We start from the raw sequence: 57,039 nt of genomic DNA, 5'->3' as shown, positions 1-57,039 counted from the left end.
CTCTTCCAGTGGATCATTCCGTTCCGAATACCGGCTCCTCACGGCGGACTGGACTATCAGCGCAGCGCCGATGATCAGGAGGGCAGCCGCTGCAAGCATCAATACCAGAGGCAAGGATGAGTCGCCGGGCTCTGGTTCCGGTTCCGCTTGGCCGCCGCCGGATCCGGGTTCGGTCGCCCGCGGGGAAGGGATGCTTGGTGGCTCGCGGTCAATCTGGCCGATTTCGAACCGCGGCGAAGCCTCCGGCGCACCCATCGAGTTGGCTCCCAGCACAACCAGCAGCAGGCCCAGGGTCACCAGGACGATCAGCCGGGTAAACACTGGATTGGCAGAGGTGGGCCGACTGCGGTGGCGGGTGCCGGCGTCGACAACGTCCTTTGACAACATTCACCATTCCCCCTGCCGGCATCGTTGGGCGCCCGCGGCCAGTTTAGCCGCCAGCCGTGACCGCGCTCACAATTGCCACCGTTATCTGCTAACAAATCGGTTACGTCATGGACAATCTGCGTTCAGGGCGCAATCGCGCGCACATACTGGTTGCAGGAGCGCCGCTCCAGATACATTCCGTATTTGTTCCGCTCACTTGTTTAGACAATATGAGACAAATCACAGATGATTACATGCGGAAACACCATCCCTGAAAGGACTATCCCAGTGAAGCGTTCATCACTTACTAAGGTGGGTGCGGGCCTGTTCGCCTCCGCACTAATGCTGACCGGTTGTGGCGGCGGCGGGTCGAATTCCGGCAGCGAAGCCGGCGGCGGCAGCGAACCCGTACAAATCGGCATCAGCCAGATCGTGGAGCACCCCTCGCTTGACGCCGCACGCAAGGGCTTCAAGCAGGCTCTGACCGAGAACGGTTACGAGAACGCGGAGTTCGACGAGCAGAACGCCCAGGGCGATCAGGCGACGGCTACGACGATTGCCAGCCAGTTCGCGTCGGAGGGCAAGGACCTGGTCCTGGCCATCGCAACTCCGACCGCGCAGGCTGCAGCACAGACGATTACCGATATCCCCGTACTGATTACTGCCGTCACCGCTCCGGTCGAAGCCGGACTTGTCGACAGCCTCGAGAACCCGGGCGGTAATGTCACCGGCACCAGCGACCTGAACCCGGTTGAGAAGCAGTTGAGCCTGGTCAAGGAACTGGCACCGGATGCCGAGACTGTTGGCGTGGTTTACAGTTCCGGCGAGGTTAACTCCGAGGTCCAGGTCAAGCTGGCCCGCGAAGCAGCCAAGGAAATGGGCCTCAAGCTCGAGGAAGCGACAGTTACGAACTCCTCCGAGGTTCAGCAGGCTGCCAACTCCCTCGATGTGGATGCCATCTACGTGCCGACCGACAATGCAGTGGTTTCGGCGCTGAAGTCGGTCGTCCAGGTCGCGGAGAAGAAGCAGATCCCGTTGATCGTGGGCGAGGCCAACTCCGTTGAGGAAGGTGGCGTCGCCACTTATGGCATCGACTACGAGAAGCTGGGGCACCAGACCGGCATGATGGCCATCGAAATCCTCGAAGGCGCCGATCCGGCAACGATGCCGATCGAGACCCTTGAGGACATCCAGCTGGTCATTAACACCAAGGCCGCCGAGCGGATGGGCGTTGAGGTTCCACAGGAGCTGCTGGACCAGGCCGACCGGGTCATCAAAAAGTAAGCTGCAAGGAACTAAAGGTAAGTAGTCAATGTTTACAGCTGTTGAATTAGGGCTGATCTACGCGATTATGGCTCTAGGGGTCTACCTGACCTTTCGCATCCTCGATTTCCCCGATTTGACGGTTGACGGGAGTTTCACCACTGGGGCCTCTGTTGCGGCCATCATGATCGTCAATGGAGCGCCCCCGCTCCTGAGCACCATCGCGGCTTTCATCGCCGGAATGGTGGCGGGCGTGATCACCGGTCTTCTCCATACCAAGGGAAAGATTAACGGTCTGCTGGCCGGTATTCTCACGATGATTGCGTTGTACTCGATCAACCTGAGAATCATGGGCGGCAGTGCCAACATTCCACTCCTTCGGGAGGACACGCTGATCACGCCGTTGCGGGAAAATGGATGGTTGGGCACCTGGGTATCGATTGCGATCTTCGCCCTGGTGGCCATCGGGGTGAAGCTGTTCCTGGACTGGTTCCTGCACACCGATATGGGACTGGCGATGCAGGCGACCGGCGACAACCAGGAAATGATCCGCAGTTTCGGGGTCAGCACGGACCGGATGAAAATCCTAGGTCTGGCGCTCTCGAACGGGTTTGTCGCAGTCTGCGGCGCCTTGATTGCCCAGTACCAGGGCTTCTCCGACATCAGTATGGGTATCGGTTTGATTCTGGTGGGATTGGCGTCGGTGATCATCGGGCAGGCTGTTTTCGGCAGCCGGTTGATCTTCATCTCCACGCTGGCCGTGATCCTGGGTGCCATCGCGTACCGCGTCTTCATTACGCTGGCGCTGCGGATCGAATGGTTCGATCCTTCGGATGTGAAGCTCATTTCCTCGGTGCTGGTTATCCTGGCGTTGATCCTGCCGCAGTGGAAGTTTTTCAAGAAGATGCCGACATACCGGACTTTGAAGAAGACCAAAGACAGTGCGAAGGCAAGGGGCAGCTATGTTGGAAATTAGGGACGTCAGCAAGACCTTCTTCGCCGGAACGGTCAATGAGCGGGTCGCCCTCGACGATGTGACGCTGAAGCTCGAAAGCGGCGATTTCGTTACCGTCATCGGCAGCAATGGCGCGGGCAAGTCAACGATTCTGAACATCACCTCCGGCAAGCTGCTTCCCGATACAGGCTCGGTGACGATCGGTGAGCACGATGTGACCCGGCTTGCGGACCACCAGCGCGCGAAGTACATCGGCCGTGTTTTCCAGGATCCGATGGCGGGAAGCTCGCCGAACATGACGATCGAGGAAAACCTGTCGATCGCTTATGAGCGGGGAAACCGGCGTGGATTCTCGATCGGGGTGACCAACAAGAAGCGGGAAAATTTCCGTGAGGAACTCAAGTCGCTGGAGTTGGGACTCGAGGACAGGCTCAAGGCAAAGGTGGGGCTGCTTTCGGGCGGTCAGCGCCAGGCGTTGTCCCTGCTGATGGCCACGTTCAGTGAACCGAAGGTGCTGATGCTGGACGAGCACACGGCAGCGCTGGATCCACAGCGTGCCGAGCTGGTATCACGCCTGACGCAGGAGATTGTCGACCGGCATAAGCTGACCACCTTGATGGTCACGCACAATATGGAACAGGCGCTGAGGCTGGGCAACCGGCTGATCATGATGCATGAGGGAAAGATCCTCTTCAACCTCAATCAGGAGCGGAAGTCGAAGATGACCGTGAAGGGTCTGTTGCAGGAGTTCGAGAACATCAAGGGCGAGAAGCTCACGGATGACGAGACTCTCCTTCAGTAGGAATCAACTCAGGTAGCGATCCTGAAACCGTCACAACAACCGACGACGGCGGCCCTGCGGCATTGCGCTGCAGGGCCGCCGTCGGGGTTTGACGCCCAGCCGGCCACGTCAGGAGGCGGCGTCAATGGCTTCCTGAATCGGCATGTCGCCATTGTTGAACGGGATGAAGTTCCCGGTGGTTCGTGGCTTCTCCAGGACCAGAGCGGCGACCCGGGCAACATCCTCGCGGGTCACCTTATTCGAGGCAGGATCCTGGGCAATTTCGATCCGCCCGGTTCCCTGATCCCCGGTCAGCATGCCCGGTCCGAGGATCGTCCAGGAGAGATCGGTGTCCCGCAGGTAATCATCGGCGGCAGCCTTGGCCTCCGCGTAGTCGAACAGCCCATCGCTTTCCGGAATGCCGTGATCCTTCCTGGAGCCGATGAAGGAGACCATCACATAGCGGTCCACGCCAGCCAGTTTGGCCGCGTCCATTGAGCGGATTGCGGCATCGCGGTCCACAGCGTAGGTGGCATCTGCGCCGCTGCCGCCGGCACCAGCCGACCACACCACGGCGTCATGGCCCTCGATTTTGCCGGCAATCTCCGCGGTGGAGAGATGCTCGACGTCGGCAACAACCGGCGTCGCACCGGTGGCTTCAACGTCGCTGCTGTGATCCGGATTGCGGAACAGCGAACTGACCTGGTGGCCTCCGCCGGTGAGAATTTCCGCGAGGTGCATGGCAACTTTCCCATGACCTCCGATAATGGCTATGCGTGACATAGTTACTCCTTCCATGCTTCCCACCAACAGTAAGCAGGCGGAGCATCCCGGCTGTGCCACTTCAGCCAATGGCTTAGTGCGGACTGGCAGAATGGAGCCAGGCCCGGTCCGTTAAGGAGAGACATGAGAACGCACACCAGCATCGACTCGCCCATTGGCGTTCTGACCTTGGTCAATACGGATGGCGTCCTCAGCGCCGTATATATGGAGGAACATACGCACATGCCCGACGCCGGTACGTTCGGTGATGAGGGCAGCGCAGGCTTCGAAGACGCGACCGGCCAATTGGCGGAATACTTCGCCGGTGAGCGGCGCACATTTACGCTGCCGCTGGCACCGGCCGGGAGCGGCTTCCAACGCAAGGTCTGGAAGCTGTTGACCGAAATTCCCTATGGCGAGACGCGCTCCTACGGGCAGCTGGCAGATCAGCTGGGCAACAGGTCGGTCATCCGGGCGGTTGGAGCTGCCAATGGACGCAACCCACTCAGCATCATCGTTCCCTGTCATAGGGTGGTTGGCGCCGATGGGTCGCTGACAGGTTATGCAGGCGGGCTGGAGCGGAAGAAGTTCCTGCTGGGACTGGAAAATCCTGCCCGGGTCGACACACTCGCGTTGTTCTAGGCGGAGCTACGAACAATGAAATATTCAGCCAGCGATTCTCACGAACCCTGCGCCAAGGACGTCTACCGGGTGTGAGACTGAAACCATTCGAGCAGATCGTCACCGAGCACGGACCAACCGTGCTGCGGGTCTGCCGCGCCGTCCTCGGCCACCACGATGCCGAAGATGCCTGGTCGGAGACTTTTCTGGCCGCACTGCGGGCCTATCCGGAACTCGACCCGGCGGCCAATGTGGAGGCCTGGCTGGTCACGATTGCCAAACGCAAGGCGATCGACCAGCACCGCTCGGCCGCCCGCAGACCGCTGCCTGTGGAAGATCTGCCGGAGAGGCCCAGCCATGACGGCATTCCGGAGCCCGCCGATGGGGAACTGTGGGAGGCGCTGAAGCTGCTGCCGCTGAAGCAGCGCGAGGCGCTCGCTTACCGCCATCTGGCTGGATTGCCTTACGCCAGCATCGCCGGGCTGCTCGGCAATTCTGAAGCAGCCGCCCGCCGGGCGGCGGCCGACGGTCTCAAAACCCTTCGCAAGAGTTATCAGGGAGATTCCGCATGAATACTCAACCCACACCGGAACTGCCCGGCGGCGTCCTGGACGTGTTGAACAGGAACGACGACGACGCGAACCGGCGCCTCCACGCCCGCTTGGTGCAAGTGGCGGCAGCAGCGGACCTGCTGGATGTCGCCTACCGGATCATCGATACACCGGTTGGGCCGTTGTTGCTCGCCGCCACAGAGCTCGGGCTTGTGCGCGTGGCCTACGCCTGCGAAGACCACCAGGCGGTTCTGAATCGCCTGGCGGAAAAAATCAGCCCCCGTGTCCTGGAGGCTCCAGCCCGGCTCGATGATGCTGCCCGCCAGCTTGACGAATACTTCACGGGGGACCGGAGCCAGTTCGAGCTGGCACTGGATCTCCGCCTATCGTCCGGTTTCCGGCGCGACGTATTGTCCCACCTGCCGGACATCGGTTACGGCAGCACGGCCAGCTACGGCGATCTTGCCCGGCTGGCGGGCAATCCTAAAGCGGTACGTGCCGTCGGAACCGCCTGCGGCACCAACCCGCTTCCCGTCGTCGTTCCGTGTCACCGGGTGGTCCGTTCCGATGGCAGTCAGGGCGGCTATGTTGGGGGTCCCGAAGCCAAGCGCACACTGTTGACGCTGGAGGCGGCATGAAATCGCCAAATAAACTGGGGGAGTCGTGAACGGGATGCTGCTGCCGCGGGAACGCACCGAAATCGCGCCAGGAGCTGTGCACGTACCAGCGTGGCTCAGCATTGAGCGGCAGCGGGCGATTGTCGAAGAATGCCGGCGCTGGGCTGTCGGCCCGGTCCCGATGCGGTCTGCCCGGCTGCCCGGCGGACACCAAATGTCGGTCAGGACAGTGTGTCTTGGGTGGCACTGGCAACCCTACAAATACACCAGGACAGCCGACGACGCCGGTGGCGGCCGGGTTGCCGAAGTCCCGGACTGGATGATCGAGCTTGGGCGCCAAGCGCTGGTCGACGCCTATCTCGATCCGGCAGCCGGCGACGGATATGCGCCCGACACGGCCCTGATTAACTACTACGACGACGCGGCGAAAATGGGAATGCATCAGGACAAGGACGAGAAGGCGAGCGATCCAGTGGTGTCACTGAGCATCGGCGATACCTGCCTCTTCCGGTTCGGCAATACCGAAAACCGGAACAAGCCGTACACCGACGTCGAGCTGATGTCCGGGGATCTGTTCGTATTCGGCGGGCCATCGCGCTTCGCTTACCACGGTGTACCGAAGACCCTGCCGGGAACGGCTGATCCGCAGACGGGACTCAGCCAAGGAAGGATCAATATCACCATGCGTGTGACGGGGATGGAATGACGCTGTAGATGTAGGATCGCGGCATCCCAGCAATCACACACTAACCAGGAGCCACATCGAAATGGATACGCCCATGCATGTCGAACCGATCGGTTCCGTCTCTTCACCCCGCGAGGACACCAACAACACCACAGGGTGGGGAGACGTCGTAGCCCGCATCGACCTCAACGATGCCTTGGGCAGCGAGTCGCTTAGGGGCCTCGAGGGATTCTCCCACGTCGAGGTCCTGTTCTGGTTCGACCAAGTCACCCGCCGATCCTCCTACGCGCAGCCGGCCCGGGCGCGGGGTCGGGACGACATGCCGCTTATCGGCGTCTTCGCCGCCCGCGGACCGAATCGGCCCAACCCTATCGGCGTCAGCGCCTGCGAGATCGTCGAACTCGGCGACACTTGGCTCCGCGTGCGCGGTCTGGATGCCGTCGACGGAACACCAATACTGGACATTAAACCCGTCATGACCGTCCTTGTCCCGCACCCGACACAAGAGCCCGAGTGGAGCAGCCAGCTCATGGCCGACTACTACACCGGCTGAGACTGGGGTCAGCACTCAACTGACCGCATCACGCAACAGCGGTCACATCAAGCCACCGCCGCCGCGGCCACGGTGATGACTCTGTCCTTCATCGTTAGCGGTTTGGCGCCGCTGAGGCGCTGTGGTCCTTGAGAAGCGGTGCAGCAGGTCCGGGACCAGGCGTCGTCGGAACCAATGCTGTATTGACGGCGTTGTAGTACTGCCTCTTCATCGATTGGAGCCCCGTATGCCGGCTGTTGCGCAGACCGCGCTGCCACCACTTGATCAGCAGGCCGAGCGATTGATCGAGCTCGGTGTGCACGAGGTCGCGGGGCTGAGGGCCCGCGACCTTCACAACTTAGCCAACGTGGGTTCACCTGCCGGCGCGCTATTGGTCATCCATCCCGGCTGGGCACCCGCGTCGGGACTTGCACCGCTGTTGCGGCGTGGCGGAAAACGGGGGTTCGTCGTTGTCGATATGCCCGACGTAGACGACTTCGCGCCGATCGAGAAGGCCGCGCTGCCCGAGGGGCCTCTATACGCCGTGCACGGCATCGACCGGGGCGACCAAATGGTCAACTAGAGTCCCAACGAAGCACTGCCCGCCATCACCGCCGGCGGACGTACGCCCCTGACCGTCGGCGAGGGCATCCAGTGGCTGCTTCAACAACCAGAGGTCCTCAATCGGAAGACCATCGCCTCCCGGCTGCGCAAACCCAATGGCACATTGGACGCGAGAACGCCGGCGCTGTGGATCAGCAACGGAACCGGCCGGTACGGCGCTGCAAACCGCAACGCACCGAAGGTCGGATGGTGCTGGGCCGGTAACCGCCACACCTGGCTGGGCTTCGCCTCATCCAGTGGCAGGACGGGTCTCTAATGGCCGCTCATGAGCCATGGAATTGGACCGTCCAGCCAGATCTGTCGGTGTCATGGCTGGGCCTCGCACGATTGGTGCCCTCGATAGGATTCGAACCTACGACTTTCTGCTCCGGAGGCAGACGCTCTATCCCCTGAGCTACGAGGGCCTGATACTGGCTGTTCAGCATCAATTGGGAACTGAAAAAGCTTAGCAGGTGTGGGCGCTGGTCTGTAACCGGGAAATATTCCGTGTCCTCTATGACGGCGCTTCACGGATGCGGTCCCCGGCTGGCCGCTGTGGCAGGCCGGGGACCGCATCTGGATCTGGATGTGTCAGTACTGACCGCTTACCGCTTGGTGGTGAACGTCCAGCTGGTTATCTTGAGCGGGTTACCCGCCTTGTCTTTGATTGACGAGCTCAACCGGGCGGTGAAACGGGTGTTTCCTGCCAGAGTGGTGCTCGGATTGAGGGTCGCCGTCCGGGTTGCCGCGTTGTAGCTGACAGTGGCGGACACCTTTGCACCGGTGGCAGCCTTCTTCAGGGTGAAGGACGTGCCGGTGATGCCGCCGACTCGTTCACTGAACTCGGCGGTGGTGTTTGCCTTCCTGAGAACGCCTGTTGCATTCGACCCGGGCGCCCGGCTGATGACCTTCGGGACGAAGGTATCCGCGCGTCCGATCCGCCAGGCGTAGGTGGCAGGCAAGCTGGTGTTACCGGCCGCGTCGGTGGCACGTACCTTGAATGTGTAGTCCCCATTGATCTGCGCGTCATAGGTCTTCGGTGATGCGCAGGTGTTGTCCCAGGCCCTGTTGCTCGGCAGCAGTTGGCAAGCGAACGATGCCGCAGGATCGGTGCTGCTGAAGCTGAAGGTCGGGGTCCGGTCCAGGGATGGATGCGATGGACGGGACGTTCCAATCTTCACAGGAGGCGCCGCAGTGTCGACCGTGAAGGTCAGCGTCTGCGAAACCAGATACTTCGGTGTTGCCGGGTTGGTGGGAGCACCGGTCGCAGGGTCGATGGCGTAGGCCGGGTTGGCGATCCGGGCCTTCACCTTGTGGGTGCCTGCAGCGAGGGCTTTAGGCAAGGCCACAGAGTAGCGTCCGTTCACGGTGGCTGTCGTTGCTGCCGCTGTGGCGGCGCCGTCGACCATCAACTGGACGGTGGCAGGCGCTGCGCCGAGGCCCGGAACCGTTCCTCCCAATGTTGGGGTGGTGTCCTTGGTGATGTTATCCGTACTCGACCGGCCGGTATCACTGGCCGCTCTAAGATCGGGGGTGGACGGGGCGCCGTCGGCTCCGTTGAAGATCAAGCCTTGCACGGTGAACGTATTGACGGTCAGTGAATTGACTCCGGGTCCACCGGCATTGGGCCCGGTGACAATCACCGCATTGGTGCCCGATGGAGCTCCGGTGACCGGCCGGGCGGCAGTGATGCTGCCGAGCGTCCCCGGTGCCGCACCGACCTGCTTGAGGAACTTCGCCGTCGAGCCGGTGGTGTAGTCGCCGAGGAAACTTTCACCTACACCAGCCCAGTCGCAAGGCCTGGTGGCAGTTGGAGCGCAATCTCCGACGTCGAGCGTTTGCTTGATGAACCCGACGGCGGGATTCTTGTCATCCGGTTCCGCCACGAAGGTATTCACCCCATAGGGATGGGTGATCTTGTAGGACTTATTTGCCACCAGATCGTTGAGCCTGAACCGCAACCGTGCGAAGCCCATCTGTTCGCCCTTGCGGACGACGTCGTTGGCGTGGGCGGCTTCCAGCGCAGCTTCGTAGAGCCCCAGCTTCCCCGCGCTGGCTTCTGCTGCGAACCAGAACGCCTCCTCGGGAAAGTTATCCGGATATGAGGCGGGTACGGCCGGGTTCGGCGGCTCGGAGAGGCAGCCAGCTTCGGCCATGTAGCACAGCTGCAGTTTAACGCTTCCATCGGAATACCAGACCGGGTAACCGGTCTGCGGATCGACCGGCCCCATCCCGGCGGCTGCGGCGCCAGCGGGGCTGATTGCCAGTGGAGCGATCCCGGTGGCCAGCATGGCCCCGGCGCTAACGGCGGCCAGCCAGCGAGGCGGACCATGACGTTTGTCTTTGCTTCTTCGGTTTGATTGCCGTTGGGAGCCGGCGCCGATGCGGGACGAGGGTGAATGGGTTGAAGAAAACATGGCGTCTTACCTTTCAGAAGGCGCCCGGCCATACCCAGAGGCCGGGCCAACTCCGTGACGAGTCCACGGTGTTGATAGATGTTGTAGGCGCAAAACCATTGAAAAACCTTGGCAAATTCGTCTGCTGCGGCCACCGTTACCTAAGTGACTGCGCGCGCTTCCATGACAGGGTTGGGCCGAGGCTTTGGCGGTGCCGTGCGATTAATGGCACAGCTGCAACATTTCGGTTGCCCTGAGCTCCGACTGTAGGCTCAGACGGTGTCCCCATCGTCTGCTTCCAGCCTCCCGATAGGGGAACCCGGCCGCTTCCGCGGACGGCTCATAGTATTGGCCGGCATCCTGCTCTTCGGGATCACGCTGCGCATGGCGGTGACGGCTGTTTCGCCGCTGATCAGCCAGATCGGCGAGGATATTGCGCTCTCGGCCGCCATGATCGGACTCCTCGGCACGCTGCCGACGGCGACCTTCGCGGTTTTCGGTTTTATGACCCCGTACGTCGTGCGCTGGGCGAGCCTGGAGAAGCTGCTCGGAATCGCAATCGCATCGGCGGTGCTGGGCCAGATTGCACGGGCGCTCGTCTCCGACACGGTTCCGTTCATGATCCTGACGGTGGTCGCGTTGGCGGGCCTGGGCGCCGGAAACGTGTTGCTGCCGCCGCTGGTCAAGAAGTATTTTCCGGACAAGATCGGCCTGCTGACCGCCCTGTATTCGACTTCGTTGGCTTTGGGCACCGCACTTCCGCCGCAGTTCGCAGTCCCCGTTTCCGATGCCACCGACTGGAGATTCTCGATTGGACTGTGGGCAGTCTTCAGCCTGGTCGCGGCGGTCCCGTGGATCACCATGGGACTGGAACGACGACGCCGGCCGTCACCTCTTGATGCCGGGACAGAGGAGCCTGCGGCGGACCAACCCGCGGAGGGTGAAACGGTTCCGCCAAAGGCAGGCGCCGAACGGCTGCGGATCAACCTCTGGAAGTCGCCGCTGGCCCTCGGGTTGACCCTGATGTTCGGTTGCACGTCGCTGCAGACCTATGCCATGTTCGCGTGGCTGCCCCAAATGCTTACCGAAGCCGGATTGTCCGCCTCGCAGGCCGGAAGCATGCTCGCCCTGTTTGGGATCCTCGGCCTGCCGTTGAGCCTGATGGTGCCGATCTTCGCCGCGCGGATGCGCAACCCGTTCCCCGTCGTCGGCGTATTCCTGTCCTGCTTCGTGGCCGGCTATACCGGGCTATTGCTGGTGCCGGCGGAGATAACCTGGCTGTGGGTGGTGCTGGTGGGACTCGGGCCGGGTACGTTCCCGCTCGCGCTGGTCCTGATCAACCTCCGCACGCGGACCCACGTCGGCGCGGGCGCACTCTCCGGTTTCGGCCAGGGTGTCGGCTACGCAATCGCCTGCGCCGGTCCCTTGCTGTTCGGCATCCTGGAGGCCCAGACCGGCAGCTGGGTGGCCTCCTTCGCGTTCCTCGGCGCGACATTGGTGCTGCTCGGTGGCGGAGCCTTTGTCGCCTGCCGGCCCATCATGCTCGAAGACGGACCCGGCGTCGTCCGCGAACCCTGAGTCCGGCCATTTCCCTGAATCAGCCCCTTACCTGTTCGAATCATCGTCCCCAAGCCGCGAATCAGCGCCTTAGCCGTCAGGTAGGGGGTTGCAGCGGGCTGACTCGCGGCTTATGTGCTGATTCGATGGCGGTAACTGCAGTTTGGGGACTGACCGGAGGGTGGTGCGGCGGCCAACGTGCTGACCCGAGCACGGATACCCCGAGCACGGATACAGCGAGCTGTGCCTGACGAAAACTGCTGTCACACTGCAGGGTCGAATTCTTTACGTCCCTGTCGCGCAGGTAGGCTTGGACGGTGACCCCAGAAGAACTTTCAGCCGCAATTACCTCCTGCCTGCACGACGCGATCAACGCCGGTGAAATCACCGTGCCGGAGTCGGCCGTTCCCGGACAGGTGCGGGTGGAGCGACCGAAAAACCGGGAGCACGGAGACTGGGCCACCAACGTTGCCCTGCAGCTGGCCAAACCGGCGGGCGTCCCGCCGCGCCAGATCGCCGAAGCACTGAGCGCCAAGCTCGGCAATATCGACGGCGTCGCAGCGGTCGATATCGCCGGTCCGGGCTTCCTCAACATCACGGTTGACGCAGCCGCTGCCGGCGGACTGGCGCGGACCATTGTCGAACAAGGCGAGGCATTCGGAACCAACAACGCCCTTGCAGGCCGGAAAATCAACCTGGAGTTCGTCTCGGCCAACCCGACCGGACCGATCCACCTTGGCGGCACCCGGTGGGCCGCCGTCGGGGATTCACTGGCGCGCATCTTCTCGTCGCAGGGCGCCGACGTCACCCGCGAGTACTACTTCAATGACCACGGCGCGCAGATCGACCGCTTCGCCCGCTCTCTGCTGGCCCGCGCCAAGGGCGACCCCGCCCCGGACGACGGGTACGCAGGCGAGTACATCACGGATATCGCCAACCGGGTGATGGCCGCGGAGCCGGGAATCCTTGAGCTCGACGACGCCGATGCGCAGGAACGTTTCCGCGCACTTGGCGTGGACATGATGTTTTCGGACATCAAGGAATCGCTGCACGAATTTGGAGTGGACTTCGACGTCTACTTCCACGAGGATTCAGTGCACTCGGACGGCTCCGTATCCGGACTGCTGGAGAAGCTCAAGGAGTCGGGCAGCCTGTACTTCGAGGACGGCGCGTGGTGGCTGAAGTCGACGGACTTCGGCGATGACAAGGACCGCGTGGTCATCAAGTCGGACGGCACCGCCGCGTACATCGCGGGCGACATCGCGTACTACGCCAACAAGCGCAGCCGTGGTTTCGACCTGGCTGTCTACATGCTCGGTGCCGACCACCACGGTTACGTGGCACGTCTCAAGGCCGCGGCCTCCGCGCTCGGCGACGATCCGGACACCGTCGAGGTGCTGATCGGCCAGATGGTGAACCTGGTCAGGGACGGCAAGCCGGTGCGGATGTCCAAGCGCGCCGGAACGGTTGTCACTATGGAGGATCTGGTCGACGCCGTCGGCGTGGACGCCGCCCGGTACGCGCTGACCCGTTTTTCGGCCAATTCCAACATCGACATTGATCTGGATTTGCTGACCAAGCACACCAATGAAAACCCGGTGTTCTACGTCCAGTACGCCCATGCCAGGACCAAGGCCGTCGGACGCAATGCCGAATCGGCGGGCGTCGACCGTTCCGCTTTTGACGCCGGTGCGCTGGACCACCCGACCGAATCCGAGCTGCTCGCCCACCTGGGTGCTTACCCGTCGGTGCTCGCCCATGCCGCAAGCTTCCGGGAACCGCACCGGCTGGCTCGGCACCTGGAGGTCATCGCCGGCGCGTACCACCGCTGGTACGACTCCTGCCGCGTGGCGCCGGTCGGCGATGAACCGGTGACCGACCTGAACCGCACACGGCTGTGGCTCAATGACGCCACCAGCCAGGTCCTCGCCAACGGGTTGGGCCTGCTCGGCGTCTCTGCCCCGCACCGGATGTGATGATGAACCAGGAAACAACCACCGCAGTGAAGTCGCCACTCGCGCCGCAATGGCTCAGCCTGCCGGAGGATGTCAACCGGCTCGAGACCAAGCTCTGGGCGCAGGATGTCGCGCGCAACGAAACCGGCGAACTGGCCATCTCAGGCATTCCGGTCAGCGAACTGGCCGCCGAATTCGGCACCCCGGTCTTCGTGATTTCCGAGACCGACTTCCGCGCCCGCGCGCGTTCCTTTAAGGATGCGTTCGACGCCGCCTTCGCCGAACTCTGCGGGGGAGTGGACGTCTACTACGCGGGAAAATCGTTCCTCTGCACCGAGGTCGCCCGCTGGGTACAGCAGGAAGGGCTTCGGCTGGACACCTGCACCGGCGGCGAACTTGCCGTTGCGGCGCGCGCCGGCCTGCCCGGGGAACTGCTGGGCCTGCACGGCAATAACAAGTCCGACGCCGAGATCCACCGTGCGCTCGACATGGACCTGGGCCGCATCGTCGTGGACAGCCTGGACGAGCTGGAGCGGCTCGCCAGCATTGCGGCCGGGCGCGGCAGCGTGGCGAAGGTGATGCTGCGGCTCACTCCCGGCGTGCATGCCTCCACGCACGAATTCATCGCCACCGCGCATGAGGACCAGAAATTCGGCCTCTCGCTGGCGGCGGACGACGACGGCGCGTCACCGGCCGGCCGGGCGGTGGCTGCCGCGCTGGCCGCCGGCTCGATCGACCTGCTCGGCGTGCATTGCCACATCGGCTCGCAGATTTTCGAGCCGGAGGGCTTCGCCGTCGCCGCCGAACGCCTGCTTGGTTTCCTTGCCGCGGTGCAGGCCGAACATGGTGTTGCCCTCGGCGAGCTGGACCTCGGCGGCGGCTATGGCATCGCCTACACCGAGGCCGACACCCCGCGCCCGCCAGCCGAAATCGCCAACGCAATGGCCGCCGTCGTACACGACACCTGCGCAGCCCTGAACATCAAGGTGCCGCGGATCTCCATCGAGCCTGGACGTGCCATTTCCGGGCCTGCCGGTTTTAGCCTCTACCGGGCCGGAACCACCAAGCAGGTCCAGGTCGACGCCGGTACCGGCAGCTTCCCCCGCCGGTACATTTCGGTCGACGGCGGCATGAGCGATAACGCGCGGCCGGTGCTCTACGATGCGGATTACTCTGCCACCCTGGCCTCCCGCGCCTCGACGGCGGAACCGACCCTCTCGCGGGTCGTCGGCAAGCACTGCGAGAGCGGCGACATCGTGGTCCGCGACGTCTACCTGCCCGCCGATGCCGCGGACGGGGACCTGCTCGCGGTACCGGGTACCGGAGCGTACTGCTGGGCACTGGCAAGCAACTACAACTACATCGCCCGCCCGCCGGTCATTGCCGTGAAAGACGGCGCCGCGCGGCTGATCATCAGGGGCGAAACCGAACAAGACCTGCTGGCACGGGACTGCGGATAGGAGCTGGATATGGACACACTGAAGGTAGCCCTGCTGGGATGCGGCAGCGTCGGCTCACAGGTTGCACGCATTTTGAGGGACGACTCCGACGCGCTCACCGACCGGGTGGGGGCGCGGCTCGAGCTGGCCGGCATTGCCGTCCGGAATCTCGACGCCGAGCGTGAGGTCGAACTGGACAAGTCGCTGTTCACCACGGACGCCGAATCGCTGGTGCAGGACGCGGACATCGTGATCGAGTTGATGGGCGGAATCGAACCGGCGCGCACCCTGATGCTCTCCGCCATTGGACACGGCGCGTCGGTGGTGACCGGAAACAAGGCGCTGCTGGCCGAGGACGGTCCGACGCTGTATGAAAAAGCCGACGCGGCCGGTGTACAGCTGTCCTTCGAGGCCGCCGTCGCCGGTGCGATTCCGATTCTGCGGCCGATCCGCGACAGCCTGGCCGGAGACAAGATCACCCGCGTGCTGGGCATCGTCAACGGCACCACCAACTACATCCTGGACCAGATGGACACCACCGGTGCGCAGTTCGACGACGCGCTGGCCGATGCCAAGGCGCTCGGTTATGCCGAGGCGGACCCGACGGCGGATATCGAGGGGCACGACGCCGCAGCCAAGGGCGCCATCTTGGCCTCGCTGGCATTCCATACCCGCTTCCCCCGCTCCGAGGTGCATTGCGAGGGCATCACCTCGGTGACCGCCGACGACATCGCGGCCGCCAAGGATGCGGGCTATGTCATTAAACTCCTGGCCATCTGTGAACTGCAGGACGACGCCGGCACGACTGGCAGTGCCGAACAGAACGGCGGCGCTGTCGGAGCGGACGACGGCGGACGCGGCGTCAGCGTGCGGGTCCACCCGACACTGCTGCCACGAGAGCATCCGCTGGCCGCCGTGCACGGTGCCTTCAACGCGGTCTTCGTCGAAGCCGAATCCGCCGGCGAGCTGATGTTCTACGGTCAGGGTGCCGGCGGAACGCCGACCGCCTCCGCCGTCTTGGGTGACGTGGTTTCGGCGGCACGGCGTATTGTGCTTGGCGGCCCTGGCCGGACCGAAAGCGCCGCCGCCCGGTTGCCGTCGCGCGGGATCGGGAGCGTGGAGACGAGTTACTACATCGGGCTCGACGTGGCCGACGAATCCGGCGTGCTGGCCAAGATCGCGCAGGTCTTCGCCGACCACGGGGTTTCCATCGAGACCATGCGCCAAAGCATGCACCCGCACACCTCCGGAATCGCGGCCGCAACAGCCGATCAGGAAGCGAAGCCGACCGCGGAGCTGCGGATTGTCACCCACCGCGGACGTGACGCGGCCTTGTCCAGGACCGTCGAGGCGGTCAAACAGCTCGAACCAGTTAATGCCGTTACATCCGTTCTGCGGGTCGAAGGAGTCTAAGTGGCGCACCAATGGCGCGGGGTAATCCGCGAATACGCCGACCGTTTGCCCGTCACCGATCAAACCCGGGTGATCACGCTCGGCGAAGGCGGCACCCCGTTGGTCTATGCCCCCGCGCTGTCGAACCTGACCGGTTCGGACGTCTACCTCAAGGTCGAAGGAATGAATCCTACGGGTTCGTTCAAGGACCGCGGAATGACGATGGCGATCACCGCCGCCGTCGAATCCGGTGCCAAAGCAGTGGTCTGCGCCTCGACCGGAAACACCTCCGCTTCAGCCGCGGCGTACGCCACGCAGGCGGGACTTACCTGTGCGGTGCTGGTGCCCGAGGGCAATATCGCGATGGGCAAATTGAGCCAGGCGATCGCCCACGGGGCGACATTGCTGCAGGTCAACGGCAACTTCGACAACTGCCTGGAGGTGGCCCGCAAACTGGCTGAGACCTATCCGGTCTTTCTCGTGAATTCCGTCAATCCGGCCCGCATCCAGGGGCAGAAAACGGCGGCCTTCGAGGTGGTGGACTACCTCGGCGATGCACCCGATATCCATGTGATGCCCGTCGGCAACGCCGGAAACATTACTGCGTACTGGAAGGGCTACCAGGAGTATTCGCAGCCGTGGGAGAACGACGGCGGCCGCACCCTGGACCCGTTATCCACGAAGACCCCGACACTGTGGGGTTTCCAGGCGGCCGGCTCCGCACCGCTGGTGCTCGGACATCCGGTGACGGAACCGGACACCATCGCCACCGCCATCCGGATCGGAAACCCTGCCTCGTGGGATTCAGCTATTGCGGCGCGGGATGAGTCCGGCGGTTTGATCGACTCGGTCACGGATGAGGAAATCCTGCAGGCACACCGCTGGCTCTCGGCCAAGGAAGGCGTGTTTGTCGAACCAGGCTCGGCCGCCAGCGTGGCCGGTCTGCTCAAGAAGCACGCCGCCGGTGAGGTTCCGGAGTCGAAAACGATTGTCGTGACGGTGACCGGGCACGGTCTCAAAGATCCGCAGTGGGCCCTGCGCAACGCCGACGGCAGCGACGTCGAACCGGTGCGGGTTGATTTCGACGTCGTCAGCGTCGCCTCCGCATTGGGCTTGGAATGAATGGGATTTCGATGAGCACGCTTAGCGCGCCAAGCGCCCAGGTCGCAGGGGGACAACAGGTCACCGTGCGGGTTCCGGGCAGCAGCGGCAACGTGGGTCCGGGCTTCGACACAATGGGTCTTGCCCTTGGCCTCTACGACACACTGACGGTCACCACCGACGACTCGCCGGAGGCGGCGGGCGCTGTCAGGATCGACGTCGCAGGCGAAGGGGCGGACAGCGTCCCTGCCGACGAAACCCATCTGGTGATGCGGGTGATGATGAAGCTGTGGGAGCAGGCCGGCTGTGCCGCTCCCGGAGTCGCACTGCGGGCCGAAAATGCCATTCCGCATGGCCGTGGCCTGGGATCTTCCGCGGCGGCCATAGTTTCCGGTGCCCTGGCGGCGAATGCGCTGCTTCCCGAATCCGCCCGGCTCAGTGACGAACAAGTGCTGCGGTTGTGTTCGGATCTGGAGGGCCATCCCGACAATGTGGCGCCTTCCCTCAATGGAGGCCTGGCCATTTCGTGGCATGCCGGAACCGGCTACCGCACCATCAAAGTGGACGTCCTGCCCCAGGTGATTCCCGTCGTCGCAATTCCCGCCACCGCGCTGTCCACCGACACGGCGCGGGCATTATTGCCACATTCCGTCTCGCACCAGAGCGCGACAGCCAACTCCGGCCGGACCGCATTGCTGGTGCATGCCCTGACCAAGGATCCGTCCTATCTGCTGGAGGGTACCGAGGACAGCCTGCACCAGGGCTACCGCGCCTCCGCCATGCTTCCCAGCGCCACGCTGATGCAGGGAATGCGCGCCAAGGGTTTCGCGTCGACGATTTCCGGCGCCGGACCAACTGTGTTGACGTTGACGGACGGACCTCGGCAGGCGGAGGCGGCAGCTGCAGAGCTTCTGGAAATGCTGGAATCGTCCGGCACGGCACAAGACTGGCGCGTGAATGAACTGAAAGTTGCCGGTGAAGGTGCTAAAGTGGAAGTGCACCAACGGTAATAACCGTCAGTCATTCTGGAATGAGGGTCTCAACCCGCCACGATCAGATGACCGATCTGAGGTGCCACCTTTCTAGGCCTGTCATGGAATGCGCAACGTTCCGCATGTGCTCTTTGCGCCACTGCAGGCAATCGCCTTCGGCAAGGTGTTTGACGAATCAATCGGCTTTGTTATTCAAACCCGAACTCTGGTGCGCATATCTGACCGGCGCCAGGGCACAATCCGCGATCCTTCTCTAGGATCGCCATCGAGGGGGAAGGGATCCTTCGTGACAGAAACCACTGACCTGACTACAGCAGGTGTGGACAAAGACACTGCCTCGGCTGAGGGCAATAAAAGTAATGGCCTCGCCGGCTTGAAGCTTGCGCAGCTGCAGGCTCTGGCCGGGCAACTCGGCATTACCGGCGGTTCCAGGATGCGCAAGGGCGATCTGGTGACTGCTATTTCCAATCATCAGCGCGGAGGCGCAGTCGCAGACCGCGAGGCGAAGCCGGCCAAGTCCGGCGCAGGCGTCAACGGCACGTCTGAGAGCAACGGCACCGCCGGGAGCGATGGCGGCCAGGGTGGATCTCCGGCCGCCAAGCAGGCGACCGAGGACCAGACTGCCGGCAAGGCTGACCGGGACAAGTCCGGCAAGAGCCAGGACCAGCAGGGTGGAAACGAGTCGGGCGACGGCGGCCAGCGTGCCCCGCGCACCCGGAACCGCAACCGCCGCGCCGGAAGCGATGGCCTCGTTGCCTCGGGCTCCGAGCAGCCCAGCGAGCAGGACACATCCAGCGCCGAAGGCACCGCTGCCGGGAAGTCGACTCCTTCCGAGGGCGACAAGAACGAGGGCGACAAGAACGACGGCGGCAACCGCCGCGGCGGACGCGGCCGCAGCCGTAAGGGTGAGGATCGCGACGGCGCCGAGGCCACTCAGGGCCAGCCAAGCGGGTCGGGCCGTCCGGACGGACAGGGCCAGCCCACACAGGGCCAGCCCACAGAGGGCCAGCCCACAGAGGGCCAGCCCACAGAGGGCGGCACCGACGAGAATAAGCGCGACCGGGACAACCGGGGCCGCGACAACGTCGAGCGCGACAACCGCGATAACAGCGACGGCGGCCGCGACAACCGGGGCAAAAACCGGGATAACGGCGATCGCGACAAGAGCCGCGACGACAACCGGGATAACAACAAGAACCGCGACGACAACCGGGATAACAACAAGAACCGCGACGACAACCGGGATAAGGACCGTAATAAGGACCGGAACCAGGACCGGAACCAGGATCGCAACCGGAACCGGAACGACAATGACGATAACGACGGCCGTGGTGGACGCAACCGTCGCAACCGTAACCGGAATGACCGCAACGACAGGTTCCGCGACCGCAATGACCGCCGCGGACGCCGCAGCCAGGGACCCGAGGTCGATGAGACCGAGGTAACCGAGGACGACGTGCTGCTGCCCGTGGCCGGAATCCTGGACGTGCTGGAGAACTACGCCTTTGTGCGCACCAGCGGCTACCTGCCGGGACCGAACGACGTCTATGTTTCGTTGGCACAGGTAAAGAAGTACAACCTGCGCAAGGGCGACGCCGTCACCGGATCCATCCGTGCACCGCGTGACAACGAGAACCAGGGCGGCAGCAACCGCCAGAAGTTCAATGCGCTGGTCAAGCTCAATACGGTCAACGGCCAGGAGGCCGAAAGCCAGAAGCAGCGGACCGACTTCTCCAAGCTCGTGCCGTTGTACCCCTCCGAGCGCCTGCGCCTGGAGACCGAGCCTAACAAGATCGGCCCCCGCGTTATCGACCTGGTGGCGCCGATCGGCAAGGGCCAGCGTGGCCTGATCGTGTCCCCGCCGAAGGCCGGTAAGACGCTGATCCTGCAGGCAATTGCCAACGCAATCACCGTCAACAACCCTGAGGTCCACCTGATGATGGTCCTGGTGGACGAGCGTCCCGAGGAAGTCACGGACATGCAGCGCACGGTTAAGGGTGAAGTTATTGCTTCGACCTTCGACCGTCCCGCCGACGATCACACGACCGTTGCCGAACTCTCCATCGAGCGCGCCAAGCGCTTGGTGGAAATGGGGATGGACGTCGTCGTACTGCTTGACTCGATGACCCGCCTGGGACGTGCCTACAACCTGGCCGCACCGGCGTCGGGCCGTATTTTGTCCGGTGGTGTGGATTCCGCCGCGCTGTATCCGCCCAAGCGGTTCTTCGGTGCTGCCCGCAACATCGAAAACGGCGGTTCGCTGACGATTCTGGCCACCGCGCTGGTGGAGACCGGGTCCAAGATGGACGAGGTCATCTTCGAAGAGTTCAAGGGCACCGGCAACATGGAACTGCGGCTTTCTCGGTCCCTGGCCGACAAGCGCATCTTCCCGGCCGTGGACGTCAACGCCTCCGGTACCCGCCGCGAGGAGAACCTGCTCTCGCCCGACGAAATCAAGATCATGTGGAAGCTCCGCCGGGTTCTGTCCGGACTCGAGCTGCAGCAGGCTCTTGAACTGCTGACGAACAAGATCAAGGACACCCAGTCCAACGTCGAGTTCCTGATGCAGGTGCAGAAGACAACCCTGGGCTCCAAGAACGACAATTAGCGCCGCTCTCATCGAGGTGGCAGTCGGTGCTGTTATGACCTGTTCATTTCAGCACTGACTGCCGCCTCGTTTGTCGGTTAAATGTCAGTTACAGGCGATGGTGGTCACGGAAGAGGAATAGAAAATGTTTGAGTCAGTACACAACCTGCTGGATGAGCATGCCGAGCTTCAGCTGCAGCTGGCGGATCCGGCGGTGCACGCTGACCAGGCGAAAGCGAAGAAGCTGGGCCGCCGCTATGCGGAGCTGAACGGAATCGTCGACGCGTACAACCGATGGCACGGACTCGAGGATGACCTGGCCGCCGCGAAGGAAATGGCGGATGAGGACCCGGAGTTCGCCGCTGAAGTGCCGGTCCTCGAAGCCGGCCTCGAGGCAGCCCAGGCACGCCTGCACCGCTTGCTGATTCCACGTGATCCCGACGACGGCCGTAATGTCATCATCGAGGTCAAGGCCGGTGAGGGCGGCGACGAGTCTGCTTTGTTCGCCGGAGACCTGCTGCGGATGTATACCCGCTACGCGGAACAGCGCGGCTGGAAGACCGAAATCATTTCCTCCACCGAATCCGATCTGGGCGGCTACAAGGACGTCCAGATGGCGATAAAGGGATCCTCGAACGATCCTGCCGAGGGTGTCTTCGCCCGGCTCAAGTTCGAGGGCGGTGTGCACCGCGTCCAGCGGGTTCCGGTGACGGAATCCCAGGGCCGGATCCACACTTCGGCCGCCGGCGTGCTGGTGCTGCCGGAGGTTGATGAGCCGGAAGAGGTCGACATCAACCAGAACGACCTCAAGATCGACGTCTATCGTTCCTCCGGCCCAGGAGGGCAGTCTGTGAACACCACGGACTCCGCGGTCCGCATTACCCACCTTCCCACCGGCATCGTCGTGGCCATGCAGAACGAGAAGTCGCAGCTGCAGAACCGCGAGGCCGGCATGCGTGTGCTGCGGGCCAGGATCCTGGCCGCCCAGCAGGAGGAACTGGATGCGGCGAACTCGGCGGTCCGCAAGTCGCAGGTCCGGACCATGGACCGCTCCGAGCGGATCCGCACCTACAACTACCCGGAGAACCGGATCGCCGATCACCGCACCGGGTACAAGGCCTACAACCTGGACCAAGTGATGAATGGCGACCTGGAACCGGTCGTGCAGTCCGCCATCGAACTGGATGAGCAGTCGCGGCTGAGTGCGCTGGGCGAGAACGTTTAGGCAGTAATGAGCAACCCCAGCCTGGCCTCTGCGTTGGCCAGCGCCGCCAGCGTGCTGGCAGAGGCCGGAGTGCCCAGCCCCCGGGTTGACGCAGAACTGCTGGCGGCGCACCTGCTTGGTGAGTCCGCCGGCCGGATCCGGGCTTTGGCCTATACCGACGCGACCGCACCCGAAGGGTTTTCCGAACTCGTGGCCGAGCGTGCCCGCCGGGTGCCGCTGCAGCACCTGACCGGCAAGGCGTATTTCCGGCATCTGGAGCTGAGCGTCGGTCCCGGCGTCTTCGTGCCGCGGCCGGAAACCGAGACGGTCGCCCAGTTGGTGATCGACCACTCCGCCGGCCGTCCGCTCAAGATTGTCGATCTGGGCACCGGTTCCGGCGCTATCGCCGGTTCGATCGCCCAGGAAGTTCCGCGGGCTGAGGTTTTCGCTGTCGAACTGAGTCCAATGGCACACGGTTGGGCGGAGCAGAATCTGGCGCCGCTCGGCGTGCGGTTGGAACTGCGGGACCTGCGCACTGCCTTCGAGGAGCACAACGGAACTTTCGACGTCGTCGTCTCCAATCCGCCCTACATCCCGGCACTGGCCGTACCGAACGAACCCGAGGTGGCCGACCACGATCCTGCTGCGGCGTTGTACGGCGGGGGAGAGGACGGGATGGAGTTGCCGCTGGCCGCGGTGGCTGCCGCCGCGCGCCTTCTGAAAGCCGGTGGATACTTCGTGCTGGAACACGCCGAGGTGCAGGCGCAGACGATTTTTGAACGGATGGCAGCGCTCGGAGACTGGGACGCTATAGCGACGCATCCCGACTTGAACGGCCGAGCCAGAGCCACGAGCGCCATCCGGAGGTAATGGACCTGCGCACATTGGCAGGCAAGTGATGAAAGAATGTTCCGGTGAGCACCAGCTATAACTGCACCGAGGAAGACCGGCGAAGTGAAGGTCTGGCGCACGCCCAGCGCGCCATCAGCAACCAGCAGTGCGTTGTGATCCCCACGGACACGGTGTACGGAATTGCAGCCGACGCCTTCTCCGCGCAGGCCGTCGCGACCCTGCTGGCAGCCAAAGGCCGCGGCCGGAACATGCCACCGCCTGTGCTGATCCCGCGGCTCCAGACCATGGACGGCCTGGCCATCGACGTACCCCTTGAAGCGCGCCGCCTTGCCCAGGCTTTCTGGCCAGGTCCGCTGACCCTGATTTTCCATTCACAACCGTCGCTGAGCTGGGACCTGGGGGAGACGCTCGGCACCGTGGCTTTGCGGATGCCCGACGACGGCCTCGCCCTGGATCTGTTGATGCTGACCGGACCGCTTGCCGTGTCGTCCGCGAATCGGACCGGCCATGAGGCTGCCACCACCGCTGCGGAGGCGGAGGAGCAACTGGCGGAATCCGTCGAGGTTTATCTTGAGGACGGGCAACGGCCGATGGAGGGAGCCGAAGACATCCTGCCGTCAACCATTGTGGACGCCACCGGGGAGCAGCTGCGGGTCGTGCGCCAAGGCGCGCTTTCGCTGGCTGAACTTCGTGCCGTGGTGCCGGGGATGCTCGACATCAATGGTGAAGCCGCTCCCGGAATCGACCAAGGCGAAGACCTGCGGGCCGCGGACGGGGACAACGCGACGGCGGACGGGGACGCAGGCGGAGCTGCGGACGGGGACGGCGCGGCCCCAGACAGCGATGCTGTGGCAGGGGACAGGAATCCCGCCGCAGACGACAGCGATGAAGGACCGGTGGCCGGCACTTCATGAGAAATTACATCCTGCTGATGCTGATGGCAGCGGCCGTTTCCTACCTGTGCACGCCGATGGCCCGCAGCTTGGCCCAACGGATGCGGGTGTTCACACCCATCCGTGCCCGTGACGTACACAGCGAGCCGGTCCCGAGGCTCGGCGGGATGGCAATCTTCCTGGCCATCGGGCTGGCGCTGCTGGTGGCCTCCCAGATGACGTTCCTCCGGGGTATCTTCGAGGGATCCCAAGCCATCTGGGGCATCCTTGCCGGTGCCGCCATCGTTACCGTGGTCGGTGTTGCCGACGATGTGTGGGACCTGCACTGGACGCTGAAACTGGCTGGTCAGATCCTTGCGGCATTCACCGTGGCGTGGCTCGGGGTCCGGATTGTGGTGCTTCCGATCGGCGAGCTGGTGGTGGAATCCATACCGTTGCAGTATGTCGTCACCATTTTCCTGATCGTGCTGACGATGAATGCCATCAACTTTGTCGATGGGTTGGACGGCCTCGCCGCTGGCGTGGCAGTCATAGGTGGCGTGGCGTTCTTCGTCACCACCTACTGGGTCACCCGGTTTTCTTTCCCCACCGACTATTCGAACCTCGCGACCCTCATCATGGCGGCGCTGATCGGCGCCTGTGTGGGTTTCCTCCCGCACAACTTCTTTCCGGCGAAGATTTTTATGGGCGATGCCGGTTCCATGCTGATCGGGATATTGCTGGCATCGTCGGCGATCGCAGCCACCACCCAAATAGGCGGCGACATGTTCAACCGGGTCAACGGATTCCCGGCCTTCATGCCGATTCTGCTTCCCTTCGCGGTGATGATGCTGCCGTTGCTCGATCTCGTGCTGGCTGTTGCCCGCCGCACCGCCCGGCGCCGCTCGCCCTTCAGCGCCGACCGGGGACACCTGCACCACAAACTTATCGACGCCGGGTACAGCCATCCGAAAGCGGTCCTGATGATGTACCTGTGGAGCGCGATCATCGCATTCGGCGTTGTGGCATTCGCTTTCTTCCCATGGCAATGGGTGCTGGCCGTGGATGCCGTCGTCGTGGTGGCCGCAGTCGCCGGCACCCTCCACCCCTGGGTCGGACGCCCCGAAGACAAGCAGCCAACGGCCTGAAACACCGATTCTGAGCGCTCTTCTATCTCATGTAGAATTGGCAACGGCCCGGACTCCCGCGCCGTTCCAGCCAGCGAAATCGACGAGTAGGTACCGCAGTGACTGCATCCAACGCCGACGGCGGGACAGACCCCGCGCCGGCGCCCGCAGTTAAAGCTTCCGGACCGACGTCGTCGCCCTGGCTGAAGATCCTTGGCGTCAGCGCGTCGGCCTCGGCCATCGTGTTGCTGGTTGGTGCCGCCGCGGCCTGGCTGCTGACCGGTGGCAACGCCGCACTCAGCGCAGTTCTCGGTGGCGGGCTGGTCATCGTATTTTTCGGTCTCAGCCTGCTCGTGGGCCATTTTGTCGGCCGCAGCAATCCTTCGGGTGCGATCGGCATGTTTGTTGTCACCTATGTCGTCAAGGTAGTGGGATTCGCAGTCGTTCTCTTCGCTCTCGGCCGGCCTCAGTGGCTGGACGGGACATGGTTCTTCGCCGCCGCCGTCGCGACGGTGCTGGTCTGGCAGATAGCCGAAATCGCAGCTTTCTCGAAGACCCGCTACCTGCTCTATGGCGACGCCGACACACAAACGGGAGGTGCCTGATCATGACCGGAAAAACCCCTGCGGAACCACACCGGTCTGCCAAGGACAAACGCGGAGAATCAGGCATTAGCGAAGAGGGACCATACAACGCGGGCCTCGCCGTCTTCAGCTATATCGTTGGCGGGATCATTGTCTGGACTTTGATAGGGTGGGGTCTGGACAATCTGTTTGGAACCGGCTGGATCGTCTTGGCTGGTGCCTTTCTTGGCGCCGCCGGCGGATTCTATCTGGCGTACACCCACGGTCTCACCCGTCAAATAAAGAAAAACAATGACGGCCCGGCCTCCAATGCTGATTCGGCTGAGAGGCCACGCCAGTAATGTCGAACAACTTAAAATATCGGTGCGCTAGCCCTGTGCCCGATCTTGAACTGCCCAACGATGGACACTGCAGAGAGGAAACGCGTTGATCGCGCTTGCGCTCCCCGCCACAACTCAGGATGAGGGCGGATTTGTTGCCCCGACGATTGCGGAAACACATCTGCCTCCGATTTTCTCCATCGGCAGTTTCGACTTCTCCAAGCACACCCTGCTGGTGCTGCTCTCGGTGGTCATCATCGCAGCGTTCTTCATGATTGCAGCCAAGAAGGGTGCCATGGTGCCTTCCAAGATGCAGTTCCTCGGCGAATCCGCTTACGGTTTTGTCCGGAACTCCATCGGCAAGGACATCATCGGTGGCCGGGACTTTATGAAATATGTCCCGCTCCTGTTCTCCATCTTCTTCTTCGTGCTGATCAATAACATTTACGGAGCCATCCCGCTTCTGCAGCTGCCAACGTTCTCGCATGTCGGCGGCGCCTACTTCCTGGCGATTATGGTCTGGTTCATCTGGATCGGCGTCGGCTTCAAGAAACACGGCATCAAATATCTCAAGCTGGCTACGGTTCCCTCCGGTGTTCCTTGGTACCTGCTTCCTCTGATCATTCCGATCGAAATCATCTCCAACTTCCTGGTCCGGCCGATCACGCACAGTCTGCGTTTGTTTGCCACCATGTTGGCCGGCCACCTCATCGTGATGGTCGCCGGTGCAGGTATCGAGTTCCTGGTCACGCAGGAGAACATCCTGTTGCAGGGAACGTCGCTGCTGGTGCTCGCCGGCGCAATCGCCATGTACTTCCTGGAAGCGCTGATCATGGTGCTGCAGGCGTACATCTTCGTACTGCTGACCGCAATTTACATCGAAGGCGCGCTTCACGCCGACGCTCACTAAGAAAAGGCTTCCCCGCCGGGGATGATCCCAAACAACCTGCTGCAGAACGCGGCATCTTGAAAGGAAAACAATGGAAGGCAATCTCAACCTCGTCGGATACGGTCTCTCTGCGATCGGCGGTGGTATCGGTGTCGGTCTCGTCTTCGCCGCTTACATCAATGGCGTAGCCCGTCAGCCCGAGGCGCAGCGTGTGCTGCAGCCCATCGCGTTCCTTGGCCTGGCCCTGACTGAGGCGCTGGCGATCCTCGGCCTGGTCTTCGCGTTCGTGCTTTAGCAGCAACAGGCGAAGCTCAGAACCGAGTAGATAGGACGGATGGAATATGAATGAGGCGATAATCCTCGCAGCTGAGGGCGAGGTCAACCCCATCATTCCCAATATTTGGGAAATCGTAGTGGTGGCAATAGCCTTCGCGATCCTCATGTACATCGTCGTCAAAAAGGTTGTTCCGGCATTCGAGAAAATCTACGCCGAGCGCGCAGAGGCAATCGAAGGCGGCATCGCCAAGGCGGAAGAAGCGCAGGCGGAAGCTACTGCTGCTCTGGAAGAGTACAAGCAGCAGTTGACCGAAGCGCGCACCGAAGCCAACCGGATCCGGGACGAAGCACGCTCCGAAGGCGCACAGATCCTGGCCGATCTCAAAGAGAAGGCAGCCAGCGAATCGGCCCGCATCACCGAGCAGGCCCATGTGCAGATCGAGGCAGAGCGCGCCGCAGCAGTGACGTCGCTGCGCGCTGAAGTCGGCACCCTGGCCACTGAGCTGGCCGGCCGCATTGTCGGCGAGGCCCTGACCGACGACGAGCGTTCCGCACGGGTTGTTGACCGCTTCCTGGCGGACCTTGAATCCGAGAATGCGGGGGCCGCGAAGTAATGGCAGGCGTATCAGGCGAATCTCTGGCTGCGGCACAGGAGCGGTTGGCAACGTTGTTGCCGGCGGCCACCCTCCAGCTGGCTGAGGAGCTTTTCGGTGTCCTCGCGACGCTGGACAGCTCTGCCGGACTGCGCCGGGCACTGACCGATCCTTCCCGCCCGGGCAAGGACAAGGAAGCACTGGCGAAGCAGCTCTTTGGCGGCAAGGTCTCGGCTGATGCCGAAACCGTCATCGCCGGCCTGTCCTCGTCCCGCTGGGCGCGGGCGCGGGACATCGGCGATGCCCTCGAGACACTGGCCGCTACCGTGGCCATCGCCGTCGCCGAACGTGGCGGCAGCGGCGGTCTCAGCGGCTTGGAGCGACTGGAGAACGACCTGTTCGCCTTCAACGAGGTGGTCAACAGCAGTCATGAACTGCAGCGTTCACTGGTTGCGCCGCAGGCGGGCGCTGAAGCGAAAGCCGCACTGGCACTGAAACTCGTGCCGAATGCAGGTGAACCTGCCCGCGTACTCATCCGTCAGGCTGCAACTGATCCCCGTGGGCTCAAACCGACAGCCCTGATCGAGAGGTTCGTGGAACTGGTTGCCGAGCGCCAGGAACGTTGGATTGCCTACGTTACGGTGACAGCTCCGCTGACCCCGGCTCAGATGGAACGTTTGCAGTCAGGGCTGAACCGGCTCTATGACCGCGAACTTAAAATCAACGAAAGCGTTGACCCGCGGCTGGTGGGCGGGGTACGAGTGAAGGTTGGGGACGAAGTCCTCGATTCATCCGTTATTACGCGTCTCGGCGAACTGCGCAGGCAGTTGGCCGGTTAAAACTACAGACTGAACGACCTGCACCCGCAGAACCGCAAGAAATCGGCGGTTATGCCTCAGGTCAGGAAAACCCCCGGTCACCATCAACAACGGTGATCACGAAACAGGAGAGCAGGGACTGCAGATGGCCGAATTGACCATCAACGCCGACGATGTCCGCGACGCGTTGAACGAGTTCGCGGCGTCCTACGAGCCCGGGAACGCCGAGCGCGTAGAGGTCGGCCGCGTGACCACAGCCAGTGACGGTATTGCCCGTGTCGAGGGTCTTCCCTCGGTCATGGCCAACGAGTTGCTGCGCTTCGAAGATGGAACCCTGGGCCTCGCCCAGAACCTTGACGTCCGCGAGATCGGTGTCATCGTCCTCGGTGACTTCACCGGTATCGAAGAAGGCCAGGAAGTTCACCGCACCGGTGAGATCCTCTCGGTCCCCGTCGGTGACGAGTTCCTGGGCCGCGTCGTCGACCCGCTCGGTATGCCGATCGACGGCCGCGGCGAGATCAAGGCCGAGACCACCCGCGCCCTGGAGCTTCAGGCTCCCGGCGTGACCATGCGTAAGTCTGTGCACGAACCGCTGCAGACCGGTTTGAAGGCTATCGACGCCATGATTCCGATCGGTCGTGGACAGCGCCAGCTTCTGATTGGCGACCGCAAGACCGGCAAGACCGCCATCTGCGTTGACACCATCCTGAACCAGAAAGCCAACTGGGAATCCGGCGACGTCAATAAGCAGGTCCGCTGCATCTACGTGGCCGTCGGACAGAAGGCCTCCACCATCGCAGAGGTCCGCCAGACGCTGGAGGACCGCGGCGCGCTGGAATACACCACCATCGTGGCGTCTCCGGCCTCGGACCCGGCTGGCTTCAAGTACCTGGCACCGTACGCCGGTTCGGCCATCGGCCAGCACTGGATGTACGGCGGCAAGCACGTACTGATCATCTTTGATGACCTGTCCAAGCAGGCCGAGGCTTACCGCGCGGTGTCGCTGCTGCTCCGCCGCCCGCCGGGCCGTGAAGCCTACCCGGGTGACGTGTTCTACCTGCACTCCCGCCTGCTGGAACGCTGTGCGAAGCTCTCCGATGAGCTTGGCGGCGGTTCGATGACCGGTCTTCCGCTCATCGAGACCAAGGCCAACGACGTCGGTGCGTTCATTCCGACCAACGTCATCTCCATTACGGACGGGCAGATCTTCCTGCAGTCCGACCTCTTCAACGCCAACCAGCGTCCCGCCGTCGACGTCGGTGTCTCCGTCTCCCGTGTCGGTGGCGCTGCTCAGGTGAAGTCGATGAAGAAGGTCTCCGGTACCTTGAAGCTCGACCTGGCGCAGTACCGCGACATGCAGGCTTTCGCGATGTTCGCATCCGACCTTGACCCCGCCTCGCGTCAGCAGCTGACCCGCGGTGAGCGGCTGATGGAACTGCTCAAGCAGGGCCAGTACAGCCCGTTCCCTGTCGAGGACCAGGTCGTTTCGATCTGGGCCGGCACCAGCGGACACCTCGACGACGTTCCGGTCGAGGATATCCGCCGGTTCGAGTCGGAGTTCCTGGACCACCTGAAGCGCTCCAGTTCGCTGCTGACCACCATCCGCGAATCCGGCAAGCTCGAAGAAGATACGCTCGCGGCCATGAAGGACGCCATCGAAGACTTCAAGCAGGGCTTCTTCGGTGAGGGCGACAGCAAGCTGGTTGCGGCCGGACACGAAGAGCACGATGCGCTCTCCGGGGACGCCGTTGATCAGGAAAAGATCGTTAGGCAGAAGCGCTAGCACAGCCGGTCTTCCCGGTGCCGAAAGCACCGGGAGAGCACAGTAGTTGATTGAGCACGGCGGCCGCGCCGTTGGCGGAGGAAATTTCTCCGGCCACGGCGCGGCACCGGCCAACCGACGGGTATTGAAAGGAAAAGTATGGGAGCCCAGCTTCGGGTCTACCGCCAGAAGATCAACTCGACCAAGTCGATGGGGAAGCTCTTCAAGGCGATGGAACTGATCGCTACCTCGCGCATCAGCAAGGCTCGTTCGCGTGTAGCTGCCTCATTGCCGTACGCCAACGCGATCACCCGCGCAGTGTCCGCGGTTGCTTCGCAGACGGAAATCGATCACCCGCTGACCACCGAGCCGGAGCAGGTTCGCCGTGCCGCCGTGCTGATCATGAGTTCGGACCGCGGTCTGGCAGGAGCCTATTCCACCAGCGTGATCAAGCAGGCGGAGCAGCTCCACGAACTGTTGCGCAGCGAAGGCAAGGAAGTGAAGGCCTACCTGGTCGGCAACAAGGCGGAGCAGTACTATCAGTTCCGTGACCGTCCATTCGAACGGTCCTGGCTGGGAAACACCGACGCGCCCGTTTTCGAGACGGCCCGCGAGATCGGTGCAACGCTCCTGGAAGATTTTGCGACAGCCTACGAGGAAAACGGAGTGGACGAAATCCATATCGTCTACACCCGCTTCCAATCCATGGTGATCCAGGAACCGACCGTGATCCGGTTGCTGCCGCTCGAGGTCGTCGATGAAGAGCCGGAGTCCCCGTCGGAGCTTCTGCCACTGTACGAGTTTGAGCCGGAAACCGAGCAGGTTCTCGACGCACTGCTGCCGCGGTACATCGAATCCCGGATCTTCGCCGCCATGCTCCAGGCCGCAGCCAGCGAGCTGGCAGCACGCCAGAAGGCGATGAAGTCGGCCAGTGACAACGCCGACGACCTGGTGGACAAGTACACGCGACTGTCCAACACCGCACGGCAGGCCGAAATTACGCAGGAGCTCTCGGAGATCGTCGCCGGCGCCGATTCCCTCAGCGCCTCCTGACCGCCCGTGCGGATCCACAGAATCCAATAAACTTAACCCCACGCCATCCCAAGAGTGAAGTGAGAGAGATGACTGCCACAGCAAACGAAGCTGGAGCGACGACGGAGCAGAACCCGAATAACGCAGCCGCTGCCGGCGCCACGGGTCGAATCGCCCGTGTCATTGGCCCTGTTGTTGACGTCGAGTTCCCGGCCGATGCAATCCCGGGCATGTACCACGCCCTGACTGCCGATATCACCCTCAACGGTGAAACCCGTACGGCGACCTTCGAAACGTCCCAGCACCTCGGCGACAACCTGATCCGTGCCATCTCCCTGCAGGCGACCGACGGCCTGGTCCGCGGCACTCCCGTCACGGACACCGGTGCCCCGATCTCGGTTCCGGTCGGCGACGTTGTGAAGGGCCACATCTTCAACGTGCTGGGCGACCCCCTCGACGTTGAGGCCTCTTCACTTGAGATCACCGAGCGCTGGCCGATCCACCGCAAGCCTCCTTCCTTCGACCAGCTCGAGGGCTCCACCCAGATGCTGGAAACCGGCATCAAGAGCATCGACCTTCTCACCCCGTACATCCAGGGTGGAAAGATCGGCCTGTTCGGTGGCGCAGGCGTTGGCAAGACGGTGTTGATTCAGGAAATGATCACCCGTGTGGCCCGTAACTTCGGTGGTACCTCCGTGTTCGCCGGTGTTGGAGAGCGTACCCGTGAGGGCAACGACCTCTGGGTTGAGATGGAAGAGTCCGGCGTCCTGAAGGATACCGCTCTTGTCTTCGGCCAGATGGATGAGCCGCCGGGAACGCGCCTTCGTGTGGCGCTGTCCGCCCTGACCATGGCGGAGTATTTCCGCGATGTTCAGAACCAGGACGTGCTGTTGTTCATCGACAACATCTTCCGCTTTACGCAGGCCGGCCAGGAAGTCTCGACACTGCTGGGCCGTATGCCCTCCGCTGTGGGCTACCAGCCTAACCTTGCCGATGAGATGGGCCTGCTGCAGGAGCGCATTACCTCCACCCGCGGCCACTCCATCACATCGATGCAGGCAGTATACGTCCCTGCGGACGACTACACCGACCCGGCTCCGGCTGCAACCTTCGCGCACCTGGACGCCACCACCGAGCTGTCGCGTGAGATTGCCTCCCGTGGTCTGTACCCGGCGATCGATCCGCTGACCTCGACGTCACGCATCCTTGACCCGCAGTACGTTGGCCAGGAGCACTATGACACGGCCGTGCGGGTGAAGCAGATCCTGCAGAAGAACAAGGAACTTCAGGACATCATCGCGATCCTCGGTGTCGACGAGCTATCCGAAGAGGACAAGATTGTCGTCTCGCGGGCCCGCCGGATCCAGCAGTTCCTGTCGCAGAACACCTACACCGCCATCCAGTTCACCGGCGTCGAAGGCTCGACCGTTCCGATCAAGGACACTGTCGAGAGCTTCAAGGCGATCTGCGACGGAGACGTCGACCACATCGCCGAGCAGGCCTTCTTCAACATCGGCGGCATGGATGACGTGGAGCGCGCCTGGGCCAGGATCCAGGAGCAGACAAAATAGCCATGGCGGACAGAGCTGAACTCGAAGTAGAGATTGTTGCGGCGGACCACTTTGTGTGGTCCGGGGCGGCGACGATGGTCAAGGGACGCACCACCGACGGCGAGATCGGGATCCTTCCCGGTCACTCGCCGGTGTTGGCGGTACTGGCCGAAGGAGAGCTCGCCATCGAACCCGTCAGCGGCTCGCGCATCAGCGTGCAGGTCGACGGAGGATTCTTCTCAGTGGACAGCAACCGCGTGGTGATTGTGGCCGACAACGCCCAGGTTGCCGATTCCGCTAGTGCAGGGACCCGATAGCAACACCTTGATGGACGGACCAAGCATTGCGTTCATCGCGCCGGCAGCAGTGATCCTGCTGTTTGCGTTTACATTATTTGCCCTCGGGCTGCGCCGCTATCAATTGCAACGCGAACTCGGGACTTTCGACGCCTCCATTTGTAAGCTGCCCGCCAGCTGGCAAATGGGGGTTTGTCGTTATACGGATAAACACCTTGAGTGGCTGCGATTGTTTTCGCTCAGTCCACGGCCGAAACACCGGTTTGTCCGCAGTTCGCTTGAGCTCAATGGTTGGCGTAAACCGACCGAATCCGAACGGTCGAAGATCCAGCCCGGCGCGATTATCGTGAACTTGAGTTACCGCGGCGAGGAAGTGCTCCTCGCTATGAATTATGAGGCCTACACCGGGTTGTCCTCCTGGCTGGAAGCCGGACCCGTGATCGGTATCGGAACCTGGCGCTGATCCGCCAGCCTCTTGAGTCCGCCCCAACAATTCACCCGCTCCAGGAGAGGCAGTATGGAAGACGTCGTCGTAGTTCACGGCCCCAGCCGCCTTGCCGGCACCGTAACCGTCCCGGGAGCCAAAAACAGCGTTCTCAAGCTGATGGCCGCAGCTCTGCTGGCACAAGGCGAAACGACAATAACCAATGTGCCGGACATCCAGGATGTCTGGATCATGTCCGACCTCCTGCGCCGCCTCGGCTGCGGGGTAACCTACGACGTCGGCTCAGCCACCGTGGCCATCGATGTTCCCGCAGAGCTCAAGCACCAGGCCGATTACGATCTGGTCCGTGCCATGCGGGCCTCGATCTCCGTGCTGGGACCGCTCATTGCCCGCTGCCATGTCGCCGAGGTCGCACTTCCCGGCGGCGACGCCATCGGTTCGCGCGGACTCGACATGCACCGAGCGGGACTTGAGCGGATGGGCGCGCGGATCGTCATCGAGCACGGCTATCTCACGGCACGCGTCCCCGGCGGTCTTTATGGGGCACTGCACAGCTTCGACTTTCCCTCCGTCGGAGCCACCGAGAACCTGATGATGGCCGCCACCCTTGCCGAGGGTGAAACGGTGATCGAGAATGCGGCCAGGGAACCGGAAATCACGGACATAGCGCGGATGCTGCTGTCAATGGGAGCGAAGATCGAAGGCGTCGGCTCCAGCACACTGACGATTACCGGCGTCGAACGCCTCGAACCCACGGTACACCGGGTTGTTCCGGATCGTATTGTTGCCGGGACGTGGGCCTTCGCCGCGGCCATCACCGGCGGAAGCATTGAAGTGCGGGGCGCCGAACCGGACCATATGGGCGTCGTCCTGGACAAGCTCAGCCAGGCTGGCAGCCGGGTCACCTTCCAACCGGACGGATTCAGGATCACGGCCCCGGAGCGGCCGCAGCCAATCAATGTTTCCACCCTCCCGTACCCCGGGTTCCCTACGGATCTGCAGCCCTTCGTAGTGGCGCTGAATGCCGTGGCCACGGGATCGGGAATGGTGACAGAGAACGTGTTTGAGGCCAGATGGGGGTTCACCTCGGAACTGGCCAGGCTCGGTGCAGTGGTGCGGCTGGACGGCCACCACGCGCTTGTCACGGGCATTGAGCGGTTATCCGGCGCCCCGGTGGAAGCCAATGACATCCGGGCCGGTGCTGCCCTGGTGATTGCCGCCATGGTTGCCGACGGGGTCACCGAGGTCAGCGGCGCCGCCCATATCGACCGCGGCTACGAAGGTTTTGTCGAACAACTCCAGGCCCTCGGCGGATTGATTGAACGGCGGCCGGCGGCCCGGGAAGCTGGCCAGGAGCAGGGCTCGCTGAAGAACTGACCCGTAACGCACAAATCCCCCGTCTCCGGAAGAGACGGGGGATTTGTTTACGAATTATGCCGGCCGGAGCCGGCGGCATCCGCGAAAGATTAGACGAGGGTAACGCCCGTTGCCTGCGGCCCCTTGGCGCCCTGGCCGATTTCGAAGTTCACGCGCTGATTCTCGTCCAGCGTCTTGAACCCACCAACCTGGATTTCAGAGTAGTGCACGAAAACATCGCCGTCCGAGTCGTCCGGGGTGATGAAGCCGAAGCCCTTTTCAGCATTGAACCATTTGACGGTTCCCTGAGCCATTTATTTCTCCTCTTAATGGAACTTTATTACCCAACACACTTCGCGCTGGGCGGGGTTACTTCGCGGGAAGTTCCTACCAGATCCGCGAGTAACGGTTCCTGCGAGGAGCTTCACGCTCGCAACTTTGTCTTGCGAGCATGAAAAACACGTACACAAAGACTTTCTTAAGCATGGCATGCACCCTAGGACAGGTCAACGGGCATTCATATGATTCATCTGTTTGTTAAGAAGATTATGCTGTTTCTTTTCAATTGCGGCCGCTTTATCGCAGCGTAAAGCCATTCCCCTGCGCTAATGGTTCAAGCCATTCGCCATTGCGCAATACATTTAACAGTTCCCAGTTCCGGGAAACGACGATCGCATCGGCGCGGTAACCTTCCCTGAGCTTGCCGGCATCGTTGCCCAGTCCCATGGCGGTGGCGGGAACTTCGGTGGCCGCAGTAACGGCATCGGTCAATGGCACACCCGCATCGACACAGTTCCGGAGCACCTGCAGCATGGTTGCAGTTCCGCCGGCGATTGAGCCGGTGCTGTCCAAGGTTGCAACGCCGTCGCGGACGGTCACTGCGGAAGGGCCGAGCGTGTAGGTGCCGTCGCTGAGGCCGGCGGCCGCCATGGAATCGGTAATCAGGGCGATATTGCCGGCACCAACCAGTTCGAAAACACTCAAGACGGTCTGTGGCGCCAAGTGCACATTGTCGGTAATCATTTCGACGACGGCGTTGCCCGCCTTGGCGACGCGCAGACAGGCTGGAACCGGGCCGGGGGACCGGTGGTGCATCGGCGGCATGCCGTTGAACAAGTGAGTCACGGTGGGACGTGCTGCAATGGAGGCGGAGTCGAGGGCCGCCAGCGCAGCTGCCAATGAGGCAGCAGCAGTTTCGGCGTCGCTGTCCGTGTGGCCCAGCGAGGGCAGCACACCTGCAGCCGCCAAAGTGCTGACGAGGTCGTCCGCGCCCGGCAATTCCGGGGCGTAGGTCATGGACTTCAATGTTCCGGCGGCCGCGTTTACAAGTTCCGCTGCGAGCTCCAGATCTGGTTCCAGCAGCCACTGCGGGTTCTGGGCACCGCAGCGGGCGTGGGACAGGAAAGGACCCTCCAAATGGATGCCGGAAACAAGTTGTTCATCCACCAGCCGGCGGAGCGTTGAGATGCCCTTCAGCAAGTCCGTTGGCGAGGCCGTGACCATGCTGGCGAGCAAAGTCGTCGTCCCGCTGCGGTGCAGGAAGTCGATGGCCGATCTGGCCTGCTGATCATCGCCGGAGGAAAAATCGCCGCCGTTGCCGCCATGGCAATGGAGGTCTACCAGCCCGGGCAGGATCATCGAATCTTCAGGGACTTCCGGACCGCGGATCCAGCCGCCGTCGTCATGGCCTGCGGCAGCGCGCAGGTCCGACGCTGCGCCGGCGTAGATGATGCGTCCATCCTCAAAGGCGAGCGCGCCGTCGTCGATGACCTGGCCGCCCGAAACTATCCGGCCGGTGATGAACTCTCTGCTGAGGGCGTGGGTCATAAACCGAGTCTATGCCGGTTCAGAACAGCCGGGAGTCGCTGTCGTCGACGCCGCGCATGGCGTCATAGTCGAGTGTCAGGCAGCTGATCCCGCGGTCCTTCGCCAGCACCTTGGCCTGCGGTTTGATCTGCTGGGCGGCGAATACGCCACGTACCGGTGCCATCAGAGGATCGCGGTTGAGCAGTTCCAGATAGCGGGTGAGTTGTTCGACGCCGTCGATGTCGCCGCGCCGCTTCAGCTCGATGGCCACGGTGGCACCGTCGGCATCGCGGGCGAGGATATCCACCGGTCCAATCGCGGTCATGTATTCGCGGCGGACCAGGGTGTAGCCGGGGCCCAGAGTGGTGATCTGCTCGGCGAGCAACCGCTGCAGATCGGACTCCACGCCGTCCTTGACGAGTCCGGGATCGACGCCGAGTTCGTGTTCGGAGTCGTGCTGGAGTTCATGGATGTTGATCACCAGGCGGTCGTCGCTTTTGGAGCTTTGGACCGTCCAGACTTCGCTGACGCCTTGCCCCGCGGCGGCTTCCTCCGGTTCGGCCGTCCGCACCGTGGCCGGTGGGCTCATCCAGTTCAGCGGCTTATATGAACCGCCGTCGGAATGCACCAAAACGGAACCGTCCGCCTTCATGAGCAGCAGCCGCGTGGCCAGGGGCAGGTGGGCCCGGAGGCGGCCAATGTAGTCAACAGAGCATTGGGCAATCACTAATCGCACATTTGCACTTTACCGTCTCCAGATGGGACGTGGCGCGCCGCGCCGTTTCTGCCGGCGAATGCCCACTGCGGCACAATGGAAACATGCCACGTTCCAACCGCCCCCGCCGTCAGAGCGGTGCAGGTCGGAGCAAATACCAGAAGGAACCGGTCGAACTCGATACGGAGGGGGTCCGTTTCGGCTTCGGCCGCCGCGAGGATGCCCCGGACGGGTTGTGGATGGTCCGCCCGATCCGGCCCTCGAATGCCGTCAAGGAATACAGCTGCCCCGGATGCGGCCAGCCAATCCGGCCCGGCGTAGCCCATCTGGTTGTCTGGCAGGAGGATTCCCTGCTGGGTGCAGAGGCGGCCGTCACCGACCGCCGGCATTGGCACAGCCGTTGCTGGCAGAGCCGGACCTACCGCCGCCGCTGATCATCCACGGGGGCGGCTGGTTATCTGTGTCGAGGGCCAGCGCCGGTGGAGACAGGTGGCGACTGGGCCTAGTGCCGGTCCTGGCGTGCGATATAGAGCTCTTGGAGCAACAGCATGATGGCCGCCGCCGTCGGAATCGCCATCAAAGCACCGAGCACACCCAACAGGCTGCCGCCGGCGATCACGGCGATCACGGCCACAGCCCCCGGCACCGCCACAGCCTTTTGCATGATCCGCGGGGAGATGAAGTAGGCCTCGAACTGCAAGTAGGCAAAGTAGAAGATGGCGTAGAGCACTGCCGTCTGCCAGTCGACCGTGAGCGCGATCAGCGAGACAAAGATCCCCGCAATCATGCCGCCCACGAGCGGAACGAACGCCAGCAGTGCTACGACGAACGCCAGCAGCGCGGAAAAAGGAACATCCAGGATGGACATCACGATGAAGGCGAAGGTGGCGTTCAGGACCGCCACGCAGGCCTGCCCGACCACGTAGTTGCCAACACTGCGGGTGATGGCCTCGGACAGCAGCTCCACGCGTTTCCGCCGGCTTCGCGGCGCGAGCCGGTAGCCCCAGCGCTTCATGGCAGGAAGTGAGGACAGGAAGTAGAGGGTCAGCACCAGGACGATCAGGGTCCCGAAGAGGCTGTTGACGATGACCTGGCCGACGTTGACCACGCCGCCGAAGATGCCTCCGATGGACTCGGAGTCCCGGAAGAAACTCTCCACCTCCTCGACCACCCGGTCCCGGACCTGGAATTCCTGGTTGATGGTGACGAAGAAAGGGGAATCCAGGAAATCCTGGGTGAAGCCCGGCGCCCGATTAATAAGCTGCGTGGTCTGGGTGACGATGGTGGGAATCAACGTACCGATGAAGGCGGCGGCGATACCCGCCAGCAACAGCAGCGAAATCAGGATGCCGGCCGGGCGGGGGATCTGCCGTTTTTCCAGCCACCGTACAACCGGATCGAGTCCCAGGGAGATAAACAGCGCGGCGGCGATCCATCCCAGCAATTGACCAACATTGGTGATGATGTAATACATCAGCAGGGCAAAGCCGACGCCGACCGTTCCCATGAAACCGAAATAGATCGGATTCCGGGTGGAAAGCCTCGGTCCTGGCACTCCGAACCGTGATCCCGACCGCCGCTCTTGCTCCTCGGTGTCGTGCCCGCCTTCGCCCGGCGGTTGATCTCCGGAACCCTGGAAATCGTCGTCGTCCGGTTCCGGCGGCAGTTGGTAGTGCAGCCGCGGTTGTGCGCCTGGCAGCGGCTGGCGCACCCTGGCCATCAGTTTCCTCAGGACGGCGCGGCGCCCGCTGGCCGGCTCCGGGACAGGGGCAGTGCCGGTGGTGCCGTCCGGTTGCCGCTGAGGCTCCGGGGGCTGCTCCTGCTCGCTCGTCACGGTATATTCGCTGCTTTCACTGGATTCTGTATATCCGCTGTGCGTATCTAGCGAAACATTATCAGCCGGCGGGTACGGATTCCGGAAGGTCCGGTGCTTCGGACGGAACAGCACCGGGCCCCTGCTCGTTGTGCCCCGTGAGACCCGGCACATTTGGCGGCCGGGGCGGGGATCGCGTTGGAAGCAGCCGTTATCATAGGGTTATACTCCCGCGTGGAATCCGGCAGGACTCCCGGATCGACCTCACACGTGGAACTTACGCACGGCCATTGCCCTGCGGTAATTGATGGATAGGTATTTTTGTGCGTTTGAAAATTGCGGCTGCCCTCGTCATTGTCGGTTTGTTGACGATGGGTCTGGGCATTGCCCAGCGGACCGTGTGGGCTCCATCGGAGACCATCACCCATTCCGTAACCGGTGATTTCGAGGACGCACCCCTGACCGTGCTGGACCATGGGCTCAACAACCGCGACGGCGAAGTCCAGCTGACCGTCGAAGGCGAGGGCGGCATGATGCTGGCCGTGGGCCGTGCCGACGACGTAAAGGCCTGGGTCGGCGATGCCGCGCACGTACACGTTCTGGGCTATGACGGCAATCGAGGCCTCGTGGCCGAGCACACCCCCGGGGGAACCGAAGTGCCGAGTCCGCGTGGATCGGACATGTGGCAGACCGTCGAAACCGGAACCGACCGGATCACCTACACCTGGGCTGATCCAGCCCCCGGACAGTGGGCAATTCTGCTCGCCTCCGAAGGTGACGGACCCGCCCCGACTAACGTCAGCCTCACCGTGCCCAACAGCGAAGGCGCTCCGTGGGCAATTCCCCTGATCGTGATTGGAGCACTTTTGACTGTTCTGGGTCTGGCCATGCTTTTCGGCCGGAAAAAAGCCAAGCCGCAGGTTGAACCTGTTCCGGGATCCCGTGCCGCGCGGAGGAGGAGCGAAGCGGCCGGCAAGGTGCGGACGAAGGATCGCAGCAAGGCCGGCGTCGGCCGGCGCAGCTTTGAGGGTGGAGCGGCAGCGGTGCTCAGCCTTGGACTCATCGGCGGGCTGGGTGGTGCTGCCCTGGCCACGACGTCGGAAACGCCTGATCAGCCGGAGTCCGGTTCCGCTACAGACGCGGCGGGCACGACCGCGCCGTCCCAAGCCGGTGCCGGGACGGGCGGCGAGGCAGGCGGTTACCCGGTTCTGCTCGAAGGCCAGCTCCAGGACATCATGGATTCCGTGGCCAGCACCGTTGAGGCCGCCGACGCCGCGAAGAACACCGAAGATCTTAAGCAGCGCGTGGCCGGTCCGGCGTTGGAGCTGCGCAGCGCCACCTACGAGATTCAGTCGCAGAACTCGGACTATGAGGCGCCCATGCCGATCTCGGCAGAACCGATCATGGCCGAAGTCATCACTTCCAGCTACGAGTGGCCGCGCACCGTCGTCGCCGTGACGCAGAGCAAGCAGAGCGAAGTGCCGCAGGCCCTGGTACTGGTCCAAGATGAGCCGCGCGAAAACTACAAACTGCGTTCCGCCGTCGCAATGCTGCCCGGTACAACCTTCCCGCAGGCTGCCGCAGATCCGGCAGAGACCACCACGTTGGACAACGGCAGCGACAAGTCATTGAAGTATTCGCCGGCCTCGGCCATGGACGCCTTGGCTGACGTGCTGGCAGAGCAGGAGAGCAAGTTCGCCGACCAAGTTGCCGGGAACACCTTCGTGGAACAGATCACTGCTTTCCAGAAAGAACAGAAGAAGGCCAACAGCAAGAACGCCGACATCTCCTTCGACCACACCGTGATGGAGGAGAACACCCGCGCGCTTCGCACAGCCGACGGGGGTGCACTGGTCTTTGGCTACCTTTCCAACAGTATGAAGAGCACGCCGAGCGAGAAGGGCGGCACCGTCAAGCTGGATAAGGACTACGCAGCACTGGCAGGCGATGACCGCACCGAGGAAGGCGTGAAGATCACCTTCGGCGAATCCGTCATGCTTTATGTGCCGGCAGCCGGCAGCGATGAGAAGATCCAGGTTATCGGCGCTGCGCAGAATCTGGTCGATGCCGACCTGATGGACAAGTAAGGCATTAAGCCCCGCCGGGGAGAAACGGATACGGTATTTTCATGACTACTCCAAGTTCACGTCCCGATGCCTCGCCTTCGCTCAACCTGCATGGAGCGGTGGACCTGTCCGGCTTGAAGAACCGGCCTGCCGCAGGCCCGCCCACGGCAGCAGCCGGAGCAGGCGCCGGACCAGAAGCCGGACCCGGTGCTGCGGCGGGAGGTGCCGGTGCAGACGAGCAGGGGCAGCAAGGTTCGACGGCGGGACACCGTTTCATCTTGAACGTCACCGAAGAGACCTTCGGCCAGATCGTGCAGATCTCCTCGCAGGTTCCCGTAGTCGTGGAACTTGGTTCGGCGCGCACCGACCCCAGCGGGCAGCTCTCAGCCGTCCTCGAGAAACTCGCCATCGAGTACAACGGACGCATCCTGCTGGCCAAGGTCGACGCCGACGCGAGCCCGCAGATTGCGCAGGCCTTCCAGGTCCAGAGCGTCCCCGCCGTGGTCGCGGTCCTCAAGGGCCAGCCCGTTCCGCTCTTCGAGGGTGCCCAGCCCGAACAGCACGTCCGCAGCTTCCTGGAGGAACTGCTCAAGGTGGCCGAGGCCAACGGCGTGACCGGAAGCCTGGAGGATGAGGGTGGCCCGGCGGCGGATTCGAATGAGCCTGCGCCGTTGCCGCCGCTGCACCAGGAGGCTTACGACGCCATCGAGGCCGGCGACTACGACGCTGCCAGCGCCGCCTATCGGAAGGCGTTGGCCGAACAGCCCGCCGATGCGGAGGCCAAGGCCGGCCTGGCCCAGGTCGGCCTTCTGCAGCGCGTGCAGGATATGGACGGCGCCAAGGTCCGCCAGGAAGGCGCCGACGCCCCCGACTCCGTGCAGGCACAGCTCGCCGTCGCGGATCTCGATGTGGTCGGCGGACATGTGGAGGACGCGTTCTCCCGGCTGGTGAAGCTCGTTGCCCGCACCGCCGGCGATGACCGTGAGACCGTCCGTGCCCGCCTCGTGGAGCTGTTCGACATCGTCGGGATGTCGGACCCGCGGGTCAGCAAGGCCCGTTCCGCCCTGGCCCGCGCGCTGTTCTAAGCCCGCTGCAGCGGCGAGGAATCATTTGCCGTCCGGGGCTGTTGGACGCCAGTATGACTAACTCCGCCCTGTTCTCGCCGTTGTCCCTGCGTTCGATGGAGCTCAGCCACCGCGGCTGGGTGGCGCCGATGTGCCAGTACTCCGCCGAGCCGGCAACAGCTCCCGGCGTCCCCACCGACTGGCACCTGATGCATCTCGGTTCGTTCGCCGTCGGCGGTGCGGCCCTGATCCTGACCGAGGCGACGGCGGTGAACCATCAGGGAATGATCAGTCCGCGCGATACCGGGCTGTACAACGATGAGCAGGTGGCGGGCTGGCGCCGGGTCACGGATTTCGTGCATGCCAATGGTTCTGCCGATGCCAAAATCGGCGTCCAGCTCGCACATGCGGGCCGGAAGGCTTCCACCTATTGGCCGTTCTCAGCCAAGTCGGGCAGTGTCCCGGAGGACGACGGCGGCTGGGCGACAGTGGGACCGACGGCGCAGGCGTTCGGTGAGCTCGCGGCACCGGAGGCAATGACCGCCGGGGATATTGACCGGGTGGTGCAGGATTTCGCAACGTCGGCGTCCCGGGCGCTCGACGCCGGATTCGACGCCATCGAAATCCATGCCGCGCATGGCTACCTGCTGCACCAGTTCCTCTCTCCCCTGGTCAATACCCGGACCGATGACTGGGGCGGCGGCGAAGCCGGGCGGATGAAGCTGCTCCTGGATGTCATTGACGCCGTCCGGTCCCGTGTTCCGGAAGACTTCCCGGTGCTGCTGCGGATTTCCGCCTCGGACTGGAGCAACGGCGGCCTCGATGCGGACAGCTCGGTCCGGCTGGCCAAGCTGGTCCGCGAGCATGGGATTGACCTGATCGATGTGTCCAGCGGCGGCGCCGTTCCGGATGCCAAAATCCCGGTTGCCCCTGGCTACCAGACAACCTTCGCTGAGCAGATCCGGCGCGAAGCGGATGTGCCGGTTGGTGCCGTCGGACTGATCGCCTCGGCCGTGCAGGCCGAACACGTGGTGGTCTCCGGGCAGGCGGAAGGTGTCTTCATCGCCAGGGCGGCGCTGCGGGATCCGCACTGGTGGCAGCGGGCCGCCTTCGAACTGGGACAACCGGTTCCGTGGGCGCCGCAATACGAGCGCGCCGCACCGCGGGCATCGTTCTAACACCGGTTCGGTGAACTTAGTCCTCAAGGATGAGTTCCAGGACCGTGCCGTGTTGCTAGCGTTGAGCCATGACTACAGAGTCTGCTGCGCTGTCCGTCCGGTCACTGGCCAAACGCTTCGGCGGCAAGGTCGCCGTCAACGGCATTAATCTCGATGTTCCCTCGGGTTCCTTCTATGGCCTTGTCGGTCCCAATGGAGCCGGCAAAACGACGTCGTTATCCATGGCTACCGGACTGCTGCGACCCGACTACGGGCAAGCGTGGGTGCACGGGGTCGACGTGTGGGAGCGGCCGCTGGAGGCCAAACGGCTGATGGGGATCCTGCCCGATGGCGTCCGCCTCTTCGACCGGCTCAGCGGCGAACAGCTGGTGACCTATGCCGGTCTGCTCCGGGGCATGGACCGGGAGACCGTCGCCGCGCGGGTGGCCGACCTGCTGCGCGCGCTCGATCTGGCCGCCGATGCGGGGACGTTGGTCGTCGACTATTCCGCCGGCATGACCAAGAAAATCGCGCTGGCCTCGGCGCTGATCCACGCCCCGCGCCTGCTGGTGCTGGACGAACCATTCGAATCCGTGGACCCGATCTCCGCGGCGAACATCCGCGACATCCTGCACAGCTATGTCGACTCCGGCGGCACTGTGATCGTCTCCAGCCATGTGATGGACCTCGTCCAGCGGATGTGCGACCACGTCGCCGTGATTGCCGGCGGAAACGTGCTGGCAGCCGGAACCGTCGATGAAGTCCGCGGAAATTCGAGCCTGGAGGACCGCTTCGTCGAGCTCGTGGGCGGCCGGAACCCTACGGAGGGGCTCGAATGGTTGCGGACCTCGTAAGGCTCAAGCTGGCGCTGCTGGCCAACTCGCTCCGGCGCAGTAAATGGCAGCTGGTCGGCGTGATCATCGGTGGGCTGTACGGTCTTAGCCTGCTCACCGGCGTCGTGGCGGGGCTCGTGGCACTGAGTTTTGCCGAACCGGAACTGACGCGCACCGTCGTCGTGCTGGCGGGTTCGGCGGTTGTCCTCGGCTGGATGCTGATACCGCTGGTGGCCGGCGGCGTCGACATGACGCTGGACCCTGCCCGGTTCGTCACCTTCGCCATTCCGCTGCATAAACTCCTGGCGGGATTGATGCTCGCGTCACTGGTCGGCGTTCCCGGCATCGTTACGCTGATTGCGGCGCTGGCGACGACGGCGTCGTGGTGGAAATATCCGCTCCCGCTCGTGGCGGCACCTGTGTGCGCCCTGCTGGCCGTGTTCACCTGTATTGTCCTCTCGCGGCTGGTGACATCGGCGACGGCGACGCTTGCCTCATCCCGCCGGTTCAAGGACGTCAGCGGCATCGTCGCGTTCATTCCACTCGTGCTGCTCGGCCCGATTATCGGTTCCGTGGCCACTGGGATCGAGAATGCGCGCGCCTTCCTGCCGGCACTGGCGGAGACGATGTCCTGGACGCCGCTGGGTGCGGCCTGGTCGGTGCCGGCGGATCTGGCGCTCGGTTTCTACGGTGCGGCCGCCGGAAAGTTCCTGATCGCCGCCGGGACGCTGGCGTTGCTCGTCTGGATCTGGAAAATAAGCCTGGCGCGGGCACTCGTCACGCCCGTGCATAGCGCGGTGGCGCGCAAGAGCGCCGGCAATCTCGGTTTCTTCGCCAGGTTTCCCGGGACACCTACCGGGGCGGTTGCGGCGCGCTCGCTGACCTACTGGGTGCGGGATCCACGCTACGGTGCGTCACTGATCATGGTGCCGGTACTGCCGGTCCTGCTGATCTTCGCCGGCAGCCAGAGCGGGGACTTCGGGCTGCTCAGTTTCCTCGGTCCGTTCGCCGCGGTCCTGCTCGTCTGGTCCATTTCCGCCGATGTCTCCTATGACAACACGGCTTTCTGGATGCATGTGTCGTCCGGGGTGAGCGGCATTGCCGACCGTACCGGCCGGGTGCTCGCCTGCGCGGCGTTTGCGCTCCCGGTTTCGCTGCTGTTCGTCGTGCTGCCGCTGTGGCTGAATGACTCCTGGAACCTGCTGCCCGCCATGCTGGGGCTGACCCTCGGTGTGCTGTTGACAGGCCTCGGCCTGGCGAGCGTGGTCTCCGCCCGCTATACGTACAACGTTCCGGCGCCGGGGGACAGCCCCTTCAAAACTCCGCCTGGTTCGGGGGTGCGCACCATCCTGGTCCAGTTCGTCGGTTGGCTGACGCTGGCGGTGCTGATCGCCCCGGAATTGGTGCTGGCACTGATCTCCATCGCCACCGGTGCGATGTTGTTTGGCTGGTTGGCGCTCGGCGCCGGACTGGTGCTGGGGGCGGTATTCCTCGTGTTGGGTATCCGGATTGGCGGGCGGTGGTTCGACCGGAGGACCCCGGAGCTGCTTCTGGCGGTCAGCCACAATAAGTAGGCCCCGGGGGATATGTTGGAGGAAGCACCCGGTCTGGAGAAAGGTGGAGCTGATGGAAATTGTCATCCTCCCCGACAGCAGCACCATCGGAGCGGCCGCCGCCGATGCCGTCGAGGCCCTGTTGCGCCGCAAGCCGGATGCGGTGCTGGGACTGGCCACGGGATCGTCCCCGCTGCCTGTCTATGACGAGTTGGCCAGGCGGCATGCGGAGCAGGGGCTGGACCTGTCCCGGGCGAGTGGTTTTGCCTTGGACGAGTACGTCGGCCTGGAAGCGGGGCATCCGCAGTCCTACCGCGAGGTGATCCGCCGGGAATTCACCAACCGGGTGGATATCGATCCGGCCCGCGTACACGGCCCGGATGGTTCGGCCGCTGATCCCGTCCTCGCCTGCAGCGACTATGAGGCGGCCATTTCCGCGGCTGGCGGGATCGATCTGCAGCTCCTCGGCGTCGGCACCGACGGCCATATTGGGTTTAACGAACCCGGCTCATCCCTTGCCTCCCGGACACGGATCAAGACGCTCACCGAGCAAACACGCAAGGACAATGCACGGTTCTTCGACGATCCCGACGAGGTGCCCGGGCACGTCGTCACGCAGGGACTGGGAACGATTATGGATGCCCGGCATGTGATCCTCATCGCCACAGGCGGGCAGAAGGCGCAGGCGGTGCACGACTTTGTGGAAGGGCCGGTCGCAGCCATCTGCGCGGCATCGGTGCTGCAGTTGCATCCGCACGCGACTATCCTGGTCGACGAGGCCGCGGCGTCGGGCCTCAAGCTGGCCGACTATTACCGCTACACGTACGAAAACAAGCCGGGATGGCAGGGGTTGTAGGCGGTAAGATGGAACGCATGAGTATGCCGTCAGATCCTTTTGAATCAGATCCATCACGGGAGTCGTCACCCGGCGGTTCGACCGCCACCATCGAGCGCGAGGAACTGCGCGAAGAGGTCGAACCCGGCGACAGTGAGCGCTTTGCCCACTACGTCCGCAAGGAAAAGATCATGGAGTCCGCCTTCTCCGGAGACCCGGTGATCGCACTGTGCGGGAAGGTATGGACACCGGGGCGCGATCCCGAAAAGTTTCCCGTCTGCCCTGAATGCAAGGACATCTACGATGGGCTGCGTCCTGGCAAAGACAAGAACGGCGGCGGTAAGGGTGGCAAAGGCGGAGAAGGTGGCAAAGGCGGCGGCGACAAATAATCCTGCCGTAGTTTCCGTTCGTCCTGTCCGTCCTGTCCGCCCGCAACAGATTGCACCACCGACACCGTGAATACAGCTGAGCCGGGCGCGTTTGCGCCGGGCGGACCCATGTCCGCGGCGTACCGTCCGCTCACCATCGGACTGCTGGCGATCATTACCTGTGCCGCTTTCGAGGCGATGGCAGTTGCGACCGCCATGCCCTTGGTGGCCAAGGACCTTGGCGGACTGACGGGTTACGGGCTGGCATTTTCGCTGTTCCTGACCGGTTCGCTGCTCGGCACTGTGATTGCCGGATCCTGGACGGATATCAAGGGTCCGCGTCCCGCCTTGATCGTTGGCCTTTCCCTGATGGTGGGAGGTCTGCTGGTCGCAGGCGCGGCGGGGGACTTCTCCATCCTGACGCTGGGCAGGGCCGTCTCCGGTCTCGGTGCCGGCCTGATGATCGTGGCCGTTTATGTCATCATCGGGCAGGCGTTTCCGTCCACAACGCAGCCGACAGTTTTTGGTTGGCTCGCAGCGGCATGGGTGCTTCCGGCGCTGATAGGGCCGTACCTGTCCGGCCTGCTGGCCCAGTATGTGAGTTGGCGGCTGGTGTTTGTTTCCGTCGCACCGATCGTCGTGCTCGCAGTGGTGCTGGTGTGGCCGACGGTGAAACGGCTTGGCGCACCGGCGTTTCCGTCGATGAAGCCCGCGCAGGGCCGCCGTCGTTCTGTTCTGGGAGTATTTTTGGCGGTAGGAGTTTTCGCCGCGCAGTGGGCCGCCCACGGATTCGCCGCGCCCGGTGGCGTCGACGGGCTGGGCGCCTATGTGCTGGCCGCATTGCTGCTGGCCGGCGCGGCGGCGGTGGGGCTGACCCTGCCCAGACTGCTGCCGAAAGGCTCCCTGCGCTTTGCCCGGGGGCTCCCCAGCATTGTGCTCAACCGCGGCTTGATGACGCTGGCCTTTTTCGGCGCAGAAGCCTTTATCCCGCTGATGCTCGTCGACGTCCGTGGACTCGACGCGTCCACGGCCGGGCTGGCCCTGACCGGCGCGGCTATCGGCTGGTCCGCAGGCTCGTTCACACAGGCGCGGTTCCGCTTTGAGCGGGCCTGGCTGCTGGTATCTGGCGGCGCACTGCTGACGATGACGATGACGGCGCTGGCATTGCTGGCGTCGCCGGCCGTGCCGGTGTGGGTGCTCGTCGTGGTCTGGGCCGTCTCGGGTTACGGCATGGGGATGGGCATGTCGACGTCGTCGGTACTGACGCTCAAGCTGTCGCCGTCGGCTGAACGCGGCCGGAATTCGTCATCGCTGCAGCTCTCTGACATGCTCGGAGGAGTGGTTGGAACTGCCGGGGCTGGTACTGTTTATGCCTTATTGTGGGACCGGAACATCGGAGAAAGCACGGGAGTATTTGTGGTCATCTGGGCATCTTTGGCGGTGTTTTCAATGCTTGCGGCAGTAGCGGGATTGCGCGCCCGCAGGCACGAAACCCAAACCGAAGATTCCAAGGTGGGTGTAGCACTTCCGTGAATGAAACGCTGTTCAGCGCCGGCTCCTCCCTGCCTCCGGCGTATCCCGATCGTGCCGCCTGGGGCACCGCCCAGAAACTCCGCGCCTGGCAGGCAGAAGCGCTGGAGAAGTACTTCCAGAGCTCGCCGCGGGACTTCCTCGCTGTTGCGACGCCGGGAGCAGGAAAGACCACCTTCGCCCTGCGTGCCGCCGCGGAGCTGATTGAACGCGGGATCATCAACCGGGTCACCATCGTCACACCGACCGACCACCTGAAAAGCCAATGGGCCGACGCCGCCGCGCGGATCGGCATCGCGATTGACCCGAATTTCAAGAACGCCGACGGCAGGCACGGCAGCGGCTTCATCGGCGTCGCCGTCACCTATGCGCAGGTCGCAAGCAAACCGCTGCTGCACCGTGCCAAGACCGAAGCGGCCAAGACGCTGATCATCCTCGATGAGATCCACCACGGCGGCGATGCGCTGTCCTGGGGCGACGGCATCCGCGAGGCATTCGAGCCTGCCGTACGCCGCCTGGCCCTGACCGGTACACCCTTCCGCTCGGATACCGCGGCGATCCCGTTTGTCGAGTATGCCGAAGACGCCGAGGGGATCCGCCGCTCCAAGGCCGACTACACCTACGGCTACGGGGAAGCACTCAAAGACCACGTGGTCCGGCCGGTTATCTTCATGGCCTACTCCGGACAGATGCGGTGGCGCACCAGCGCCGGTGACGAGATCGCCGCCAACCTCGGGGCTGCGGCAACCAAAGACATCACGGCCCAGGCCTGGCGGACCGCTCTGAATCCGCACGGCGAATGGATCCCTGCCGTACTCTCCGCCGCGGACCGCCGGCTGACCGAAATGCGGCGCAGCGTGCCCGACGCCGGTGGATTGGTGATCGCGACGGACCACGAGGATGCGCGCGCCTATGCCGGCCAGTTGAAGCGGATTACCGGCGAGTCGCCGACAGTCATTCTCTCCGATGACGCCAAGGCTTCGGGCAAGATCGAGAAGTTCTCCGACGACGAGAGCCGGTGGATGGTCGCGGTCCGGATGGTCTCGGAAGGGGTGGATGTACCGCGCCTGGCCGTAGGTGTCTACGCGACGTCGACTGCCACACCATTGTTCTTCGCCCAAGCCGTCGGGCGCTTCGTCCGCGCCCGCAAGCGGGGCGAGACGGCGTCGGTGTTCCTTCCCTCTGTGCCGAACCTGATGGTCCTGGCCAACCAGCTCGAACTTGAGCGGGATCACGCCTTGGACCGTCCGCAGAACGACGAAGCCGACGCGTTCTCCGAGGAGGACGCCGAGATGCTGGAGGCCAACCGCGAGGAGAAGGCCTCCGACTCGCTGACCAAAACGCCTTTCGAGGCGCTGGAGTCGCAGGCCTCCTTCGACCGGGTGCTTTTCGACGGCGGCGAGTTCGGTGCCGGTGGAGACATGGGCAGCGAGGACGAACTCGACTTCCTCGGCATTCCCGGCCTGCTGGACGCCGACCAGGTCGGTACCCTGCTGCGCCAGAGGCAGGCAGAGCAGCAGTCGCGGCGGAGCAAATCCACCGGCGCTCCGGTCCAGGAGACGCAGGTGATCGATCACCGACAGCTCAAGGACCTGCGGAACGAGCTGGCCAAGAACGTTTCGGCCTGGTCGGCCCGTTCGGGAACCCCGCACGGTGTCGTCCATAACGAGTTGCGGCGGCTCTGCGGTGGACCGGCAGTGGCGCAGGCCAACGAGGAGCAACTGGCCCAACGGTTGAAGAAACTCCAGAACTGGTTCATCGGCCGGAAATAGCCCCGGGTTCGGACCTGTCCCGCCGCCGGATGGCTATTTCAGGTCGACGCCGGCAGCTTCCAGGTCTTCGAGTGCCTGCTCAGTGGTGTCAGGGGAGACCCCGGCGGTCAGGTCCACGAGCACGGAGGTGACGTAGCCGGCCTGGACTGCATCCAGCGCGGTGGCCTTGACGCAATGGTCCGTGGCAATCCCGACAATCTGCACCTCATCGACTTCGTTCTGCCGCAGCCAGTCGTCCAGGCTGAGCTTCTCGTCGTCGTCCGGCACAGGCTCCGCCGGGTCGCGGTCGCCGGTCGGGACAACCTCCTCCGGGGCCAGCACGCCTTCAAAACCTGAGTAAGCGGCCTCGAACTGGCCCTTGATGAAGAAAGCGTCGACCTGTTCTGTGTCGAAGTCCGGATGTGTCTGCGCCCCGTCCGTTCCGGCCACGCAGTGAACCGGCCAGCTGTGCACGAAGTCCGGATTGTCGGAGAAGTGCGATCCCGGATCGATATGCCAGTCCTGGGTGGCCACGATGAAGTCATAGTGGTCGAAGTTCTGTTCAATGAAATCGCTGATGCTGGCGGCCGTCTCCGCTCCGCCATCGGTCGCCAGCGACCCGCCCTCGCAGAAGTCGTTCTGGACGTCGACAATGATCAGTGCGCGTGTCATGACTACTCCTCGAATTCGGTGGGAATGACTGCCTCGCCACGCTGCAGCCGCAGCGCCGAGGCGGGAAGTTCGGACATCGACTCATTGTGCCGCCCGGCGGCGCGGACCACTGCCTTCGGACCTGTCCAGCCGTCCAGCACTTCGCCGCCGGCAACGAACTGATGCAACAGGGGCCGGTCATCGCCGTCGTTCTCCGGCGACCGGCCGATACCCACGACCTCCCCGGTGGCGACGCCGTGTTTATTGCGCCGGCGCAAAGCGTATTTGCGTCCGCCGACAGAGGCCTTGCTCTTGCTGGCCTTCGCCACGGAAACAAACCCGCCGTCGTCGCCCTCCCTGCTGACCAGTTTGTAGACCAGGCTTGCGGTCGGTGCTCCGGAACCGGTGACCAGCGAGGTGCCGACGCCGTAGGAATCGACCGGGGCCGAGGCCAGGGCGGCGATGGCGAACTCGTCCAGGTCGGAGGTAACGGTGATCTTGGTGTTGTTGTTGCCCAGCGAATCGAGCAGAGCGCGGACGTCGCGGGCTTGTTCCAGCAGGTCACCGGAGTCCAGCCGGACCCCACCGAGTTTTGGCCCGGCCAGTTCGACGGCGGCACGCACGGCGGTTTCGACGTCGTACGTGTCCACCAGCAGTGTGGTGCCGACTCCGAGCGAGGCCAGCTGTGCCTCGAAGGCGTCCCGTTCGGAATCGTGCAGCAACGTGAAGGAATGTGCGGCCGTTCCGACCGTCGGCACGCCGTACCGCAAGCCCGCCGCGAGATTGGACGTGCCCGCGAAGCCGCCAATCACCGCGGCCCGGGAGGCGGCGACGGCGGAGACCTCATGCGTGCGCCGGGAACCCATTTCCAGGCACGGACGCCCGGCGGCGGCACCGGTCATCCGGGAGGCGGCCGAAGCGATGGCGCTGTCATGGTTGAGGACGGAGAGCACGTACGTCTCGAGGACGCAGGCCTCAGCGAACGTTGCCTCAACAATCAGGATGGGGGAGCCGGCGAAGTAGGCCTCACCCTCCGCGTAGCCGTAGATATCGCCGGAGAACTTGAAGTCGGACAGCCAGGAGATGGTCTCGTCATTGACCACGTTGGTCCTGGCCAGGAATTCCAGCTCCTCGTTCCGGAAGCGGAAGTTCGCCAGCCCCTCCAGGAACCTGCCGGTGCCGCCAACGATCCCGTAGCGGCGGCCGTCCGGAAGCCTGCGGGCGAAGGTCTCGAAGACCGACCGCCGGTGCGCGGCCCCGGAATGCAGGGCGGCCTCCAGCATGGTCAGCTCATAGTGGTCGGTAAATAGTGACGTGTTGGGCGGCGTCCACCCTCGCGCGGTACTCACACCGAAAACTCTAATGCCGCAGCGGCCTGTTTAGTACCCGGGCCTTCGGCGGTGTGGATGAGAGGTTGCGGAGACTTACAATGGAAGCCATGACTGTCAGCACCGCTTCCGCCCCCGATACTGACCAGGAAACCGACGTCGAGAAGCTGACCGCGACTGATATTCCATGGGTGGTCCTCGTCTGGAACGACCCGGTGAACCTGATGAGTTACGTCAGTTACGTCTTCCAAAGCTACTTCGGCTATCCCGAAGCCAAGGCGCACAAACTCATGCTTGAAGTCCATGAGCAGGGCAAGTCCGTTGTGGCGACGGGGTCGAAAGAAAAAATGGAACAACACACCACGGCACTGCATTCATACGGGCTGTGGGCGACATTTCAGAAGGCGGATCAGGCATAGTGGCGAAGGCATTCAGGAACACCCGCAAGGGCATCACCGGTTTCCTTGAACCCGGCGAACGCGACCTGGTGAGGAAGCTCTTCAACGACATCATCACCATGCTTGAGCCCGACACGGCGGGCGACCAGGACCCGTTGGCGGCAATGGTGGGACTCGACGATACGGCCGAAACGCCGTCGGACCCTGCTCTGTTCAGGTTGCTGCCCAATGCCGTCAACAACGACGACGACGAGGCGCTGGAGTTCCGCCGGCTCACCGAGCGCTCGTTGCGGGAAACGAAAATCGGTGCCCTTCGTGGTGCCGCACTGGCCTTGGACAGCAGCCGGATCGTGCTCAACCCGGAGCAGGCGCAGATATTCTCGCGGGCGCTTAACGACGTGCGGCTGGTGCTGGCGCAGCGGCTGCAGATCGAATCCGCCGAAGACGCCGAGCGGATCCACGAGGTGCAGAACTCCTCGCAGGCCGAAGATGTCGAAAGTTACCTTGCACTGGTCTACAACTTCACCACCTGGCTGCAGGAATCCCTGATGCAGGCTCTGCTGGAAGATCACGGGCAACACGGCGATTCCGACCAATAACGCAGCCCCTTAACGGCTCGCACCCAGCCAAATGTGATTAAGCAGACTCGCTTTCAAATTCACCCTGAGGGCAGCGAGGAACTATGGTCGGTAAATCATGAGCTCAGCACCGGATGAGAATTCAACGAAGAATCTGACGTCGGCTCCCATCGGGATTTTCGACTCTGGAGTGGGCGGCCTGACCGTTGCCCGCGCCGTGATCGATCAACTGCCGAACGAGTCGATTCTCTATGTCGGCGACACCGCCAATGGCCCCTACGGACCGCTGCCCATCGCCCAGGTCCGGGCCAACGCCCTCGGCGTGATGGATGAGCTGGTCGACTCGGGTGTGAAGCTGCTCGTCATCGCCTGCAACTCCGCCTCGGCCGCGGTGCTCCGGGATGCCCGGGAGCGATACACCGCCCGCTACGGGATTCCCGTTGTCGAAGTCATCCAGCCGGCAGTCCGCCGCGCCGTCGCCTCGACCCGCACTGGCCGGGTCGGCGTCATCGGCACCTCCGCCACCATCGGCTCCCGCGCCTACGACGACGCGTTCGCCGCCGCCCCGCAGCTGGGCATCACCTCCGCAGCCTGCCCGGATTTCGTCAAGTTCGTCGAAGCCGGCGTCACGGCGGGCCCCGACGTCGTGGCGAGGGCCGAGCAGTACCTGAAGCCGCTGCAGGAGGCCGAGGTCGACACGCTGATTCTCGGCTGCACACACTATCCGTTGCTGACCGGTGTCATCTCCCTGGTGATGGGCGACACTGTCACACTGGTTTCCAGTGCCGAAGAAACCGCCAAGGATGTCTACCGGGAGCTGACCACGCATAACCTGCTCCGCGATGATCCGGCCGCACCATCGCACACGTTCGTAGCGACCGGGCGGGGGACGCAGTTCGAAGAGCTCGCCCGGCGCTTCCTGGGGCCGGAGGTGCTCAGCGTCCAGCACGTCGATCACGTCGCCGCCCAGTATCCGACCGGCAGCATCGCCAGGATCACCCCGGAGATGGTCTCCGCCGCGGCGTCGGGAAACAAGGTCTCCAATTTCGTGCTGGCTGATGGATCAGAAGCGGACGCTTCGGGCGGAAGGAGTGGCCGGTGAAACTGACCATTGTTGGCTGCACAGGCTCCTTCCCCGGCCCGGAATCGCCGGCGTCGTGCTATCTGCTCACGGCCGACGACGCCGACGGCCGCACCTGGCGGATCCTGCTGGATCTTGGCAGCGGCGCGCTCGGCTATCTGCAGCGGCACATCGACCTGACCCAGATCGACGCCGTGCTGCTGACCCATCTGCACGCCGACCATTGCCTGGACATGTGCGGCCTGCACGTGGCGATGAAGTGGTGCCCGGAAGGCTGGCCGGGAAGCCGGATCCCTGTGTACTGCCCGGAAACGACCAACACCCGGATGGCGCTCGCCTACGGCCTTGATCCCGATCCCGGCATGACCGGCGAGTTCGACTTCACCGACTGGCGTGAAGAACAGCCGGTGCGGATCGGCCCGTTCACCGCCACCCCGTACGCCGCCAACCATCCTACCGACCAGGCCTACGCGCTCCGGCTGGAAACAACAGAAGGAACCGGCGACGGCGGCACCCGGACCAGCGTGTTGACGTATTCCGGCGACACGGACTCCTGCCCGGGCCTGGTGAAGGCCGCGGCCGGCGCGGACGTCTTCCTGTGCGAGGCGGCCTTCCACGAGGGCCGGGACGAGGTCCGCGACGTACACCTGACCGGCAAGCGTGCCGGTGAGGCGGCAGCCGAGGCAGGTGCCGCAAAACTGCTGCTGACGCACCTGCCGGTCTGGAACGACCCGCAGCGGGCGCTCGCCGAGGCACGCGAGGTGTTCTCCGGCGAACTGGACGTCGTCGCACCCGGCGCCAGCTATGTAATTTGAGGTCCGCCCGCGGCCGATAGGGTGGAGGTATGACTGATACCGCCCCACGCGCCGATGGCCGCACACCCGACCAGCTCCGCCCGATCAGCATCACCCGCGGCTGGTCCAAACAGGCGGAAGGCTCCGCACTGATCGAATTCGGCAACACCAGGGTGCTGTGCACGGCCTCGCTGACGGCCGGCGTACCGCGCTGGCTCAAGGGAGAGGGCCGCGGTTGGGTGACGGCCGAATACGCGATGCTGCCGCGCGCGACCAACACCCGCTCGGACCGCGAATCCGTGAAGGGAAAAATTGGCGGCCGGACCCACGAAATCTCCCGCCTGATCGGCCGCTCGCTGCGCTCCATCATCGACACCAAGGCCCTCGGCGAAAACACGATCGTGCTGGACTGCGACGTGCTGCAGGCCGACGGCGGCACCCGCACCGCGGCGATCACCGGCGCCTATGTGGCGCTCGCCGAAGCGATCCGTTACGCGCAGGAAAAGAAGATCGTGCCCGCCAGCGCCAAACCACTGACCGATACCGTCGCCGCCGTCAGCGTCGGCATTATCGACGGCGTGCCGATGCTGGATCTGCCCTACGTCGAAGACGTGCGCGCCGAGACCGACATGAACGTTGTCGTCACCGGCTCGGGCAAGTTCGTCGAGGTGCAGGGAACCGCCGAGGGCGCGCCTTTCGACCGCGACGAACTCAACGCCCTGCTCGATCTGGCCCTGCTGGGGACCGCCGAACTGGCCGGAATCCAGGAAGCGACGCTGACCGAAGGCCCCACCAGTGACTGATTCCGCAACAAACCAGCAAGCCCCGGCGCCGCGGCTGGTTCTGGCCACCCGGAACCAAGGCAAACTGCGCGAGCTCCGGGAACTGCTGCGCGGCAAGGTACCGGGGCTCGACGTCGATACGCAAGTGATCGACGCGGCGGCAGTGGATGCGCCCGACGTCGTCGAATCCGGTGTCACGTTCGCTGAAAATGCCATCCTGAAGGCCCAGTCGGTGGCGAATGCGACCGGACTGGCAGCCATCGCCGACGATTCCGGACTTGCCGTCGAGGTGCTCGGCGGAGCCCCCGGAATTTTCTCCGCCCGCTGGGCCGGCCGGCATGGCGACGACACCGCCAACCTGAACCTGCTGCTGGCGCAGTTGTCCGACGTCGGCGGGGAACACCGCGCGGCGGCTTTCGTCTGCGCGGCCGCCCTCGCGGTTCCGGAGGCCGGCGGACAGGACGGGATTATCGCCGTCGAACATGGCCGGCTGGAGGGAATGTTGCTGCGCGAACCACGCGGCGAAGGCGGCTTTGGCTACGACCCAATCCTCCGTCCAGCCGGTGATGAGCGCAGCTGCGCCGAACTCAGCGCAGCGGAGAAGAACGCGATCAGCCACCGGGGCCAGGCCTTCCGGGCACTGTTGCCCGCCATCGCCGCACAGCTCGCAAAGTAACGCGAAACAAACCAGCTCCGGGGTGGAAATCGAAAAGTAGTAAGCGTACTGTCTTTCATTAGGAAGCCCATTATCGAGCACGCCTAAGGAGACCGACGTGAAAGCACTAACCTGGCAGGGACGCCGATC

At 63.6% G+C, this 57,039-nt stretch carries 58 protein-coding genes, 1 tRNA gene and 1 pseudogene (2 of these 60 running past the window's edge); 49 read left to right on the top strand and 11 right to left on the bottom strand.

Annotation, left to right across the window (positions count from 1 at the left end):
• A protein-coding gene (locus tag ACX80B_RS02740) for a DUF4129 domain-containing protein (RefSeq protein WP_459292755.1) crosses the window boundary here: on the bottom strand, positions 1–387 show its 5' end (the start). The gene continues 399 nt to the left of window position 1, outside the view; the window shows 387 of its 786 coding nt (coding positions 1–387); the start codon lies at positions 385–387; the stop codon falls past the left edge of the window.
• A gap of 267 nt (positions 388–654) precedes the next feature.
• On the opposite strand from ACX80B_RS02740, the gene ACX80B_RS02735 reads away from it, so the two are divergent.
• Genes ACX80B_RS02735 through ACX80B_RS02725 form a run of 3 tightly spaced genes read left to right on the top strand, consistent with a single transcriptional unit; the run spans position 655 to position 3,386 of the window.
• Positions 655–1,650: an ABC transporter substrate-binding protein gene (locus tag ACX80B_RS02735; protein WP_459292753.1), complete on the top strand. Its 996-nt coding sequence runs from the start codon at positions 655–657 to the stop codon at positions 1,648–1,650.
• 28 nt (positions 1,651–1,678) lie between these two features.
• Complete coding sequence (locus ACX80B_RS02730; protein ID WP_459292751.1) at positions 1,679–2,605, top strand: ABC transporter permease; 927 nt, start codon at positions 1,679–1,681, stop codon at positions 2,603–2,605.
• On the top strand, positions 2,592–3,386 hold the full coding sequence (locus ACX80B_RS02725) for an ABC transporter ATP-binding protein (protein ID WP_459292749.1): 795 nt from the start codon (positions 2,592–2,594) through the stop codon (positions 3,384–3,386). The genes ACX80B_RS02730 and ACX80B_RS02725 overlap by 14 nt, the downstream gene beginning before the upstream one ends.
• A gap of 108 nt (positions 3,387–3,494) precedes the next feature.
• On the opposite strand, the gene ACX80B_RS02720 is transcribed toward ACX80B_RS02725, so the two are convergent.
• Entirely contained in the window at positions 3,495–4,148 is a 654-nt protein-coding gene (locus tag ACX80B_RS02720) for an SDR family oxidoreductase (protein ID WP_459292747.1), read from the bottom strand.
• Between the two features lie 123 nt (positions 4,149–4,271).
• Between ACX80B_RS02720 and ACX80B_RS02715 the strand changes: the two genes are divergently transcribed.
• The 5 genes from ACX80B_RS02715 (at position 4,272) to tsaA (ending at position 7,154) form a co-directional block, all read left to right on the top strand.
• Entirely contained in the window at positions 4,272–4,769 is a 498-nt protein-coding gene (locus ACX80B_RS02715) for a methylated-DNA--[protein]-cysteine S-methyltransferase (protein ID WP_459292745.1), read from the top strand.
• Positions 4,770–4,840: 71 nt separating this feature from the next.
• Positions 4,841–5,320: an RNA polymerase sigma factor gene (locus tag ACX80B_RS02710; RefSeq protein WP_459292743.1), complete on the top strand. Its 480-nt coding sequence runs from the start codon at positions 4,841–4,843 to the stop codon at positions 5,318–5,320.
• Positions 5,317–5,937 carry a methylated-DNA--[protein]-cysteine S-methyltransferase gene (locus tag ACX80B_RS02705; protein ID WP_459292741.1) on the top strand — a complete coding sequence of 207 codons (621 nt, stop codon included), beginning with the start codon at positions 5,317–5,319 and terminating at the stop codon, positions 5,935–5,937. Before ACX80B_RS02710 ends, ACX80B_RS02705 begins: the two co-directional genes overlap by 4 nt.
• A gap of 34 nt (positions 5,938–5,971) precedes the next feature.
• A complete protein-coding gene (locus ACX80B_RS02700) occupies positions 5,972–6,622 on the top strand; it encodes an alpha-ketoglutarate-dependent dioxygenase AlkB family protein (protein WP_459292871.1) in 651 nt (216 codons plus the stop codon).
• 61 nt (positions 6,623–6,683) lie between these two features.
• A complete protein-coding gene (gene tsaA / locus ACX80B_RS02695; RefSeq protein ID WP_459292739.1) occupies positions 6,684–7,154 on the top strand; it encodes a tRNA (N6-threonylcarbamoyladenosine(37)-N6)-methyltransferase TrmO in 471 nt (156 codons plus the stop codon).
• Positions 7,155–7,248: 94 nt separating this feature from the next.
• Here tsaA and ACX80B_RS02690 read toward each other — a convergent pair whose 3' ends face one another.
• Positions 7,249–7,488 (bottom strand): hypothetical protein, encoded by a 240-nt coding sequence (locus ACX80B_RS02690; protein WP_459292875.1) that lies wholly within the window; start codon positions 7,486–7,488, stop codon positions 7,249–7,251.
• On the opposite strand from ACX80B_RS02690, the pseudogene ACX80B_RS02685 reads away from it, so the two are divergent.
• A pseudogene (locus ACX80B_RS02685) lies at positions 7,381–8,013 on the top strand (DUF5701 family protein). The gene ACX80B_RS02690 and the pseudogene ACX80B_RS02685 sit on opposite strands and share 108 nt — an antisense overlap.
• A gap of 72 nt (positions 8,014–8,085) precedes the next feature.
• Here the strand turns inward: ACX80B_RS02685 and ACX80B_RS02680 are convergent.
• Both ACX80B_RS02680 and ACX80B_RS02675 read right to left on the bottom strand, forming a co-directional pair.
• Positions 8,086–8,161 (bottom strand) — tRNA-Arg (locus ACX80B_RS02680).
• A 180-nt stretch (positions 8,162–8,341) separates the two neighbouring features.
• Positions 8,342–10,153 (bottom strand): Ig-like domain-containing protein, encoded by a 1,812-nt coding sequence (locus tag ACX80B_RS02675; protein ID WP_459292737.1) that lies wholly within the window; start codon positions 10,151–10,153, stop codon positions 8,342–8,344.
• Between the two features lie 258 nt (positions 10,154–10,411).
• On the opposite strand from ACX80B_RS02675, the gene ACX80B_RS02670 reads away from it, so the two are divergent.
• The 23 genes from ACX80B_RS02670 (at position 10,412) to murA (ending at position 35,152) form a co-directional block, all read left to right on the top strand.
• Positions 10,412–11,710, top strand: coding sequence for a CynX/NimT family MFS transporter (locus ACX80B_RS02670; protein ID WP_459292735.1), 1,299 nt, complete (start codon positions 10,412–10,414; stop codon positions 11,708–11,710).
• 296 nt (positions 11,711–12,006) lie between these two features.
• Positions 12,007–13,665, top strand: coding sequence for an arginine--tRNA ligase (gene argS, locus ACX80B_RS02665; protein ID WP_459292733.1), 1,659 nt, complete (start codon positions 12,007–12,009; stop codon positions 13,663–13,665).
• Positions 13,665–15,104, top strand: coding sequence for a diaminopimelate decarboxylase (gene lysA / locus ACX80B_RS02660; protein ID WP_459292731.1), 1,440 nt, complete (start codon positions 13,665–13,667; stop codon positions 15,102–15,104). The genes argS and lysA overlap by 1 nt, the downstream gene beginning before the upstream one ends.
• Positions 15,105–15,113: 9 nt before the next feature.
• On the top strand, positions 15,114–16,496 hold the full coding sequence (locus ACX80B_RS02655) for a homoserine dehydrogenase (RefSeq protein WP_459292729.1): 1,383 nt from the start codon (positions 15,114–15,116) through the stop codon (positions 16,494–16,496).
• Positions 16,497–17,597 (top strand): threonine synthase, encoded by a 1,101-nt coding sequence (gene thrC / locus ACX80B_RS02650; RefSeq protein WP_459292727.1) that lies wholly within the window; start codon positions 16,497–16,499, stop codon positions 17,595–17,597.
• 11 nt (positions 17,598–17,608) lie between these two features.
• Positions 17,609–18,586 carry a homoserine kinase gene (thrB, locus tag ACX80B_RS02645; RefSeq protein ID WP_459292725.1) on the top strand — a complete coding sequence of 326 codons (978 nt, stop codon included), beginning with the start codon at positions 17,609–17,611 and terminating at the stop codon, positions 18,584–18,586.
• Between the two features lie 268 nt (positions 18,587–18,854).
• On the top strand, positions 18,855–21,176 hold the full coding sequence (gene rho, locus ACX80B_RS02640; RefSeq protein WP_459292723.1) for a transcription termination factor Rho: 2,322 nt from the start codon (positions 18,855–18,857) through the stop codon (positions 21,174–21,176).
• Positions 21,177–21,300: 124 nt separating this feature from the next.
• Positions 21,301–22,380: a peptide chain release factor 1 gene (gene prfA, locus ACX80B_RS02635; RefSeq protein WP_459292721.1), complete on the top strand. Its 1,080-nt coding sequence runs from the start codon at positions 21,301–21,303 to the stop codon at positions 22,378–22,380.
• 6 nt (positions 22,381–22,386) lie between these two features.
• Entirely contained in the window at positions 22,387–23,229 is an 843-nt protein-coding gene (prmC, locus tag ACX80B_RS02630; protein WP_459292719.1) for a peptide chain release factor N(5)-glutamine methyltransferase, read from the top strand.
• Positions 23,230–23,273: 44 nt separating this feature from the next.
• Positions 23,274–24,125 carry an L-threonylcarbamoyladenylate synthase gene (locus ACX80B_RS02625; protein WP_459292717.1) on the top strand — a complete coding sequence of 284 codons (852 nt, stop codon included), beginning with the start codon at positions 23,274–23,276 and terminating at the stop codon, positions 24,123–24,125.
• Entirely contained in the window at positions 24,122–25,231 is a 1,110-nt protein-coding gene (locus ACX80B_RS02620; RefSeq protein WP_459292715.1) for an MraY family glycosyltransferase, read from the top strand. Before ACX80B_RS02625 ends, ACX80B_RS02620 begins: the two co-directional genes overlap by 4 nt.
• 98 nt (positions 25,232–25,329) lie before the next feature.
• On the top strand, positions 25,330–25,815 hold the full coding sequence (locus tag ACX80B_RS02615) for a hypothetical protein (protein ID WP_459292713.1): 486 nt from the start codon (positions 25,330–25,332) through the stop codon (positions 25,813–25,815).
• A 2-nt stretch (positions 25,816–25,817) separates the two neighbouring features.
• A complete protein-coding gene (locus tag ACX80B_RS02610; RefSeq protein ID WP_459292711.1) occupies positions 25,818–26,135 on the top strand; it encodes an AtpZ/AtpI family protein in 318 nt (105 codons plus the stop codon).
• Between the two features lie 85 nt (positions 26,136–26,220).
• Positions 26,221–27,024, top strand: a complete 804-nt coding sequence (atpB, locus tag ACX80B_RS02605; protein WP_459292709.1) for a F0F1 ATP synthase subunit A — start codon at positions 26,221–26,223, stop codon at positions 27,022–27,024.
• Positions 27,025–27,094: 70 nt separating this feature from the next.
• The gene (gene atpE / locus ACX80B_RS02600; protein ID WP_009356484.1) at positions 27,095–27,298 is read left to right on the top strand and encodes an ATP synthase F0 subunit C; all 204 of its coding nucleotides are present in this window, start codon (positions 27,095–27,097) and stop codon (positions 27,296–27,298) included.
• A 46-nt stretch (positions 27,299–27,344) separates the two neighbouring features.
• Entirely contained in the window at positions 27,345–27,893 is a 549-nt protein-coding gene (locus ACX80B_RS02595; protein ID WP_026534988.1) for a F0F1 ATP synthase subunit B, read from the top strand.
• Positions 27,893–28,711, top strand: coding sequence for a F0F1 ATP synthase subunit delta (locus tag ACX80B_RS02590; RefSeq protein ID WP_459292706.1), 819 nt, complete (start codon positions 27,893–27,895; stop codon positions 28,709–28,711). Before ACX80B_RS02595 ends, ACX80B_RS02590 begins: the two co-directional genes overlap by 1 nt.
• 124 nt (positions 28,712–28,835) lie before the next feature.
• Positions 28,836–30,473: a F0F1 ATP synthase subunit alpha gene (gene atpA / locus ACX80B_RS02585; RefSeq protein WP_459292704.1), complete on the top strand. Its 1,638-nt coding sequence runs from the start codon at positions 28,836–28,838 to the stop codon at positions 30,471–30,473.
• Positions 30,474–30,611: 138 nt separating this feature from the next.
• On the top strand, positions 30,612–31,505 hold the full coding sequence (locus ACX80B_RS02580; RefSeq protein WP_459292702.1) for a F0F1 ATP synthase subunit gamma: 894 nt from the start codon (positions 30,612–30,614) through the stop codon (positions 31,503–31,505).
• 68 nt (positions 31,506–31,573) lie between these two features.
• Positions 31,574–33,055, top strand: coding sequence for a F0F1 ATP synthase subunit beta (gene atpD, locus ACX80B_RS02575; RefSeq protein ID WP_459292700.1), 1,482 nt, complete (start codon positions 31,574–31,576; stop codon positions 33,053–33,055).
• A gap of 2 nt (positions 33,056–33,057) precedes the next feature.
• Positions 33,058–33,351: a F0F1 ATP synthase subunit epsilon gene (locus ACX80B_RS02570; protein WP_459292698.1), complete on the top strand. Its 294-nt coding sequence runs from the start codon at positions 33,058–33,060 to the stop codon at positions 33,349–33,351.
• Positions 33,352–33,361: 10 nt separating this feature from the next.
• Positions 33,362–33,793: a DUF2550 domain-containing protein gene (locus ACX80B_RS02565; protein ID WP_459292696.1), complete on the top strand. Its 432-nt coding sequence runs from the start codon at positions 33,362–33,364 to the stop codon at positions 33,791–33,793.
• Between the two features lie 54 nt (positions 33,794–33,847).
• The gene (gene murA / locus ACX80B_RS02560; protein WP_459292694.1) at positions 33,848–35,152 is read left to right on the top strand and encodes a UDP-N-acetylglucosamine 1-carboxyvinyltransferase; all 1,305 of its coding nucleotides are present in this window, start codon (positions 33,848–33,850) and stop codon (positions 35,150–35,152) included.
• An 89-nt stretch (positions 35,153–35,241) separates the two neighbouring features.
• Here the strand turns inward: murA and ACX80B_RS02555 are convergent, their stop codons facing one another.
• The 3 genes from ACX80B_RS02555 to nucS form a co-directional block, all read right to left on the bottom strand.
• Positions 35,242–35,445: a cold-shock protein gene (locus tag ACX80B_RS02555; protein ID WP_026534981.1), complete on the bottom strand. Its 204-nt coding sequence runs from the start codon at positions 35,443–35,445 to the stop codon at positions 35,242–35,244.
• Positions 35,446–35,707: 262 nt separating this feature from the next.
• Positions 35,708–36,958, bottom strand: a complete 1,251-nt coding sequence (locus tag ACX80B_RS02550) for an N-acetylglucosamine-6-phosphate deacetylase (RefSeq protein WP_459292691.1) — start codon at positions 36,956–36,958, stop codon at positions 35,708–35,710.
• Positions 36,959–36,977: 19 nt separating this feature from the next.
• A complete protein-coding gene (gene nucS / locus ACX80B_RS02545) occupies positions 36,978–37,673 on the bottom strand; it encodes an endonuclease NucS (RefSeq protein WP_459292689.1) in 696 nt (231 codons plus the stop codon).
• An 83-nt stretch (positions 37,674–37,756) separates the two neighbouring features.
• Between nucS and ACX80B_RS02540 the strand changes: the two genes are divergently transcribed.
• Positions 37,757–38,086, top strand: a complete 330-nt coding sequence (locus ACX80B_RS02540; RefSeq protein ID WP_459292687.1) for a hypothetical protein — start codon at positions 37,757–37,759, stop codon at positions 38,084–38,086.
• Positions 38,087–38,154: 68 nt separating this feature from the next.
• Here the strand turns inward: ACX80B_RS02540 and ACX80B_RS02535 are convergent, their stop codons facing one another.
• A complete protein-coding gene (locus tag ACX80B_RS02535; RefSeq protein ID WP_459292685.1) occupies positions 38,155–39,486 on the bottom strand; it encodes an AI-2E family transporter in 1,332 nt (443 codons plus the stop codon).
• Between the two features lie 302 nt (positions 39,487–39,788).
• Between ACX80B_RS02535 and ACX80B_RS02530 the strand changes: the two genes are divergently transcribed.
• From ACX80B_RS02530 to ACX80B_RS02490, 9 genes are all read left to right on the top strand, one after another.
• On the top strand, positions 39,789–41,552 hold the full coding sequence (locus ACX80B_RS02530; RefSeq protein ID WP_459292683.1) for a hypothetical protein: 1,764 nt from the start codon (positions 39,789–39,791) through the stop codon (positions 41,550–41,552).
• A 41-nt stretch (positions 41,553–41,593) separates the two neighbouring features.
• On the top strand, positions 41,594–42,616 hold the full coding sequence (locus ACX80B_RS02525; protein WP_459292681.1) for a co-chaperone YbbN: 1,023 nt from the start codon (positions 41,594–41,596) through the stop codon (positions 42,614–42,616).
• Between the two features lie 53 nt (positions 42,617–42,669).
• Positions 42,670–43,773 (top strand): NADH:flavin oxidoreductase/NADH oxidase, encoded by a 1,104-nt coding sequence (locus ACX80B_RS02520; protein ID WP_459292679.1) that lies wholly within the window; start codon positions 42,670–42,672, stop codon positions 43,771–43,773.
• Between the two features lie 68 nt (positions 43,774–43,841).
• Entirely contained in the window at positions 43,842–44,606 is a 765-nt protein-coding gene (locus ACX80B_RS02515; protein ID WP_459292677.1) for an ABC transporter ATP-binding protein, read from the top strand.
• Positions 44,588–46,159 (top strand): transporter, encoded by a 1,572-nt coding sequence (locus tag ACX80B_RS02510; RefSeq protein ID WP_459292675.1) that lies wholly within the window; start codon positions 44,588–44,590, stop codon positions 46,157–46,159. Before ACX80B_RS02515 ends, ACX80B_RS02510 begins: the two co-directional genes overlap by 19 nt.
• A 52-nt stretch (positions 46,160–46,211) precedes the next feature.
• Positions 46,212–46,994 (top strand): glucosamine-6-phosphate deaminase, encoded by a 783-nt coding sequence (nagB, locus tag ACX80B_RS02505; RefSeq protein WP_459292673.1) that lies wholly within the window; start codon positions 46,212–46,214, stop codon positions 46,992–46,994.
• Positions 46,995–47,011: 17 nt separating this feature from the next.
• Positions 47,012–47,362 (top strand): DUF3039 domain-containing protein, encoded by a 351-nt coding sequence (locus ACX80B_RS02500; RefSeq protein WP_459292671.1) that lies wholly within the window; start codon positions 47,012–47,014, stop codon positions 47,360–47,362.
• Positions 47,363–47,428: 66 nt separating this feature from the next.
• On the top strand, positions 47,429–48,874 hold the full coding sequence (locus ACX80B_RS02495; protein ID WP_459292669.1) for an MFS transporter: 1,446 nt from the start codon (positions 47,429–47,431) through the stop codon (positions 48,872–48,874).
• Complete coding sequence (locus tag ACX80B_RS02490) at positions 48,871–50,643, top strand: DEAD/DEAH box helicase (protein ID WP_459292667.1); 1,773 nt, start codon at positions 48,871–48,873, stop codon at positions 50,641–50,643. Before ACX80B_RS02495 ends, ACX80B_RS02490 begins: the two co-directional genes overlap by 4 nt.
• Positions 50,644–50,676: 33 nt before the next feature.
• Here ACX80B_RS02490 and ACX80B_RS02485 read toward each other — a convergent pair whose 3' ends face one another.
• A complete protein-coding gene (locus tag ACX80B_RS02485) occupies positions 50,677–51,294 on the bottom strand; it encodes an isochorismatase family protein (RefSeq protein WP_459292665.1) in 618 nt (205 codons plus the stop codon).
• A 2-nt stretch (positions 51,295–51,296) separates the two neighbouring features.
• The gene (locus tag ACX80B_RS02480; protein WP_459292663.1) at positions 51,297–52,622 is read right to left on the bottom strand and encodes a nicotinate phosphoribosyltransferase; all 1,326 of its coding nucleotides are present in this window, start codon (positions 52,620–52,622) and stop codon (positions 51,297–51,299) included.
• An 89-nt stretch (positions 52,623–52,711) separates the two neighbouring features.
• Between ACX80B_RS02480 and clpS the strand changes: the two genes are divergently transcribed.
• The 7 genes from clpS to ACX80B_RS02445 all read left to right on the top strand — a co-directional run.
• On the top strand, positions 52,712–53,020 hold the full coding sequence (gene clpS, locus ACX80B_RS02475; protein WP_459292661.1) for an ATP-dependent Clp protease adapter ClpS: 309 nt from the start codon (positions 52,712–52,714) through the stop codon (positions 53,018–53,020).
• Positions 53,020–53,598, top strand: a complete 579-nt coding sequence (locus tag ACX80B_RS02470) for a DUF2017 domain-containing protein (RefSeq protein ID WP_459292659.1) — start codon at positions 53,020–53,022, stop codon at positions 53,596–53,598. The genes clpS and ACX80B_RS02470 overlap by 1 nt, the downstream gene beginning before the upstream one ends.
• A 97-nt stretch (positions 53,599–53,695) precedes the next feature.
• Positions 53,696–54,679 carry a glutamate racemase gene (gene murI, locus ACX80B_RS02465; RefSeq protein WP_459292657.1) on the top strand — a complete coding sequence of 328 codons (984 nt, stop codon included), beginning with the start codon at positions 53,696–53,698 and terminating at the stop codon, positions 54,677–54,679.
• Complete coding sequence (locus ACX80B_RS02460; RefSeq protein ID WP_459292655.1) at positions 54,676–55,473, top strand: MBL fold metallo-hydrolase; 798 nt, start codon at positions 54,676–54,678, stop codon at positions 55,471–55,473. The genes murI and ACX80B_RS02460 overlap by 4 nt, the downstream gene beginning before the upstream one ends.
• Positions 55,474–55,502: 29 nt before the next feature.
• Positions 55,503–56,255, top strand: a complete 753-nt coding sequence (gene rph / locus ACX80B_RS02455) for a ribonuclease PH (protein WP_459292653.1) — start codon at positions 55,503–55,505, stop codon at positions 56,253–56,255.
• Positions 56,248–56,910 (top strand): RdgB/HAM1 family non-canonical purine NTP pyrophosphatase, encoded by a 663-nt coding sequence (gene rdgB, locus ACX80B_RS02450; RefSeq protein ID WP_459292651.1) that lies wholly within the window; start codon positions 56,248–56,250, stop codon positions 56,908–56,910. Before rph ends, rdgB begins: the two co-directional genes overlap by 8 nt.
• A 97-nt stretch (positions 56,911–57,007) precedes the next feature.
• Positions 57,008–57,039, top strand: the 5' portion of a protein-coding gene (locus tag ACX80B_RS02445) for a zinc-dependent alcohol dehydrogenase (protein ID WP_459292649.1). 1,144 nt of this gene lie beyond the right edge of the window; the window shows 32 of its 1,176 coding nt (coding positions 1–32); its start codon is at positions 57,008–57,010; the stop codon falls past the right edge of the window.

This window comes from Arthrobacter monumenti (assembly GCF_054511255.1).
Note: the sequence above shows the minus strand (reverse complement) of the source record. Positions and strands in the feature narration are given on the sequence as shown.

Coding starts and splice junctions, on each gene's coding strand:
- ACX80B_RS02730 (WP_459292751.1), top strand. CDS start 1,679: ATGTTTACAGCTGTTGAATTAGGGCTGATCTACGCGATTATGGCTCTA.
- ACX80B_RS02725 (WP_459292749.1), top strand. CDS start 2,592: ATGTTGGAAATTAGGGACGTCAGCAAGACCTTCTTCGCCGGAACGGTC.
- ACX80B_RS02720 (WP_459292747.1), bottom strand. CDS start 4,148: ATGTCACGCATAGCCATTATCGGAGGTCATGGGAAAGTTGCCATGCAC.
- ACX80B_RS02715 (WP_459292745.1), top strand. CDS start 4,272: ATGAGAACGCACACCAGCATCGACTCGCCCATTGGCGTTCTGACCTTG.
- ACX80B_RS02705 (WP_459292741.1), top strand. CDS start 5,317: ATGAATACTCAACCCACACCGGAACTGCCCGGCGGCGTCCTGGACGTG.
- ACX80B_RS02700 (WP_459292871.1), top strand. CDS start 5,972: ATGCTGCTGCCGCGGGAACGCACCGAAATCGCGCCAGGAGCTGTGCAC.
- tsaA (WP_459292739.1), top strand. CDS start 6,684: ATGGATACGCCCATGCATGTCGAACCGATCGGTTCCGTCTCTTCACCC.
- ACX80B_RS02675 (WP_459292737.1), bottom strand. CDS start 10,153: ATGTTTTCTTCAACCCATTCACCCTCGTCCCGCATCGGCGCCGGCTCC.
- lysA (WP_459292731.1), top strand. CDS start 13,665: ATGATGAACCAGGAAACAACCACCGCAGTGAAGTCGCCACTCGCGCCG.
- ACX80B_RS02655 (WP_459292729.1), top strand. CDS start 15,114: ATGGACACACTGAAGGTAGCCCTGCTGGGATGCGGCAGCGTCGGCTCA.
- thrB (WP_459292725.1), top strand. CDS start 17,609: ATGAGCACGCTTAGCGCGCCAAGCGCCCAGGTCGCAGGGGGACAACAG.
- prfA (WP_459292721.1), top strand. CDS start 21,301: ATGTTTGAGTCAGTACACAACCTGCTGGATGAGCATGCCGAGCTTCAG.
- prmC (WP_459292719.1), top strand. CDS start 22,387: ATGAGCAACCCCAGCCTGGCCTCTGCGTTGGCCAGCGCCGCCAGCGTG.
- ACX80B_RS02620 (WP_459292715.1), top strand. CDS start 24,122: ATGAGAAATTACATCCTGCTGATGCTGATGGCAGCGGCCGTTTCCTAC.
- ACX80B_RS02610 (WP_459292711.1), top strand. CDS start 25,818: ATGACCGGAAAAACCCCTGCGGAACCACACCGGTCTGCCAAGGACAAA.
- atpE (WP_009356484.1), top strand. CDS start 27,095: ATGGAAGGCAATCTCAACCTCGTCGGATACGGTCTCTCTGCGATCGGC.
- ACX80B_RS02595 (WP_026534988.1), top strand. CDS start 27,345: ATGAATGAGGCGATAATCCTCGCAGCTGAGGGCGAGGTCAACCCCATC.
- ACX80B_RS02590 (WP_459292706.1), top strand. CDS start 27,893: ATGGCAGGCGTATCAGGCGAATCTCTGGCTGCGGCACAGGAGCGGTTG.
- atpA (WP_459292704.1), top strand. CDS start 28,836: ATGGCCGAATTGACCATCAACGCCGACGATGTCCGCGACGCGTTGAAC.
- ACX80B_RS02580 (WP_459292702.1), top strand. CDS start 30,612: ATGGGAGCCCAGCTTCGGGTCTACCGCCAGAAGATCAACTCGACCAAG.
- atpD (WP_459292700.1), top strand. CDS start 31,574: ATGACTGCCACAGCAAACGAAGCTGGAGCGACGACGGAGCAGAACCCG.
- ACX80B_RS02570 (WP_459292698.1), top strand. CDS start 33,058: ATGGCGGACAGAGCTGAACTCGAAGTAGAGATTGTTGCGGCGGACCAC.
- ACX80B_RS02565 (WP_459292696.1), top strand. CDS start 33,362: ATGGACGGACCAAGCATTGCGTTCATCGCGCCGGCAGCAGTGATCCTG.
- murA (WP_459292694.1), top strand. CDS start 33,848: ATGGAAGACGTCGTCGTAGTTCACGGCCCCAGCCGCCTTGCCGGCACC.
- ACX80B_RS02555 (WP_026534981.1), bottom strand. CDS start 35,445: ATGGCTCAGGGAACCGTCAAATGGTTCAATGCTGAAAAGGGCTTCGGC.
- ACX80B_RS02550 (WP_459292691.1), bottom strand. CDS start 36,958: ATGACCCACGCCCTCAGCAGAGAGTTCATCACCGGCCGGATAGTTTCG.
- ACX80B_RS02540 (WP_459292687.1), top strand. CDS start 37,757: ATGCCACGTTCCAACCGCCCCCGCCGTCAGAGCGGTGCAGGTCGGAGC.
- ACX80B_RS02525 (WP_459292681.1), top strand. CDS start 41,594: ATGACTACTCCAAGTTCACGTCCCGATGCCTCGCCTTCGCTCAACCTG.
- ACX80B_RS02520 (WP_459292679.1), top strand. CDS start 42,670: ATGACTAACTCCGCCCTGTTCTCGCCGTTGTCCCTGCGTTCGATGGAG.
- ACX80B_RS02515 (WP_459292677.1), top strand. CDS start 43,842: ATGACTACAGAGTCTGCTGCGCTGTCCGTCCGGTCACTGGCCAAACGC.
- ACX80B_RS02510 (WP_459292675.1), top strand. CDS start 44,588: ATGGTTGCGGACCTCGTAAGGCTCAAGCTGGCGCTGCTGGCCAACTCG.
- nagB (WP_459292673.1), top strand. CDS start 46,212: ATGGAAATTGTCATCCTCCCCGACAGCAGCACCATCGGAGCGGCCGCC.
- ACX80B_RS02500 (WP_459292671.1), top strand. CDS start 47,012: ATGAGTATGCCGTCAGATCCTTTTGAATCAGATCCATCACGGGAGTCG.
- ACX80B_RS02485 (WP_459292665.1), bottom strand. CDS start 51,294: ATGACACGCGCACTGATCATTGTCGACGTCCAGAACGACTTCTGCGAG.
- clpS (WP_459292661.1), top strand. CDS start 52,712: ATGACTGTCAGCACCGCTTCCGCCCCCGATACTGACCAGGAAACCGAC.
- murI (WP_459292657.1), top strand. CDS start 53,696: ATGAGCTCAGCACCGGATGAGAATTCAACGAAGAATCTGACGTCGGCT.
- rph (WP_459292653.1), top strand. CDS start 55,503: ATGACTGATACCGCCCCACGCGCCGATGGCCGCACACCCGACCAGCTC.